We start from the raw sequence: 56,401 nt of genomic DNA, 5'->3' as shown, positions 1-56,401 counted from the left end.
GCCTTCGGCAGCCAGGCCGCCCTGCAGGCCCTGGTCACGAGCATCGGCTACAAGACCACGGCGCCCATCACCACGCTGAACGAGACCGTCATCATGCTGGTGGTGCTGGCGCTGATCGACGTGGTCATGATCTCCAACCTGCTGATCATGGTCATCGTCGGCGGCTACGAGACCTTCGTCAGCCGCATGGACCTGGAAGGCCACCGCGACCAGCCGGAATGGCTGAGCCACGTCAATGCCTCGGTGCTCAAGGTCAAGCTGGCCACTGCCATCATCGGCATCAGCTCGATCCACCTGCTCAAGACCTTCATCAATGCCGACAACTACACCGACCGGGTGCTGATCGCCCAGACAGTCATCCACATCACCTTCCTGCTGTCGGCCATCGCCATCGCCTACACCGACAAGCTGATGTCGTCCTCGGCCGCAGACCATCACTGACCCACTCCCAGAGTTTTCGCATCATGACCACGCACATCAAGCAAGCCGACCTGATCGAATCCGTCGCCGCCGCCCTGCAGTACATCAGCTACTACCACCCGGCCGACTACATTGCCCACCTGGCCCGCGCCTACGCGCGCGAACAGAGCCCTGCGGCCAAGGACGCGATCGCACAGATCCTGACCAACAGCAAGATGAGCGCCACGGGCCACCGCCCGATCTGCCAGGACACCGGCATCGTCAACGTCTTCCTCAAGGTCGGCATGGACGTACGCTGGGAGGGTTTCACCGGCAGCCTCGAAGACGCCATCAACGAAGGCGTGCGTCGCGCGTACAACCACCCGGACAACACGCTGCGCGCCAGCGTGCTGGCCGACCCGCAGTTCGCCCGCAAGAACACCAAGGACAACACCCCCGCGGTCATCTTCACGGAGATTGTGGCCGGCGACAAGGTCGAAGTCACCGTGGCCGCCAAGGGCGGTGGTTCCGAGAACAAGAGCAAGATGGTCATGATGAACCCCAGCGACTCCATCGTCGACTGGGTGCTCAAGACCGTGCCCACCATGGGCGCGGGCTGGTGCCCGCCGGGCATGCTGGGCATCGGCATCGGCGGCACCGCCGAGAAAGCCGTCCTGATGGCCAAGGAAAGCCTGATGGAAGACCTCAACATGTACGAGTTGCAGGCCAAGGCCGCCAAAGGCGAAAAGCTCACCCAGGTAGAGGAGTTGCGCCTGGAGCTGTACGAGAAGGTCAACGCGCTGGGCATCGGCGCCCAGGGCCTGGGCGGCCTGACCACGGTGCTGGACGTGAAGATCAACATGTACCCCACCCACGCCGCCAGCAAGCCCGTGGCCATGATCCCCAACTGCGCCGCGACGCGCCATGCGCACTTCGTCATGGACGGCTCGGGCCCGGTCTACCTGGATCCGCCCAGCCTGGACCTCTGGCCCAATGTGAACTGGACGCCTGACACGAAGAAGAGCAAGCGCGTGGACCTCGACAAGCTCACCAAGGACGAAGTAGCGAGCTGGAAACCGGGCGACACCCTGCTGCTCAACGGCAAGATGCTCACCGGCCGCGACGCCGCACACAAGCGCATCGCCGACATGCTGGGCCGTGGCGAGAAGCTGCCGGTGGACTTCACCAACCGCGTCATCTATTACGTGGGCCCGGTCGACCCGGTCAAGGGTGAGGCCGTGGGCCCGGCCGGCCCGACCACGGCCACGCGCATGGACAAGTTCACCGAGACCATGCTGGGCCAGACCGGCCTGATCGCCATGATCGGCAAGGCCGAGCGCGGCCCCGAGGCTGTGGAGGTGATCCGCCAGCACAAGAGCGCCTACCTGATGGCCGTGGGCGGTGCGGCCTACCTGGTCAGCAAGGCCATCAAGACGGCCAAGGTGGTGGGCTTCGAGGACCTGGGCATGGAGGCCATCTACGAGTTCGACGTGGTCGATATGCCGGTGACCGTGGCGGTGGACGCCGGCGGTACAAGCGCGCACGTCACCGGCCCCGCCGAGTGGAGCAAGCGCATCGCCAGCGGCGAGTTCAAGGGCATCGCGCTCGCGACCGCCTGAGCAGCGTGACGCGACCGGTCGGCGTCTTCGACAGCGGCATCGGGGGCTTGAGCGTCCTGCAGGCGCTACGCGCCGAGTTGCCGCACCAGCCCTTTGTCTACCTGGCCGACAGCGGCCACGCCCCCTACGGGGAGCGCGAGCCGGACCATGTCATCGAGCGCTCGCAAGCCATTGCGCGCCACCTGATCGAGGCCCATGACATCCAGGCCCTGGTCGTGGCGTGCAATACCGCCACGGCAGCAGCCATCAGCCTGTTGCGCGAACAACACCCCGAACTCCCCATCGTAGGGGTGGAACCCGCCCTCAAGCCTGCGGTGCAACGCAGCCGGACCCGGCGCGTAGGCGTGCTGGCCACGCGCAGCACGCTGCAAAGTGCCAAGTTCCGGGCCCTGCTGGACTCATTGCAAGGCGAGGTCGAATTCATGCTGCAAGCCTGCGACGGCCTCGCGGACGCCATCGAGCATCAGGACAGCGCACGCATCGAGTCCCTGGGCCGCCGCTACACACAGGCCCTGGGCGCCTGCGGCCACGAGGCAGGCCAGATCGACACCGTGGTGCTGGGTTGTACCCACTATCCGCTGATCGCGGAGAACCTGCAGTCCCTGTTGGGACCCGATGTGGACCTCATGGACAGCGGTGCCCCGGTCGCGCGGCAGACGCGCCGCGTGCTAAGGCAAGTCGTCGACACGGGTCAGCCCACCTTGCGCTGGCTGACCACCGGCCCGACGGATCAATTGCAGATCGCCGTGCAGCGCTGGCTGCAACCGCAGGCGCGTGTCGAGACGCTGAAAATCTGACGAGGCCCTGCGGGGTTCCGCCGGGGGCCGATGCGGGCCGGGCCCAGTCTATTTGCGGCGGCCTGCGCGGTATTCCCAAGGCGGGATGGGCTTGCTGTCACGCCAGAGTCCTGCACGCCGCTCACGGGCATCGGCCTGCGCGGCGGCATAGGCCTGGCGATCCTGCTCCACCAGATCCTGCGCGCGGGATGGGTCGTACCAGGCCGCGCCATCGGCAAGCAGCTCCAGGCTGACATCACGGCCGGCCACGACCACCTTGCCCAGACGCGGCGAGCCGCCCTGGCGGGGCACGTCCACCGTCACGTATTTCTGGAACACGAACTCGCGCAAGGCATCCTCCGAGCGCTGGGCATGCTTCTGGAACTTCTCCGGCGCATCGATCCCGGCCAGACGCACCGTGTGCTGGACCTTGCGCTCATCGCGCACTCGGATGGTGTCAGCGCTGACGATGGCGACCACCTGGCCCTGCAGGGTCCAGGCCATGGCCATCGGACCCGACAGCAGCAGCAAGAGGAAGGTGACGTGTGTGAGGATGGATCTCATCGAGATCAGACAGAAAGATGGTCGGGGCGATACGATTCGAACGTACGACCCTCTGCTCCCAAAGCAGATGCGCTACCAGGCTGCGCTACGCCCCGACAAGCTGCGTATTCTACCGGCACACCTCTGCCATTCCACCTGACACGACGCCCTTGGGATAAAGTTTCTCCATGCGCACACGTTCCGTTCCCCTGCCCTGGCTCGAACCCGGCGAAGAGTTCCCGGCCACCAGCCAGGCCTGGGGGGCCGGCTCCGAGGCTCCCGGCCTGCTGGCTGCCGGTGGCAGCCTGGATGTCGACAGCCTGTGCCGGGCCTATGGGCACGGCATCTTCCCCTGGTTCAGCACGGGGCAGCCCATCCTGTGGTGGAGCCCGGACCCGCGCATGGTGCTGGAGGTGGGCCGGTTCAGGCTGCATCGCTCACTGCGCAAGACCTTGCAGAAATTCATCTCGACCGACGGATGCGAAATCCGCTTCGACTCCGCTTTTGACGATGTGATCGGCGCCTGCGCCAACAGCCCGCGCGAAGGCCAGGACGGCACGTGGATCGTGCCGCCCATGGTGCAGGCCTATGGCGAACTGCACCGCGCCGGCCACGCCCACAGCGTGGAGACCTGGATCAACGGGCGGCTCGTGGGCGGGCTCTATTGCATGGCCCTGGGCCGCGCAGTGTTCGGTGAATCCATGTTCGCCCGCATGACCGACGCCTCCAAGATCGCGCTGGCCGCCCTGGTGGCCTTTTGTCGCCACCAGGGCATCACCATGATCGACTGCCAGCAAAACACCCAGCACCTTGCCTCGCTGGGCGCCCATGAAATTCCGCGTGTGGATTTTTTGCGCCATATCGCGGCGGCGCAGGCGCAGTCCGGCCCCCGCTGGCAGTTCGACCCCCTATACTGGCGTGAACTGATGATGTCCCCCGCGGAGTCGACGTGACGCACCTCAAGGACCTGCCCCTCCAGAGTCTGCAGTTCTATGCCACGGCACCGTACCCGTGCAGCTACCTGAGCGGCCGTCTTGCACGCTCCCAGGTGGCCACGCCCAGCCACCTGATCAACAACTCCACCTACTCGGAACTGGTCTCCCAGGGGTTTCGCCGCAGTGGCATGTTCACCTATCGGCCGCACTGTGATGGCTGCCAGGCCTGCGTACCGCTGCGCGTGCGTGTGCAGGACTTCCAGCCTACGCGCAGCCAGCGCCGCGCCTGGAAGCAGCATCGGAACCTGCAGGCCCGCGTCTCGCGCCTGTGCTTTGTGCCCGAGCACTACCAGCTCTATCTGCGCTACCAGAACGGGCGGCACGCTGGCGGTGGCATGGACCAGGACAGCATCGACCAGTACACCCAGTTCCTGCTCCAGAGCCGGGTCAATTCGCGCCTGGTCGAGTTCCGCGAAACGCTGGGTGACGGCTCGCCCGGCCCGCTGCGCATGGTTTCCGTGCTCGACGTCCTGGACGACGGCCTCTCGGCGGTCTACACCTTCTACGAGCCTGGACGCGAGGCCAGTTATGGCACCCACAGCGTGCTCTGGCAGATTGAACAGGCGCGCCTGCTGGGGCTGCCGCATGTCTACCTCGGCTACTGGATCGAGGACAGCCCGAAAATGAATTACAAGGCGCGCTTCGGTCCGCACGAGCGGCTGGTGCAAGGCCAGTGGCTGGCGGTCGGCCCTGATGGCGAAATGTCGCCGGCCAGAGAGTGATTTCACGAGGTAAAATCGGGCTTGTTTGCAGGAGCGTACCCGATGAAGAAAAAAGACCCGGATGCCGTCGTCACGCCCACCGTGCAGGTGATCGAGCGCATGTTCACCCTGATGGACGTGCTGGCCTCGCGTGAAGAAGCGATTTCCCTGAAGGAAATCAGCGAGAAGACCGGTCTGCACCCCTCCACGGCGCACCGCATCCTCAACGACCTGGCCACCGGCCGGTACGTCGACCGGCCGCAGCCTGGCACCTACCGCCTGGGCATGCGTCTGCTTGAACTGGGCAATCTGGTCAAAGCTCGCCTCAACGTGCGCGACGCAGCCATCACCCCCATGCGCGAACTGCACCGCCTGATCCAGCAGCCGGTGAACCTGAGCATGCGCCAGGGTGACGAAATCGTCTACATCGAACGCGCCTACAGCGAGCGCTCGGGCATGCAGGTGGTGCGCGCCATCGGCGGACGGGCGCCACTACACCTCACCTCGGTGGGCAAGCTCTTCCTGGCGGCCGACGATCCCCAGCGTGTCCGCGCATACGCCACCCGCACGGGTCTGGCCGGCCACACCAAGAACAGCATCACCCAACTGCCCGTGCTTGAACGCGAATTGGCCAAGGTACGCCAGTACGGGACCGCCCATGATGACGAGGAACTGGAACTGGGTGTGCACTGCATGGCTGCCGGTATCCATGACGATCAGGGCAAGCTGATTGCCGGCCTGTCGATCTCCGCACCCACGGGCCGGCTCGACAAGGAATGGCTTCCCAAGCTGGAAACGGTGGCCAGCGAGATTTCGCGCATGCTGGGCTACCAGCCCGGGGCAGAAAAGCGCTAGGCGGGCCTGGTGCCCGCCAGCTTCTTCAGAAGAAGAGTGGCGACTTCGCGTCGAGGTGGTTCTCGGTCAGCGGAACGACCGGCCGGGCGGGGATGGACTCGACCCAACGGCGCACGCGCTCGGCGTCGCCCAGACGACTGAGCTTGCCAGCGGAATCCAGGAACACCATGATCAGGTTGCGCCCCGCCACTCTGGCTTGCATCACCAGGCACTGACCGGCCTCGGAGATGTAGCCTGTCTTCTGCAGGCCGATCTCCCAGGTCGGGTTCTTGACCAGTCGATTGGTATTGCTGAACATGAGCTTGCGACGCCCCACAGCGACCTGATAGGCAGGAGAGGTGGAGTATTCGCGCAACAGCGGGTCGTCCGACGCCACGTTCACCAGCACCGCCAGGTCCCTGGCACTGGAGCGGTTCTTGCTGGACAGCCCCGTGGGCTCGACATATTGCGTGTCTTGCATACCCAACAGTTGCGCCTTGGCGTTCATCATCTCGACAAACACCTGCAGGCCACCCGGATAGGTCCGACCCAAGGCGTGCGCCGCACGGTTTTCACTGGACATCAGCGCCAGATGCATGAGCTCCCCGCGGCTCAGGGTGGAGCCCACACGCAGGCGGGACGTGCTGCCCTTTTCGGTATCCACATCGGCCTGGGTGATGGTGAGCATCTCGTCCAGGGGCAGCTCAGCCTCGCTGATCAGCAGGCCCGTCATGAGCTTGGTCAGCGACGCAATCGGCAGCACAGCCTCTTCGTTCTTGCTGAGCAGCACTTCCTGGGTTTCCTGGTCGATGACGTAGGCCACGCTGGAACGCAGGGACAGGGGATCGGTGGCGCCATGCAAGCCGGCGCGCATGCCGTCCGAGGGACGGACCGGGCGCACGATGCGGGCGGAGGGGCGCTTGGCATACGCCTTGCGCTTGGCCTGGTAGGCGGTCTTGATGACCTTGGGTTTGGCACCGGACTGGGCACTGCTGGCGCCGGACGACGCAGCAATAGCTTGCCCGGATGCAGCCGACAGCGTCACAAAGAGCGACGCCGCCCCAACCCAGATAAAACGATGTAAGTGGTTCACCAGTCCGACCCTGCAGGAGAAAAAACGGCACCCTCTCTTCATGGCACCCTCTGAAGAAAGGTTATACCGAAAATCTCATGCAGGATCAACCACTTGTGTGGCTTTTCTCAACAAACTCTTACATATATAAGTAGTAACCCTAGCCCTGCGCCGCTACCCGATCAGCTTTGCTGTGCAACTTGTTGAGGGCACTCAGATATGCCTTGGCCGAGGCGACCACGATATCGGGATCCGACCCGACACCATTGACCACGCGCCCACTGTTTTGCAGACGCACGGTCACCTCGCCCTGGCTTTCGGTCGAGCCACTGATGGCATTGACCGAATACAGCACCATCTCTGCACCGCTCTTGACGTTCGACTCAATGGCCTTGAGCGAAGCATCCACCGGGCCGTTGCCATCCGACTCGCCATGCACTTCCTTGCCCTCCACCGTGATCACGATGGATGCATGCGGCCGCTCGCCGGTTTCGCTGTGCTGTGAAAGCGAGATGAAGCCGTACTGCTCCTTCTCGCTGGTCACGCTCTCGTCGCTCACCAGGGCCAGGATGTCCTCGTCGAAGATCTCGCTCTTGCGATCGGCCAGCTCCTTGAAACGGGCGAACGCCGTGTTGAGCTCCCCCTCGCTCTCCAGCGCCACGCCCAGATCCTGCAGGCGCTGCTTGAAGGCGTTGCGCCCGCTCAGCTTGCCCAGCACGATCTTGTTGGCACTCCAGCCCACATCTTCAGCGCGCATGATTTCATAGGTGTCGCGCGCCTTGAGCACGCCGTCCTGATGAATGCCGGAAGCATGGGCGAAGGCATTGGCGCCCACCACGGCCTTGTTGGGTTGCACCACGAAGCCGGTGGTCTGGCTAACCATGCGACTGGCCGGAACGATCTGGGCGGTGTCGATGCCGACCTCCAGGTTGAAGTAGTCGCGGCGGGTCTTCACGGCCATGACGATCTCTTCGAGGCTGCAGTTGCCCGCGCGCTCACCCAGGCCATTGATGGTGCACTCGACCTGGCGCGCACCGCCGATCTTCACGCCGGCCAGCGAGTTGGCCACCGCCATGCCCAGGTCGTTGTGGCAATGCACCGACCAGATCGCCTTGTCGGAATTCGGCACGCGCTCACGCAGGGTCTTGATGAAATTGCCATACAGCTCGGGCACGGCATACCCCACCGTGTCCGGGATGTTGATGGTGGTCGCCCCTTCCTTGATGACCGCCTCGACCACGCGGCAGAGGAAATCCATCTCGCTGCGATAGCCGTCTTCAGCACTGAACTCCACGTCGGCCACCTGGTTGCGGGCAAACCGCACGGCCAGCTTGGCCTGCTCCAGAACCTGCTCGGGGCTCATGCGCAGCTTCTTCTCCATATGCAGCGGCGACGTGGCGATGAAGGTGTGGATACGCGCACGGTTGGCCCCCTTGAGTGCTTCGGCGGCGCGCGAGATGTCGCGGTCGTTGGCACGCGAGAGCGAGCAGATCGTGGAATCCTTGATCGCATTGGCGATGTTCTGGATCGCTTCGAAGTCCCCGTTGGAGCTGGCGGCGAAACCGGCCTCGATCACGTCCACCTTCAGGCGCTCCAGCTGGCGGGCGATGCGCAGCTTCTCATCTTTGGTCATGGACGCGCCAGGCGACTGCTCGCCGTCACGCAAGGTGGTATCGAAAATGATCAGTTTGTCAGCCATCTCAAACTCCTGTTCGTCTTCCGCAAAAAATCAACAACCGTAAAAGCAAAAGGCCCGCTGCAGATGCATACGGGCCTTTGATGGGAATTTCGCGCGCGCTACTAATTCCGCCCGTTGTGGCGATGCAGCAGTAGTGCTAGCGAGAATTTCTTCATGGCTTCAATGTACCACAATCAAAGACACATCGCATGGCCATATTCTATGGAGCCAATTATTGATGCAAGCCCCGCTCTTCGGGCTCGTCGGTCGATGTGCTGATGACGCTGGTCGGCTTGCCCTTGGCCCTGCGCCAGGCATAGACAAAATAACCACTCAGCCCATAGATCACGAAGACACCGAACAGCACCACCGGCGGATGGATGTTGACGACGGCAATGCCCAGGGCGATCAGGACGATGACCACAAAGGGCACGCTCTTCTTCATGTGGACGTCCTTGAAGCTGTAGAACGGCACATTGCTGACCATGGTCAGGCCGGCATACAGGGCCAGCACGAACATGGGCCAGGCCACGGTCGGGCCCGTCACATCGAGCTCCGTCATGATCCAGATGAACCCCGTCACCAAGGCCGCAGCGGCAGGCGAGGGCAAGCCCTGGAAATAGCGCTTGTCGACCACCCCCGTGTTGACGTTGAAACGCGCCAGGCGCAAGGCGGCGCAAGCACAGTAGACAAAGGCGGCAATCCAGCCCCAGCGTCCCAGCCCTTTGAGCGCCCACTCGTAGGCGATCAAGGCCGGCGCCGCGCCAAAGGACACCATGTCAGACAGCGAGTCCATCTGCTCGCCAAACGCGCTCTGGGTATTGGTCATGCGCGCGACCCGTCCGTCCAGGCTGTCGAGCACCATGGCGGAGAAGACGCCGATGGCCGCCAGATCGAACCGGCCGTTCATGGCCATGACGACGGCATAAAAGCCACCAAACAGGCCGCCCAGGGTGAACAGATTGGGCAGGATGTAGATGCCCTTGCGGCGCTTGCGCACCATCACGGCTTCCCCCTCGCCGATACGATCCTCTGCGCCATCATGCATATCGCACCTCCGTCCCGCAGCGGCAGGTCTGTGTATCAAGGTCTTGAGTATTCATGGCGGCAAGTGTAAAGCAGGCCACGCCTGCATGAGACGAAAAAAACAAGGCCACCGAAGTGGCCTTGTTGCATGCGGTCAAAACCGATCAGTTGCGGGTCTGGTCGACCAGCTTGTTCTTGGCGATCCAGGGCATCATGGCGCGCAGCTGACCACCCACCTTCTCGATGCTGTGTTCAGCCATGTTGCGGCGACGGGCCGTCATGCTCGGATAGTTGGTGCGGCCTTCCAGGATGAACATCTTGGCGTAGTCGCCGTTCTGGATGCGCTTGAGCGCGTTGCGCATGGCGGCGCGCGACTGCTCGTTGATCACCTCGGGTCCGGTCACGTACTCGCCGTACTCGGCGTTGTTGGAGATGGAGTAATTCATGTTGGCAATGCCGCCTTCGTAGATCAGGTCCACGATGAGCTTGAGCTCGTGCAGGCACTCGAAATAGGCCATCTCGGGAGCGTAACCGGCTTCGACCAGGGTCTCGTAGCCCATCTTGATCAGCTCGACGGCGCCACCGCACAGGACGGCCTGCTCGCCGAACAGGTCGGTCTCGGTCTCTTCCTTGAAGTTGGTCTCGATGATGCCGGCCTTGCCGCCGCCATTGGCCATGGCGTAGGACAGGGCCAGGTCACGGGCCTTGCCGCTCTTGTCCTGATGCACGGCCACCAGGTGCGGAACACCGCCGCCTTGGGTGTAGGTGTTGCGCACGGTATGGCCGGGAGCCTTCGGCGCCACCATCCAGACGTCCAGGTCGGCGCGCGGCACGACCTGGTTGTAGTGCACGTTGAAGCCGTGGGCGAAGGCCAGCGAAGCACCCTTCTTGATGTTGGGCGCCACGTTGTTGGTGTACACCTCGGCGATCTGCTCATCGGGCAGCAGGATCATGACCACGTCGGCCATCTTCACGGCGTCGTTCACTTCCATCACGGTCAGGCCGGCCTTGCCGACCTTGTCCCACGAAGCGCCGCCCTTGCGCAGGCCGACCACGACCTTCACGCCGCTATCGTTCAGGTTCTGGGCGTGGGCATGGCCCTGGCTGCCGTAGCCGATGATGGCCACGGTCTTGCCCTTGATCAGGCTCAGGTCACAGTCCTTGTCGTAGAAAACTTTCACTTCTTTTCTCCTAGGTAAAACTTGGTTGTTCAGACGCGCAGAATGCGCTCGCCGCGGCCGATGCCGCTGCTGCCGGTACGCACCGTCTCGAGGATGGCGCCGCGATCGATCGCCTCGAGGAAGGCATCGTTCTTGGACTGGTCACCCGTCATCTCGATGGTGTAGCTCTTGTCGGTGACGTCGATGATACGACCGCGGAAGATGTCCGCCATGCGCTTCATCTCCTCACGCTCCTTGCCCACCGCACGCACCTTGACCATCATGAGCTCGCGCTCGATGTAGGCGCCCTCGGTCAGGTCGACGACCTTGACCACTTCAATCAGACGGTTCAGGTGCTTGGTGATCTGCTCGATCACGTCATCGGAACCGGTGGTCTCGATCGTCATGCGCGAGAGGCTCGGATCTTCGGTCGGGGCGACAGTCAGGGACTCGATGTTGTAACCACGGGCCGAAAACAGGCCCACCACGCGGGAGAGCGCGCCAGGCTCGTTCTCCAGCAATACTGCAATGATGTGTTTCATAAGTGGATTCCTCTTTTCGTCGCCCTCCCCCGGTCGCGGTAACGACCGGGCTTGGCGAGCAATAGATTCGTCTTCAGTTGAGATGGTGCGGCCTGGATGGCCGCACCGGCTTACAGGTCTTCGGCCCCCAGCAGCATCTCGGTGATGCCCATGCCGGCCTTGACCATCGGGAACACGTTCTCGGTGGGGTCGGTGCGGAAGTCCATGAAGACCGTGCGGTCCTTGAGCTTGCGCGCTTCGCGCAGCGCCGGCTCCACGTCCTGCGGCTTCTCGATCAGCATGCCAACGTGGCCATAGGCCTCGGCAAGCTTCACGAAATTGGGCAGCGCGTCCATGTAGCTGTGGCTGTAGCGGCCGGAGTACTCGATCTCCTGCCACTGGCGCACCATGCCCAGGTAGCGGTTATTCAGCGACAGAATCTTGATCGGCGTGTTGTATTGCAGGCAGGTCGAGAGTTCCTGGATGCACATCTGCACCGAGCCTTCGCCCGTCACGCAGAAAACCTCGCTCTCGGGCTTGGCCAGCTTGATGCCCATGGCATAGGGGATGCCCACGCCCATGGTGCCCAGCCCCCCGGAGTTGATCCAGCGGCGCGGCTCGTTGAACTTGTAGTACTGCGCCGCCCACATCTGGTGCTGGCCAACGTCGGACGTGATGTAGGTGTCGACGTCCTTGGTCATGTTCCACAGGGTCTCGATCACGAACTGGGGCTTGATCACATCCTTGTTGCCACGGTCGTACTTCAGGCAGTCGCGCTTGCGCCAGCCGTCGATCGCCTCCCACCAGGCGCCCAGCGCATTCGCGTCGGGCCGGACCGGGCTTTCCTTGATCATGGCGATCATCTCGGTCAACACATCCTTGACGTCACCCACGATCGGGATGTCGACCTTGACGCGCTTGGAGATGCTCGACGGGTCGATGTCGATGTGGATGATCTTGCGCTCGTTCTGTGCGAAATGCTTGGGGTTGCCGATCACGCGGTCATCGAAGCGCGCCCCCACGGCCAGCAGCACGTCGCAGTTCTGCATGGCGTTGTTGGCCTCGATCGTGCCGTGCATGCCCAGCATGCCCAGGAACTTGGGATCGGTGGCCGGATACGCCCCCAGGCCCATCAAGGTGTTGGTGCAGGGATACCCCAGCATGTCCACCAGGGTGCGCAGTTCCGCCGTGGCGTTGCCCAGCAATACGCCGCCGCCGGTATAGATGTAGGGGCGCTTGGCGGTCAGCAGCAACTGCAAGGCCTTGCGGATCTGGCCCGCGTGGCCCTTGCGCACGGGGTTGTACGAGCGCATGGTCACCGACTCGGGGTAACCGGCGTAGGGCACCTTCTTGAAAGAGACGTCTTTCGGGATATCCACCACCACGGGGCCGGGGCGACCGCTGCGCGCGATGTGGAAAGCCTTCTTCATGGTCTCGGCCAGGTCGTTGGCGTCCTTGACCAGGAAGTTGTGCTTGACGATGGGGCGGGTGATGCCCACGGTGTCGCACTCCTGGAAGGCGTCCAGGCCGATGGCGGCGGTGGGCACCTGACCGGTGATGATCACCATCGGAATGCTGTCCATATAGGCCGTGGCAATCCCGGTGATGGCGTTGGTGACGCCCGGGCCGGAGGTCACCAGCGCCACGCCCACGTCGCCGGTGGCGCGCGCATAACCGTCAGCGGCATGCACGGCGGCCTGCTCATGGCGCACCAGGATGTGCTGGATGGTGTCTTGCTTGTAAAAAGCGTCGTAGATGTGCAGGACGGCGCCGCCGGGATAACCCCAGACGTACTTGACGTCCTCAGCCTGAAGGGCCTTGACCAGGATCTCGGCGCCGCGCAGCTCTTCGGCCTGGCCGGCAGCACTGGCTGCGGCGGCGGAAGTGATTTCAGCCTTGGAAATTTCCATGATGAACCTTTGTGAATTTCTCTGACGAAAAACCTTGGGTGCCCCTTCGCAAACGCTTGTGGCATCGCGTCGGGACTTGAGGTCAAGGACATGGGCGCCATGGATAGCCGCGCCGGACCGTGACCCGTTTGCTTTTTGATTCGCAGCGATCATTATCGCACTGCAGCATTCAAATTCGCGGTCGTGCGTGCATAAATGTCAGGCTCGATGCCATAATCCTGCCCCAAAGCGGCCTTTTGGGGCCGCCATCCCATCACAGAGACTCCCTCGCGCCCCCTGGTTCCAGCCCTTGGCCACCGAACAAGAACTGTCCGACTTCCTCAAAAGCGTGGAAAAGCGCGCTTTCAAGCGCTCGGTCTACCATGTACGCAATGAGGAGTCGGCGCTGGACATCGTGCAGGACAGCATGATGAAGCTGGTGGAGCACTACAGCCACAAGCCGCCCGATGAGCTGCCGATGCTGTTTCAGCGCATCCTGTCCAACACCACCCTGGACTGGTTTCGCCGGCAGAAGACACGCAACGCCCTGTTCTCCAACCTCGGCGACTTCGAATCCGAAGGGGATGACGGCGAATTCAATCTGTTGGAAAATCTCGACAGTTCGGACGCCTCCACCCAGGTGGAAAGCGCGGAAAGCTCGACCCAGCGAGCCCAGATCTTCCGGGAAATCGAGCTGGAAATCCAGGAATTGCCAGCCCGTCAACGGGAAGCCTTCCTGATGCGTTACTGGGAGGAACTGGACGTGGCGGAAACCGCCGCGGCCATGGGCTGCTCCGAAGGCAGTGTGAAAACGCACTGTTCCAGGGCGGTCCAGGCTCTTAACAAAGCCTTGAGGGCCAAGGGAATACAACTATGAAGACCATGTCCGTCACCGCCAATCTGTCCACCCAGGACCGCTACGGCCGCCAGTTGGCAGCCTATCTGGACGCGTCCGCCCAGCAACTGCCCCACGACATCAGCGAGCGGCTGCGCGTCGCACGCCAGCAGGCCCTGGGTAAATACCGTGAAGTCCAGGTCCGGGAAACCGCCAGCGTTTCCCTCGGTGGTGGCGTGGCGACACTGGGTGCTGGCGACGACGAGCGCGGACTCTGGCCCCGGCTGGTGTCCCTCATCCCCCTTCTGGCCCTGATCGCAGGTCTGGTGACCATCCAGATGGTGGGAACCGAGCAGATCGCCGAAGAGCTGGCCGAGCTCGATGCCGCCATCCTGACCGACGATCTGCCCCCCGACGCCTACTCCGACCCCGGCTTCGCCCAGTTCCTCAAGGCCCGCATCGATAAGTTGCGGCAGGACTGAGATTCCGCCATGGAACAGCTGCCCCGCCCTCCCTCTTCTCGCCGGCATATCTCCGGACCGGGTGGTCTGGTCGCCGTTGTGCTGCTCGCCTTGTGCTTCCCGGCATTGGCCGCGCCGTCCGAAGGCACGGCCGGGCAGACCGTCACCGGGCGATCCCTCTACCGCCACGACAGCACCGCCCGGAGCACCAGCGGCAATGCCGTTGTGGCCGCGGCACCCCTCCAGAACAAGCCGACCTGGAAAGACCTGACCCCGGCCCAGCGCCAGGCCCTGCAGCCCCTGGCCCCGCACTGGGACCGCCTGAGCGAGCAGCACAAGCTGAAATGGCTGGCCCTCTCTAAAAACTACCCGACCCTCAGCGCCGAGGAGCAGGTCAAGCTGCATCTGCATATGAGCAAGTGGGCCACCTTGAGCCAGCAGCAGCGCACCCAGGCCCGCCAGAATTTCAAGGAAATCAAGAAATTGACGCCTGAGGAGAAAGCCAGCCAGTGGGAGGCCTACCAGGCCTTGAGCCCGGAGGAAAAACGCCAGCTGGCCAAGCAGGCCAAAACCCAGCCCGCCGGCGTGGCCACCGTCAAACCCGGCACCAGCCCCAAACTGAGCCAGGTGCCCCGCCGGTCGGCGTCACCGCGCCCCAATCTGGCTGAGGCTGCATTGCCGGTCCAGCAGCACACCCTGCTGCCGCGGCCGGAGGCCGCACGCAGCGAGCCTGAACGCTCGCCCTACGAAGACGAGCCCGCCGAAGCGCAGTGATTCCGGACCGCACGACCGCGCCCGAGGCGCCAGGGGACGGGACCCCCCCTGTCACTCCCGGCCTGTGGAGACGCATGGCCTGCTGGCTGTACGAAGGCATGCTGCTGTTCGGGGTGGTCTTCATTGCCGGCTACCTCTTCAGCGCCTTGTCCCAGACCCGGCACGCCCTGGACAACCGCTTTTTGCAACAGGCCTTCCTTTTTGTCGTGCTGGGGATTTACTTTGCCTGGTTCTGGTCCAAGGGTCAGACACTGGCCATGAAAACCTGGCATATCCGCGTGGTGGACCTGGCCGGCCGGCCCCTGACGCAGCGCCGCGCTCTGCTGCGCTATGTACTGAGCTGGCTCTGGTTCCTGCCTCCGCTGGCGGCCACCGCTCCCTTCAGCCTGTCTGGGGCCGAATCTGCAGTCATCGTGCTCGGCTGGGTGTTGGTCTGGGCCCTGCTCAGCCGCTTTCATCCCGCCCAGCAGTTCTGGCATGACGCGCTGGCCGGCACCCGCCTGATCGATGCCCGCCCCCGGCAGGCCTGATGTCATCGGGCTGGTGGACAATCAGCGTATGCCCGATTTACACCACACCACCGTCAACCCGCAAAAAGCGCGCCGCGGCCTGAGCCGCATCTGGCACGCCCTGGGTTACTCTGTCGAGGGCCTGCGGGCCGGCTGGCATGAGACCGCGTTTCGCCAGGAGGCCCTGGCCGCCCTGGTCCTGCTGCCGCTCTCATTCTGGATCGGCCGCAACTGGGTGGAAACGGCCCTGCTGGCTGGCGCCGTCCTCTTTGTCATGATCGTCGAGCTGCTCAACACCGGCATCGAGACCGCCATCGACCGCATCGGTCCCGAATGGCACGACCTGTCCAAGCGCGCCAAGGACATGGGCAGTGCGGCCGTGCTGCTGAGCCTGCTGCTGTGCACAGGCATCTGGTGCGCCGCCCTCTACCAGCGTTTCCTCGCATGAGCCCCGCCTTCTCCCTTTGTGTCTACTGCGGCTCGCGCCCAGGCCTGGACCCGCAATTTTCCGACATGGCGCGCACCGTGGGACAGTGGATCGGACGGCATGGCGGCCAGTTGGTCTACGGCGGCGGAAAAGCCGGATTGATGGGCATCGCGGCTGAAGCCACCCTGCAAGCCGGTGGCCGCGTTGTCGGCATCATCCCGAAGGCGCTGGTGGAAAAGGAATGGGCCCTGCACGAGTGCACCGAGCTGCACATCGTGGACACCATGCATGACCGCAAACGCATGATGGCCGAGCGTGCCGACGCCTTCGTGGCCTTGCCAGGCGGCATCGGTACTTTCGAGGAGCTGTTCGAGGTCTGGACCTGGCGTCAGCTGGGCTACCACGACAAACCGGTCGGGATCCTGAACAGTGGCGGCTATTACGACGGTCTGCTGGCCTTCCTGGCCGCAACCGTGCAGCAGCAATTCCTGAGTGACTGGCAGATGAGCCTGATCCAGACCGGCGATGAGCCGGTGGCCCTGCTCAGCAGCCTGGTACAGGCGGCCGGTTTGGCGCCCGCGCCGCGCCTCGACGGAATTTAGATCGCCGAGTTGTCGAGTTCACCGGTGCGGATACGCACCACGCGCTCGACCGAGGTGATGAAGATCTTGCCGTCGCCGATCTTGCCGGTACGGGCCGCCTTGACGATGGCGTCGACGCAACGGTCCACGTCGTCGGTCTTGACCACCACCTCGACCTTGACCTTGGGCAGGAAGTCCACCACGTATTCGGCCCCGCGGTAGAGCTCGGTATGACCTTTCTGGCGGCCGAAGCCCTTGACCTCGGTGACGGTCAGGCCGGTCACGCCGCACTCGGCCAAGGCCTCACGTACTTCCTCGAGCTTGAAGGGCTTGATGATGGCGGTAATCTGCTTCATGAATCTTCTTCCTGTCGGTGAATGAGCTGACGGTCGGCCTGTCTGCGATGCAAGTCAGGCCCGGAACTTGTTGGTAATAGGATAACGCCAATCCTTGCCAAAACTGCGGTGGGTAACCCGGATGCCCACCGGCGCCTGGCGCCGCTTGTATTCGTTGAGCTTGATCAGGCGCGTTACCTTCTCCACATCGGCCCGTGCATACCCCTGGGCCACGATCTCCTCGATGCCCTGGTCGTTCTCCATATAGCGCTCGACGATCGCGTCCAGCACCTCGTATTCAGGCAGGCTGTCCTGGTCCTTCTGGTCCGGCCGCAACTCGGCGCTCGGGGGGCGTGTGATGATGCGTTCGGGAATCGGATGGGCACCGCTGCCGTGCGGGTCATGGGCATTGCGCCAGCGCGCCAGCCGGAACACCGTGGTCTTGGCCAGGTCCTTGATCACGGCAAAGCCGCCGGCCATGTCGCCGTAGAGTGTGCAGTAACCGGTCGCCATCTCGGACTTGTTGCCCGTGGTCAGCACGATGTGACCGCTCTTGTTGGACAGGGCCATCAGCAGCGTGCCGCGGATGCGGGCCTGGATGTTCTCCTCGGTCGTGTCCTCCGGCAGGCCCCTGAACTCCTGCGCCAGCGAGGCCTTGAAGGCCTCGAACTCAGGCACGATGGAGATCTCGTCGTACTGCACGCCCATGCGGCGGGCCATGTCCCGTGCGTCGATCAAGCTGATGTCGGCGGTGTAAGGTGAGGGCATCATGACCGTGCGCACCCGCTCGGCCCCCAAGGCATCGACCGCGATGGCCAGAACCAGGGCCGAGTCGATGCCGCCGGACAGGCCGATGATCGCGCCGGGAAACCCGTTCTTGCCCACGTAGTCGCGCACGCCCAGAACCAGGGCATCCCAGAGGTCGGCGTCCGCGCTGCGATCAGGCTCGATCGCCCCCTGCAATTGCACGCCGGCCGCGCTGCGCTGCAGGTCCACCACGAAGGCGTCCTCGGCAAAACTCGGCGCCCGTGCTGCCAACGCACCATCGGCCTGCAGGGCGAAAGAATGCCCCTCGAAGACCACCTCGTCCTGGCCACCGACCAGATGGGCGTAGACCAGCGGCAAGCCGCAGTCCCGGGCCCGCAGTCGCATCATGTCCTCCCGCTCACCGCCCTTGCCCACGTGGAAGGGTGATGCGTTGATCACAGCCAGCAGCTCGGCGCCGGCCGCACGCGTTTCGCGTGCCGGCGCTTCGTACCAGGCGTCCTCGCAGATCAGCAGTCCGACCTTGAGACGCGCACCGGCCGCACCCGCCTCGAACACGCAGGTATCCTGCCCCGGCACGAAATAGCGCCGTTCGTCAAAGACCTGGTAGTTGGGCAGCTCGCGCTTGGCATAGCTGGCGATCACCCGCCCTTCGCACAGGACGCTGGCCGCATTGACGCGGTTGGGCACGGTGACCGAACGCGTACGCCGTCCGCTCGCTTCGACGGCAGCGGGATGCCCCACCACCACCGTCATGTCCTTTAACCCGGCCAGCTCGCGGGCCACTGTTTTCACGGCATCATCACAGGCGGCGATGAACGATGGCCGGAAGAACAGGTCTTCTGCCGCGTAGCCGCAGATGGAAAGTTCGGGCGTGAGCAGTAGCCGGGCCCCGTTCGCGTGGGCCGCGCGGGCCGCTGCAATGATTTTTTGAGCATTGCCCGCCAGGTCGCCGACGACAAAGTTGAACTGGGCAACGCAGATACGCAAGGTCATGGAAGGCAAGGAAAGTCGGGAAGCAGCGTGAGCAAAAGCAATTATGTCATCCGGGTGCTTGATTCCCCGCTGGAGCTCGATGCCGGGGCCTGGAACGGATTGCTGGTGCAGCAAGCCCAGCCCACGCCCTTCATGCAGCACGAATACCTGGCCGCGCTGCACCGCAGCGGCAGCGCCTGCCCGGCCACGGGCTGGACACCGCGCTTCGTCACCCTCTGGGACGCCGCCGGGGTCTTGCAGGCGGCCTGTCCGTTGTACATCAAGTCCCACTCACGGGGCGAATACGTTTTCGACTGGGCCTGGGCCGATGCCCATCTGCGTCACGGCCTCCCCTACTATCCCAAGGCCGTGGTGGCTGTCCCCTTCACGCCGGTACCAGGCAGCCGCCTGCTGGCACGCGACGCTGCCTCACGCGCTGCACTGGTCGAAGCGGTACTGAACCTGTGCCGCGACATCGGCCTGTCCTCATGGCATCTGCTCTTCGGGCATCCGCTCGATCTCCAGGCCTGCGAGCGCGCGGGGATGATGCAGCGCCATACCGTGCAGTTCCACTGGAGCAACAGAGCCCCCACGCTCGGCACTGACGTGTCCTCGCTGCCCCCTGAGGGGGCGCGTTTCGCCTTGGGTCGGCCCGGCGGCGAAACCGTCTTGCTTCCGCTACCCTACCGCGACTTTGACGATTTCCTCTCCGCGCTCAACCAGGAGAAGCGCAAGAAGATACGGCAGGAACGGCGCAAGGTGATCGAGGCCGGCGTGACGCTCAGGCACGCCCGCGGACCGGCCATCACCCCCCAGGACTGGGATTTCTTCTACCGCTGCTACGAGCAAACCTATCTCGAACACGGCAACCCGCCTTACCTGAGCCGGGCGTTCTTCGCGGAGATCGCCCACACCCAGGCAGACCACTGGCTGCTATTCATCGCCGAACGCCGAGGCCAGCCCATCGCCTGTAGCCTGATCGCCGTCAGCGACACCGGATCGGAGAAGGTGGCCTGGGGACGCTACTGGGGGGCGCTGGAGCGGGTTGACTGCCTGCACTTCGAGGCCTGCTATTACAGCCCGCTGCAATGGTGCATCGCCCAGGGCTACCAGCGCTTCGAAGGCGGGGCCCAGGGCGAGCACAAACTGGCCCGGGCCCTGCTCCCGGTGCGCACCAGCAGTGCCCACTGGTTGTCGCATCCGGAATTCGCCAGCGCCATCGAACGCTACCTGGAGCGCGAGGCCCTGGGTATCGCCGACTACGTCGATGAACTGGAGCGGCACTCCCCGCTGCGGCAAGCGGACTAGGACCTCAGAAGGTTTCCCAGTCGCCGTCATCGCCACCGGCCTTGGCGCTGAGCTTGGGGGGCTCGCGCCGGGTCGCCGGTGCCGCTGGCGCAACCGCCGGAGCAGCGCTTGCGCCCGTTGGACGGGGCGCAGCCGCGCGCACAGGCAGACCGGCAGAATGGGCTGCACGCACAGCAGGGGCCGGCGCTGAAGTCGGAACGCTGAAGTCGTGCTGCCGGGCATCCACCTTGAACACGGCCACCGCCTGCACCAGATCCAGCGCCTGGCTCTTGAGACTGCTGGCGGCCGCCGCCATCTCCTCCACCAGGGCCGCGTTCTGCTGCGTGGCCTGGTCCATCTGCGTCACGGCCTCGCCGACCTGTCCGACGCCTTGGCTCTGCTCGCTGCTGGCCGCGCTGATCTCGCCCATGATGTCGGTCACGCGTCGGATGCTGGCCACCACCTCGGTCATGGTGCTGCCCGCCTGGTCGACCAGGGCCGTACCCTGCCCCACGCGGCTCACGCTGTCGTTGATCAAGGTCTTGATCTCCTTGGCTGCTTCGGCCGAGCGGCCCGCCAGGCTGCGCACCTCGGCGGCCACCACGGCAAAACCGCGACCTTGTTCGCCCGCACGGGCCGCCTCCACGGCGGCATTGAGCGCCAGGATGTTGGTCTGGAAGGCGATGCCGTCGATCACGCTGATGATGTCGGCGATCTTCTTGCTCGAATCATTGATGCCCTTCATGGTCTCGACCACCTGGGCCACCACTTCACCGCCCTGCATGGCCACGGTGCTGGCGCTCTGGGCCAGCTGGTTGGCCTGGCGGGCGTTGTCGGCGTTCTGGCGCACGGTGGAGCTCAACTCCTCCATGGACGCGGCCGTTTCCTCCAGCGCGCTGGCCTGGCTTTCGGTACGCGCGCTCAGGTCGTGGTTGCCCTGGGCGATCTCGGCGCTGGCGGTCGACACCGATTCACTCCCCTGACGCACCCGGCTGACGATGCGCGCCAGGTTGTGCTGCATGGCCGCCAGGGACTGCAGCAACTGGGCCACCTCATCGGTTCCGCGCGCCGGAATATGCGTCGTCAGGTCTCCCTCGGCGATATGGCGCGTGGAAGCGGCGGCCTGCTGGACCGGCTGCACGATGGAGCGCGTGACCAGATAAGCCAGGACGATGCCCAGCAACACGGCCAGCACGGTGCCGCCCGTCTGGGCCAGCTGGCTGCGTGCGGCAGTCGCCTCGGCCTCGTCCTGTGTCTCGGCGAGGATCTGGCGGGCATGGCCGGCCACCCGATCCACGGCCTTGAGATAGGTTTCCGCCAATGGACGCAATTCGCTATCGACCGCACCTAGGATGTCTTCCCCTGCCTTCTGCCGTTTGATCAGGGCGGCACGCGCATCGACATAGGTCTTGCGGTCCTTGGCGACAACTGCCATTAGCTCCTTCCCCGCAACGTCTTCCATCAGGCCTTCGAGCTGCTTCTGGTCATCGCTGATGGCCTTGGAGGTGGCCGCCATGTCTTTCTGCAAGGCATCGATATAGGCCTCGTCACGGGTTTTCAGCGCCGCCGAGGCCCGCACCCAGTTGATGGCAATCTGTGAGGCCCAGCGCTGGGCCAGCAGGCTGCGCTGCAATTCGACCGTGGCGATCTCGTGGCTGGTGTCCCTGAGGGTCCCAAGGCGCCAGACACCCAGTGCCGAGACGGTGGTGGTAATGACGAGCACCGCGGCAAAGGCCAGGGCCAGGCGGGTGCCAATCCGGAATCGAAGCCAGAAATCCATGCGGGTCTCCTTCTCCTGCTATCGCCACGCTCCCTGTGCCCCACAAGAGCAGCAAGTGTCAGACCCGTCGACGCGGGCTTGTCCTGTCGCTCAGCTGATGACCGTGGCCAGCATGCCCATCTCGGCATTGCTCATCAGTGCCTCCATGTTCATGACTATCAGCATGCGTTCGCCCACATTGGCCAGACCGGTGATGAAGCGAGTGTCCAGCGTGGTCTCGAACTGCGGCGCCGGCTTGATGGCATCTGCCGCCAGCGTGACGACGTCGGAGACGGAATCGACCACAGCGCCGATCACGGTGCCTCGCACATTGAGGATGATGACGACGGTGAATTCGTTGTACTCGACCTTGTCCAGGGCGAGCTTCATGCGCAGATCAACGATGGGCACGATCACCCCGCGCAGGTTGACCACCCCCTTGATGAAGGCCGGCGCATTGACCATGCGGGTCGGCTCTTCGTAGGAGCGGATCTCCTGTACGCGCAGGATATCGATGGCGTACTCTTCCTTGCCCAGGCGCAGGGTGAGGTACTGACCGGAAGCCGCTGTGGCGGCCGCGCTGCCGGAACGGGTTTCGCTGCTGGGCTGCATGCTCTTTGCTCCTTCGTGGCGTGGTACGCCAGATTGACCTTCAGGGCATGATACACGCGAGGATCCACGAGGTGTAGCTCAAACTGGGCCGGAAAGACCCTGCGATTCTCGCGCGTGCACATGAAAAAACGCCGACAGGCCCAAGGGCCTGTCGGCGTCGCATTCAGCAGAGACGATCAGCCTTTGGAGGCCTTGCTGTTGTAACTGGCGATGCCGTCCAGGATTTCCTTCTTGGCCGACTCCGGGCCTTCCCAGCCCAACACCTTGACCCACTTGCCCGGCTCCAGGTCCTTGTAGTGCTCGAAGAAATGCTGGATGGTGTTCAGGCGCATCGGGTTCAGGTCTTCGGGTTTTTGCCACTGCGTGTAGATGGACAGGATCTTGTCGATCGGCACCGCCAGCACCTTGCCGTCCTCACCGGCCTCGTCCTGCATCTTCAGGATGCCGATGGCACGGCAGGGAACGACCACACCGGGGATCAGGGGTACGGGCGTGATGACCAGCACGTCCACCGGATCGCCGTCACCCGAGATGGTCTTGGGCACGTAGCCGTAATTGGTCGGGTAGTGCATGGCCGTGCTCATGAAACGGTCCACGAAGATGGCGCCGGTTTCCTTGTCCACCTCGTACTTGATGGGGTCGGCGTTCATCGGGATCTCGATGATCACGTTGAAAGCTTCGGGAACATTCTTGCCAGGGGTGACGTTGTCGAGGGACATGGTTGCTTCTTGCTGAGTTGAGACGGAATCAGATCGGTATTAACCCTGATTTTACTTGCTCCGCACTGACGCCCTCTTGAAACGGACGGTTTTCACGTTACAGTCCGCCCGTTGGCCAATCGTCCTGTCAGACCCGTGGGCTGTCGCGGCGAGGAAGCAACGCATCGGTGGCTCCGCCCCCTGCGTTGCCACCCCTACGCGATACAACAACACAGGAGTTTGATATGACAGGCAATTCAGCGCTGATACTGGCGCTCGTATGCGGACTGATCGCCGTGGCCTACGGCATCTGGGCTCGCAGCTGGATCCTCTCGCAAGATCCCGGCAACGCCCGCATGCAGGAGATCGCAGCGGCCATCCAGACCGGTGCGGCCGCCTACCTGGCGCGCCAGTACAAGACCATCGGCATCGTCGGCGTCGTACTGGCCATCCTGATCGGCCTTTTTCTTGACATGCAGACCGCCATCGGCTTCATCATCGGCGCCGTGCTTTCGGGCGCCTGCGGTTTCATCGGCATGAACGTCTCGGTGCGCGCCAATGTGCGCACCGCGCAAGCGGCCACCCGGGGCATCGGCCCGGCACTGGACGTGGCCTTCCGCGGCGGCGCCATCACCGGCATGCTGGTCGTGGGCCTGGGCCTGCTGGGCGTGACGGCCTTCTACTGGTTCCTGGTCGGCAACGGCAACCTCAACGCCAGCAGCAATCTGGCCAAGCTGCTCAACCCGCTGATCGGTTTTGCCTTCGGCTCCTCGCTGATTTCCATCTTCGCCCGTCTGGGCGGTGGCATCTTCACCAAGGGCGCCGATGTCGGCGCCGACCTGGTGGGCAAGGTCGAGGCCGGCATTCCCGAGGATGATCCGCGCAACCCGGCCGTGATCGCCGACAACGTGGGCGACAACGTGGGTGACTGCGCCGGCATGGCGGCCGACCTGTTCGAGACCTACGCCGTGACGCTGATCGCCACCATGGTGCTGGGCGCCCTGCTGGTCACCGGCGCCGGCACCAGTGCCGTGATCTATCCGCTGGCCCTGGGCGCGGTGTCCATCATCGCCTCCATCATCGGCTGCTTCTTCGTCAAGGCCAGCCCCGGCATGAAAAACGTGATGCCGGCCCTGTACAAGGGCCTGGCCGTGGCCGGCGGGCTCTCGCTGGTGGCTTTCTTCTTTGTCACGATGTGGCTCATTCCGGACAACGCCATCACCGCCAGCGGCAGCCAGATGCGCCTGTTCGGAGCCTGTGCCGTCGGCCTGGTGCTGACCGCCGCGCTGGTGTGGATCACCGAGTACTACACCGGCACGCAATACGCGCCGGTGCAGCACATTGCACAAGCTTCCACCACCGGCCACGGCACCAACATCATTGCCGGTCTGGGCGTGTCCATGCGCTCCACGGCCTGGCCGGTGATCTTCGTCTGCATCGCCATCTGGGTGTCCTTCCAGCTGGCCGGCCTGTACGGTATCGCCGTTGCCGCGACCTCCATGCTGAGCATGGCCGGCATCGTGGTGGCGCTCGACGCCTACGGCCCCATCACCGACAACGCCGGCGGCATTGCCGAAATGGCCGAACTGCCCTCCAGCGTGCGAGACATCACCGACCCGCTGGACGCCGTGGGCAACACGACCAAGGCCGTGACCAAGGGTTACGCCATCGGCTCGGCCGGCCTGGCCTCGCTGGTGCTGTTCGCCGACTACACCCACAAGCTGGAGTCCTTCGGCAAGGTGATCAGTTTCGACCTGAGCAACCCGATGGTCATCATCGGCCTCATCATCGGCGGCCTGATCCCCTACCTCTTCGGCGCCATGGCCATGGAAGCCGTCGGCCGTGCCGCCGGGGCGGTGGTGGTGGAAGTGCGCCGCCAGTTCCGCGACATCAAGGGCATCATGGACGGCTCGGGCAAGCCCGAGTACGACACCGCGGTCGACATGCTGACCACGGCCGCCATCAAGGAAATGATGATCCCCTCGCTGCTGCCGGTGGTGGTGCCGGTCCTGGTCGGACTGGTGCTCGGCCCGGCAGCGCTGGGCGGCCTGCTGATGGGCACCATCGTCACGGGCCTCTTCGTGGCCATCTCCATGTGCACCGGCGGCGGCGCCTGGGACAACGCCAAGAAATACATCGAAGACGGCCACCATGGTGGCAAGGGCAGCGAGGCCCACAAGGCCGCTGTGACCGGCGACACCGTGGGCGACCCCTACAAGGACACTGCCGGCCCGGCCATCAACCCGCTGATCAAGATCATCAACATCGTGGCACTGCTGATCGTGCCGCTGATGATGAAATTCCACGGCTGAAGAAAATCACCGGTTCCCGCAAGCCCGCCATCCGGCGGGCTTTTTTGTCTGCGAAACAGGCTTGGGACTGGCGCCGGCGCCAGCCGGGCGGCCGGGCACGCGCGACGGGCAGATGATAAGAATCGTCAATGCCTTCACCACGGTGATAGCGCAGACGAGCCTGGCTCAGCACGATCAGCACCAGCTCGGTGCATGGGCCGTGCCTTGCCGGCGGCAGGACGTCATTCTTCCGCCTTCTAACTGAAGTACCTATAATGACCTTGTCGGTGGTGAAGAGCCCGGGCATCACGGGCAAGGTAGGTTCCGTTTCTGTCTTTCGGAGTGCTCCCATGTTCGAATTGTTCCGTTCTTCCCGCAACCCTGCATCTCACAGCCCGTCGGCTGACAGTCCTTCGACGCTGGGTGCCTCCAATCACTCCCAAAACCCGATCAACTACCGGGATCTGGTGCGCATGGTCTTGCGCGACACCCTGCGTCTCAATGGCATTCCGATCGACTGGATCGGTTGTGAGGTCATTGCGCGGCCGCACACCGGTCAGACACCAAACTTCCAGATCAATCTGGTCGTCTACACCTGGCACGAGGGCCTGTTGCGCTACGCGCCCTTGCTCAAACAGCAGATCCTGCAGGGCTTGCAGCACTTCGATCCCGCCAACAATCACAACTCGCATGTGATGGCCTGGGTGTTCGCGCCGACCTGCGGCTTCCCCCACACCCGCATGCCAGGACCGGCTTACTGGCGAGTCTCTGCCGAACTGGGCAAATTCGATCTGCCCCCCTCGCGCAACGATCTGCGCCACGACGACCAGGACCACATCCCCACGGTGCCCACCCCCCTGCGTTGACATCCCGGTCTGAGTGCTGCCGGGGCGGCTCTGGTCACGTCCCGGTCATGCGCCTTGTCTAGCGGGCCTTGCACGACCATGCCGGCCATAGCGCCCATCGTTGGGAACCACTTTGAAGATACTGGTAGTTGATGATCACGCCCTGATCCGCGAAGGCCTGCGCCAGGTTCTGCGCGGACTGGAAGATGACGTCGAGGTGCTGGAAGCCGGCTCCTGCGCGCGCGCCTTCGAACTGGCGCAACAGGAACCCGAACTCGACCTGGTCCTGCTCGACTACCACCTGCCCGACATGAACGGACTGGAGGCGCTGGACGTCTTTGGCCGTGAGCACCCCGCCCTGCCCATCATCGTCCTGTCCGGTTCGGTCAACCCGCGCGTGATGCAGCAAGTCATGCACAAAGGTGCGGCGGCTTTCCTGACCAAGTCCGGCATGAGCGATGAACTGATCTCGGTCACCCGCCTGGTGCTGGCTGGAGGCATCCACATGCCGGCCCTGCCCAGGCTCATGGGCGACGAGGTCACGATGGCCGAGCTGAGCGCATCGCTCCTCACACCGCGCCAGGAGGAGGTGCTGCAGCTGTTGCTCGACGGGTACACCAACAAGGAGATCGGGCGCATGCTCTACCTCTCCGAGGAAACGGTGAAGAACCACGTCAGCAGCATTCTGCGCAACTTTGGTGTCACCACCCGCACCCAGGCGGTGCTGGCCGCCAAACGCCACGGTTATGCCCGTACGGGCAGATCGACGGTGACCCCGAACGAAAACGCCTGAAAGGCCCCTTGCGGCCAGACCCGCGTCACACACCGGATGCAGGCTGGGGGCGGGCCAGGCGGCGGATCAGGGTGCGAAGCTTGGCGGGCCGCACCGGCTTGTGCAGCAGCGGCAGGCCGGCGTCGCGGCAGGACTGGATCAACTCCGGATCGGTGTCACCACTCATCAGACAGGCCGGCAGCGACCTCACCAGGGTGGTACGCAGGTGCTCCAGGGTCTGCATGCCGCTCTCACCGGCCCGCAAGCGGAAATCGCTGAGGACCAGGTCGGGCACGAAACCGCCATCGACAACGGTCAAGGCCCCCTGGAGCCCCTCGACGACGGCCACGACACATCCCCAGGAATCGAGCAGGCCGCGCAGTGCCTGGGCTGACTGGCGGTCATCCTCGATGACCAGGATGCGCAGGCCGCGGACATCATCCACCGGCAGGGGTTCGGCCGCCGCCAGCAGGGACTGCAAATCACCGGGCTGGGCCAACGGCAGTTCGATGCGAAAGCGCGTGCCGTGGCCAGGTATGGAGCACAGCTGCAGTGGATGCCCCAGCAGGCGTGCCGTACGGTCCACGATGTTGAGGCCCAGGCCGAGGCCCTTGCTGCGATCGCGCTCTGGATTGCCGATCTGGTAGAACTCGCGGAAGATGTCTTGCTGGTGCTCGGGAGCGATGCCCACGCCCGTATCCCAGACCTCGATCCACAGGTGGCTGCCACCGCGGCTGCGTCGACAGCCCACCAGGACCCCGCCGTTACCGGTGTAACGCAGGGCATTGCCGATCAGATTGAGAAGGATGCGATGCAGCAGGGTCGGGTCACTCTGCCCCCAAATGTCGCTGCAGCGCAGGCGCAGGCGCAGGCCCTTCTCACTCGCTACCGGCTGCAGCGCACCGCGCAGTTGATCGAACAATGGCGCCAGCGGCACCGGCTGCAACTGGACCCGCACAGCGTCGGCATCGAGGCGGGAGATGTCGAGCAGCGCGTCCAGCAGATCCTGCATGGCGCGCACCGAGGCCTCCAGATTACCGATCAGGTGACGGGTCTCGCGGTCATGCGGCAGCTGGGCCAGCCGTGCCACGAACATGCCCAGGGCGTGAATCGGCTGGCGCAGGTCGTGGCTGGCAGCGGCCAGGAAACGTGACTTGGCACGGGTGGCGGTCTCGGCTTCCTCCTTCTTGGCGCGCAGTTCGGAGGTCGCCAGGGCCACCCGCTGCTCCAACTCGTCGCGACCCTGCTGCAGGTGCTCGGCCATCTGGTTCAGGCCCAGTTGCAGGTCGCGCAAGGGGTCGTCAGGCTGCACCTGTCCGCGCACCGACAACTCCCCCCGGCCGATGCGGTGAATCATGTCGGAGACGCGCAGGATGGGCCGGATCACGCCGCGTCCGATACGCACCGCCAGCACGGCGCCGAAGAGCACCCCGCCCAGCGTCACGGCCAGGCCGATGGCCAGCATGTCGTGACTGCGCGAGACCATGGCCGCGCGCGATACTTCCAACACCACGTGCCCCAGCGGCGCTGCGTCGAGCTGGTTGGCCGGAGCGCCGACCTCAAACAGGTCGTCAAGCCGCAGCTGCGAAGCATTGACCGGCTGGAGCAACAGTTCCAGACCGGTCGTGGCATCAACCCAGCGCTGCTCCTGCGGCCCGAGGGCAGGCAGAATCGTCAGCCCGGACGAACCCGCCAGCGCCAGTGCCTGCCCCTCGGCATTCAGGATCATGACCGAGCGCACATCCGGCTCGCGCAGGGCGCCGGCGGCAATCGCCTGCAGGCTGCTGGTATTGGCCGAGAACAGGCCGTATTCGCTGGCGCTGGCCAGCTGGCGTGCCAGGGAGCGGGCGCGCTGCTGATGGGCTTCGTCGAGGTCGGCGTAGCGCCCGGCCAGGAAAACACTCGACAGCAGCACGGCCACCAGGGTCACCGGCAACAGCGCCGCCAGCAGCATGCGGTCACGGATATCGAAGAATGTCATGGGCCTCGTTCCTGTCGACGCAGACGCTCGGCCAGGTTGCCGGCATCCAGCTTGAGCCCCAGGGAGCGTGCCACGTGCTCGTTGACGCTGACCTCGAACTGCAAGGGGTACTGCGGCACCCCCAGCGGCTGCCCCTGCAGCACACCCCGGGCGATCAGACCGGCCTGCTGACCGATCTGTGCCGGCGTCGAGTAGACCGCCATCAAGGCGCCGGCACGCACATAGGCCGGCGAAAAAGCCAGCATGGGCACCTGGGCCCGGAAGGAGGCCAGCAGGATGTTCTGGATGCTGCTGCTGTTGTAGATCTGCGGATCAGCCAGCGCCAGCAAGAGGTCGGACTCGTCGAGGATCTTTTTCAGGCCGTTGAACACCGGCTCGTCCGGCTTCACCGGCACGCCGACCACCTTGAGCCCACGCGCCTGGGCGGCCGATTCCAGCATGGCCTCATTGGCCTGTGCGTCAGCACCCCACAGCACGCCCACGCGCCGCGCCTGTGGCAGGGCCATGCGCATCAGATCGAGCTGGCGGCCCAGCGGCTGGTTCAGGTAGAGGGCTGAAAACGACGCCCCGGCACGCCGGCCGGTCTCGCGCAGCACCCGCTCGAAACTGGCACGCGGCAACAAGGTACACAACACCGGCGCCGGGGCCGGGGCCGAGGTGCGCCCCAGCAGGCCGCAGGCCTCGGCCCCCAGGGCCACGTAGAGGCGCGGTGCAGCGCCACGGTAAGCCGGCAGATCGGCCACCGTGAGCTGCAGAACCTGCCGCCGGGGCTCCGCCGTCAGCCGGCCCAGTTCACTGGCGATCGCCTCGGCCGCCTCCAGATAGGCCGGGCTGCGCTCGCTGCTCACGACCAGCACCGCCGCTTCGTTGGCGCGCACAACGCCCGCCGCGCACGTCAGCAAAAGCAGAAGCGGCAGGCCATGCCGCAACAGGGCGGACAAAGGCATCAGTTCTCCAGTCGCAGCATCACGTAGGCCTGCTGATGGAAACGGAAACTCGGCATGAAATCCTGGTACGAGGCCCCCAGGTTCTGAACCGCCAGGGACAGTTCAGCCCGCCGGCCGCCCAGGCGCATGGCGCGGGCCAGACGTACATCGGTGCGGCTGAAGGCCGGCGCAGCCTGGTCGGCACCGGGGAAGTGGCTGGCATCGGCCTGGTAATACATCAGGCTGAAATCAAAGCCCTGCGGCAGGTGCTGCATGAACATGAAGCTCTGGCTGCCGTAGAGGCCGACCCTGTTGTCGCTCCCAACCGACTGCGTACTGTCGACCCAGGCCTGGCCATAGATCAGCTGGCCGTCCCGCCAGGGCTTCCATTTGAGCTGGTATTCGTAGCCATGGATGTTGAAATCCTCGCCATTGACGTAATCGAAAGCCTCGTTGTTGTTGCCGCTGCCCGGCAGGCTGTAGCTGGGGCGCTTGACGAAGTCGGTGACCTTTTCCTCGAACACCCGCACATCGAGGCTCAAGACCTTGCCGGGCAGTTCGGCCAGGTAGCCCAGTTCCCGTGTCTGGACCTTCTCCGAACTCACGTTGCCGCGCGCCACATCGGTCGAATCCGCGAGCGCGCCACCGAGGTAATAGCGCACGTTGGCGAACTTTTCAAAGGTGCTCGGTGGCCGGAAAGCCTTAGTCAGGCCATAACGCAGGGTATGCCCTTCGGTCACCAGCCAGTTCAGCATGACACGCGGCGAGGTGTGCTCTCCGCCGATGCTGCTGCGCTCGTACAGGGCGCCGGCATTGAGCAGCAGGTCAGGATGCAGGCGCCACTCGGCGTTGCTGAACAGCCGGGTGAAATCCGTCACGAAGGCCGCGTCGGTGTCGTACAGCGGACGCGAAACCATGGTCTCGCGTCGCAACTCGCCACCCCAGACCAGGCGCAGCGTCGGCGTGGCCCGCAGGGTGTGCTGCATTGAGATGTTCTCATTGGTGGCACGACCACCGAAATCGATGGTCAGCGCCGGCGCCGGCGCGTAGGGAAATTGGTCCCGGATGGACTCGGCCGTGTGTGAGACCTGCAGGGCCAGGTCCTGATCCACACCCAGGCTGCGCTTCCAGTCGAGCTGGATGAAAGCCGTTTCGAGTTGGCGGGCCCGCGGCGCATTACCATCCTGACCGACAAAGCCGACACCCGCCTCGATCACGCTCTGGCCGGTGCGCAACTCCACCATGTCCTGGTTGCTGGTACGCAGGTCGGCGCGCAGGTTGACGCGCTGGACACGGGCACCGCCGCTGTCGCCACGCAAGCCGTTGTCAGCGCGTCCATCGGCGCTGAGCCGGAAGCGCGCGTGGTCATCCCCCCACCCCAGACGCACCAGCGCATCCTGGATGCCGTTGTCGCCTGCGGCAGCCTGGACATGCGTTCCCATGGTATCGACCGGATCGCGTGTGACGATGTTGATCGTTCCCAGGAAGGCCCGCGCGCCATAAGCCGCCGAGTTGGAGCCGCGGTGCACCTCGATGCGTTCGATGTCTTCCAACGCCACTGTCTGCAACCCGGGACCGGTGCTGCCCTGCAGGTAGGTGGAATAGACCGAGCGACCATCCACCATCACCTGCATGTGGTTGGAATAGTCACTCAAACTGGTGTGATAGCTACCCTGGGGCGTGTTGCTCTCGAAGGAGTTGCTGACCCGGAAACCCGGCACCAGGCGCAGCAGGTCGGCCACGTCACGCGCACCGCTCATGCGGATCATCTGCCGGTCGATGATGGTGACCGCACCCGGCGTTTCGTCCAGCCGCTGCGGCAGGCGCGAGACCGAGAGAACAACGGGCACCTCATCCAGGTAATCCTTTTCCGAGACGGCAGGCGACTGCTGGGCTGCAGCCCAGCCAGACATCCCCCAGAGAACAGACAGGCAAATGAGATTGTTCTTGCGTTTCATGAACGGGCTTTCCGGGGATTTGGTCTTTTTCTTATCCCTGCCCTGATTCTGCCTTGCCGCCAGGGGTATGCCGGCTGGGTCACAATAAGGGTATGTCCGAACGTGTCATCCCCCTGGTCGACCAGCGCATCCCGACGCTGAGGGCCCCTGCGGCCGCCTTCGACCCGACCACCCGCATCGCGGCCACCGGGCTGCTGGCCGACCGCCTGGGCCGGCCCCTGCGCGACCTGCGCATCAGCGTGACCGACCGCTGCAATTTCCGCTGCAGCTACTGCATGCCCAAGGAAATCTTCGACAAGGACTATGCCTATCTGCCGCACAGCGCGCTGCTGAGCTTCGAGGAAATCACCCGGGTGGCACGCCTCTTTGCCGCCCATGGCGTGCGCAAGATCCGCCTCACGGGCGGCGAGCCCCTGCTGCGCAAGAACATCGAGGTATTGATCGAACAGCTGGCCGCCCTGCGTACCGTCGATGGCGAGCCCCTGGACCTGACGCTGACCACCAACGGCTCCTTGCTGGCGCGCAAGGCCAAAGCCCTCAAGGCCGCTGGCCTGCAACGCGTGACCGTCAGCCTGGACGGGCTGGACGATGCCGTCTTCCGCAGCATGAACGACGTCGACTTCCCCGTGGCCGACGTGCTCGAAGGCATCCAGGCGGCCAAGGAAGCGGGTCTGGGCCCGATCAAGATCAATATGGTGGTCAAACGCGGCACCAACGAGCACGAGATCCTGCGCATGGCCCGCCATTTCCGCGGCTCTGGCATGGTGCTGCGATTCATCGAGTACATGGACGTGGGCGCCACCAACGGCTGGTGCATGGACGAGGTGCTGCCCTCGGCCGAGGTGGTCAAGCTCATCCACGCCGACATGCCCCTGGTGCAGCTCGGCCACAGCGCCCCGGGGGAGACTGCCGAACGCTGGGGTTATGCCGATGCCACCGGCCGCCATGACCAGGCAGCGGGCGAGATCGGTGTCATCAGCAGCGTCACGCACGCCTTCTGCGGCGACTGCAACCGCGCCCGCCTCTCCACCGAAGGCCGGCTCTACCTCTGCCTGTTCGCGACCCAGGGCCATGACTTGCGCTCCTTGATCCGTGGCGGCGCCAGCGACGCCGATATCGAGTCGGCCATCGGACACATCTGGGGCGCACGAGACGACCGCTATTCCGAACAGCGCGGCGCCCAGCCGCCCGACAGCGGCCACGGCGGCCAGCGTCGCGTCGAGATGAGCTACATCGGAGGGTGAATTTGACTCACCCCCAGGCTACGCGCACTGCGTGTCGCTACGCCACCCCCCTTGCAGGGAGCGGCGCCAGCAGCCCGGCACAGCCGGTTCCGCGGCGTCTCCCGCTTGGCACGTTGGCTGTCGAAACCTTGCTTCAATCATGAGGAATCTGACTTGATCGCTCCAGAAGAAATCACCGGCCTGATCCTGGCCGGCGGCCGCGGCAGCCGCATGGGCGGCATCGACAAGGGCCTGCAGAACTTCAACGGCATGCCCATGGCCCTGCACACGCTGATGCGCCTGCAGATGCAGGTGGGCCAGGTGATGATCAACGCCAACCGCAACCTGGCGGCCTACGAATCCTTCGGCGCCGAAGTCTGGCCCGACGTGCTGGCCGACTATCCCGGCCCGCTGGCCGGTTTCCTGACCGGGCTGGAACGCTGCGAAACGCCCTACCTCGTCACGGCCCCCTGCGACTCACCGCGCTTCCCGCTGGACCTGGTGACGCGCCTGGCCGAAGCCATGGACCGCGAGCAGGCCGAAGTCGCCATGGCCGCCGCCCCGGAAAAAGAGGAGCAGGGCGGGGTGAAAGTGCGGACCCAGCCGGTGTTCTGCCTGCTGCGCATCGAGTTGCTGGAGAGCCTGGTCCAGTTCACCCAGGGGGGTGGGCGCAAGATCGACGCCTGGACCGCGCAGCACAAGACCGTGGTCGTGCCTTTTGACCAGCCCGGCGACGACCCGCTGGCTTTTGCCAACGCGAACACCCTGGCCGAGCTCAAGCAACTCGAAAATTCCTGATCCGGTCTCCCGCATGAAAAGCATTGAGCAGATCGCCGCCGAGCTTCAGGGCTACGACCCGCAGGCCCTGAGCGCCGCCGCCGTCAACGACTTCCTGGCCCGCCTGGTCGAGCCGGTCGCGCAAGTGGAGGAACTGCCCCTCTTCGATGCGCTGGACCGGGTGCTGGCGCAGGACTTGATCTCCCCCGTCAGCGTGCCGCCGCACGACAACTCGGCCATGGATGGCTACGCCTTCGACGGTCGCCAGCTGCGCGCCGACGGCCCGCTCACGCTGACCCCGGTCGGCACTGCCCTGGCCGGCAAGGCCTGGGCCGGCACGGTGGGCCCGGGCCAGTGCCTGCGCATCATGACCGGCGCCATCATGCCCGCCGGGCTGGACACCGTGGTGCCGCAGGAGTTCGTCAAGGCCGAGGGCGAAGCCATCACCATTCCCCCTGGACTACTGCAACCCGGTGACAACCGCCGCCTGCTGGGCGAGGACGTGCGGCAGGGCCAGCCCGCGCTACACCAGGGCACCCGGCTCTCGCCCGCCGCACTGGGCCTGGCCGCCAGCCTGGGCATCCCCACGGTACGGGTCTGGCGCCGCCTCAAGGTGGCCTACTTCTCCACCGGCGACGAGATCCTGAGCCTGGGCGAGGCGCCGCGCGAAGGCGCGGTCTACGACAGCAACCGCTACACCGTCTTCGGCCTGCTCAAGGGGCTGGGCATCGAGGTGCTGGACTACGGCGTGGTCGGCGACAGCCCCGAGCGGCTGGAAGCGACCTTCCGTCGTGCGGCAGCCGAAGCCGACGCCATCATCACCAGCGGTGGCGTGAGCGTGGGCGAGGCCGACTACACCAAGGCCATGATGAAGAAACTCGGCGACGTGGCCTTCTGGCGCATCGCCATGCGCCCGGGCCGCCCCATGGCGGTGGGCCGCATCAGCGCCGGGGGCCGTTCTTCCGTGCTGTTTGGGTTACCCGGCAACCCGGTGGCTGTGATGGTGACCTTCCTGGCCTTCGTACGCCCTGCCCTGCTGCAGATGATGGGCTGCACCGCCGCGCCCGCCCCGCTGCTGCGCGCACGCAGTCTGGAGGCGCTGCGCAAGAAACCTGGGCGCACCGAGTACCAGCGGGGCTTCGTCAGCGCCGCCCCCGACGGCGGCCTGCAGGTGCGCACCACAGGCAATCAGGGTTCAGGTGTGCTCAGCTCCATGGTGCAGGGCAACGGCCTCATCGTCTTGCATCACGGCCAGGGCAACGTCGCCGTGGGCGACGAAGTCGACGTGATGATGTTCGACGGCGTGATCTGATCAGACCCGACCGGACAGACTCCGCCGCGCCAGCATCCGCAGCACCTCGAACCACAGCAGACACCCCCCTGCCCCTGCCAGGGCGATGCCCAGCAGCCCAGCAGACAACGGCGCCATGTGCAGCACACCGGTCAGTGGCGGCAGGTAGAGCGCGAATGCCAGCAGCCCCAAGGTGAAAGCCATGACGCCCCACAGCATGCGGTTGGGGACCAGCCAGGAGGCCAGCAGGCCACTCGGGCCGGCGCGGTTGGACACGATCAGCGCCAGATTGCCCAGCACCAGGGTGCTGAAGGCCAGCGATCGCGCCTGCGCTTCGTCGAGCTGCTGCGTCCCCCATAGATAAACCCCCAGCACCGCCGCCAGCACACCCAGGCCCTGCAGCACCGCCTGCACCAGCGTGCCGCCGGCAAACAGCGGGGCGGCCGGATCGCGCGGCGGCTGGCGCATCACGTCCTCGTCGGCTGGCTCGTTCTCGAACACCATGGCGCAGGCCGGGTCGATCGCCAGCTCCAGCAGCGCGATGTGCATGGGAAACAGCACGATGGGCCAGCCCAGCAGCAGCGGCAGCAAGGCCATGCCGGCGATCGGAACGTGCACCGCCATGATGTAGCTCATGGACTTGCGCAGGTTGCCGAAGATGCGCCGGCCCTGGCGCACGGCACGCACGATGGACGCAAAGTTGTCGTCGACGAGCACGATGGCCGCCGCCTCGCGCGCCACATCGGTTCCGCGCGCGCCCATGGCCACCCCCACGTGCGCCGCCTTGAGGGCCGGTGCATCGTTGACACCGTCGCCCGTCATGGCCACCACCGCCCCGTTGGCCTGCAGAGCCTGCACGATGCGCAGCTTCTGCGCCGGGGTGATGCGTGCGCAGATGCTGGCCGAGCGCAGGCGTTGCTGCAGTTCGGCATCCGGCAGGCGCTCGAGTTCGTCGCCGCTGAGCACCTCCTGCGCATCGAGCCCGGCCTGGCGTGCGATGGCGCGCGCCGTGACCGGGTAATCGCCCGTGATCATCACCACACGGATGCCGGCCTCGCGGCACTCGCGCATGGCCTGCGGGATTTCCTCGCGCAGCGGATCGGCCAGACCCAGCAGTCCGATGAATTCAAAGTCGAAGTCGTGCTCGCCCGCGGGCCAGGGCGGGCCGGCGTGGCGGGCCCGCGCCACCCCCAGCACACGCAGGCCGCGCGCGGCCATGGCATCGGCTGCGGCCTCCACGTCCCCGCGACGCGACGTATCCAGATGGCAGAGGTCGACGATCGCCTCCGGCGACCCCTTGGCCGCCACCACATGGAATTCGGGCGCCTCGCCCTTCCAGACGTGGGCCATGGCCCGCAACTCCGGGGTCAGGGCGTATTCGTGCACCAGTGACCAGTGCGCATGCAGATGCTCGGTCTGCGCCAGATACTGCTGCCCCAGGGCATGGAAGGCCTGCTCCATCGGATCGTAGGGGTCGATGCGGCTGGCCAGGATGGCGTATTCCACGAGGGTGTGGAAGTCCTCGGGCAAGTCACTGCGCGGCGCCCCGTCCAGCGTCAGTTCGGCGCCACCCGCGCTCAGGCTGGCCACGCGCATGCGGTTCTGGGTCAAGGTGCCGGTCTTGTCCACGCACAGCACCGAAGTGGCACCCAGGGTCTCGATGGCCGCGATGCGGCGCGTCAGGACCTGCTGGCGCGACAGGCGCCAGGCCCCCAACGCGGGCAGCACGGTCAGCACCACCGTGAACTCCTCGGGCATCATCGCGATGGCCAGGGCGATGCCGGCCAGCAAGGCCTGCAGCCAGTCACCACGCGACAGGCCCTGGACCAGCACCAGCAGCAGGCACACGCCCAGGCCCAGCCAGGCCAGCCGGTGTACCAGGGTACGGGTCTGGCGCCGCAGCGGCGACTCCTCGGCCTGCACGGTCTGCAAGGCCTGGCCGATCTGTCCCATCTGGCTGCGTGGCCCGGTGGCGCTCACCCGCGCCAGACCCTGGCCCTGCACCACCAGCGTACCGGCATGCAGCGCCGACACCGTACCTGCGTCCTTGCTGACCGGCACCGACTCTCCCGTGAGCAGGGATTCGTCCACCTGCAACTCGCCGCCCGAGAGCAGTTCGGCATCCGCCGCCACGCGGTCGCCTTCGGCCAGCAGCATCAAATCGCCACGCACCAGTTCACGGCCGGCCAGGGTCTGCACCTGGCCGTCGCGGATGACACGCGCGCGTGGGCTGGAGAGATCGCGCAAGGCCTGGATGGCACGCTCCGTCTTGCCCTCCTGGTACAGCGTGAGGCCGATCACCACGCACACCATCAGCGCCAGGCTCAGGCTCTCCTGCAGCTCACCCAACAGCAGGTAGAGGCCGGCCGCGGCGAGCAGCAGGGAGAACATGGGGTCGCGCACGGTCTCGCGCAAGATGTGCAGCCAGCTACGCCCACCGTCGCCCGGCAGGGCATTGGGGCCGTCCGCAGCCAGGCGCCGGGCGGCCTCGGCGGAACTCAGGCCGGGGTCATCGGTGGAGAGTTGGCTCATGCCGCTGATTGTGCGGCATGGCCCGGGGTGTGGCCCGGCCCTACTTGGCGATCAGCTCGGCGTCGTGCGCCGCGGCCTCGCTGACCGCACGCTTGTCGGCGCCGGGCGCGTGCTTGCGCGCCAGCAGGGTGTACATGGTCGGCACAACGAAGATGGTCAGCAGCGTGCCCAGTGTCATGCCGCCCACGATGACCCAGCCGATCTGGATGCGGCTCTCGGCGCCCGCCCCGGTGGACAGCGCCAGCGGCACCGCCCCCAGCACCATGGCGCCGGTGGTCATCAAGATGGGGCGCAGGCGTTGGCTGGAGGCCTTCACCACGGCCTCGAACATGTCCATGCCCTGCTCGCGCATCTGGTTGGCAAACTCGACGATCAGGATGCCGTGTTTGGTGATCAGCCCCACGAGCGTGATCAGGCCGATCTGCGAATAGACGTTGAGCGAGCCGTTGCTCCACTTGAGCGCCAGCAGCGCGCCGATCATGGACAGCGGCACCGAGAGCATGATGACCAGCGGATCGATGAAACTCTCGAACTGCGCTGCCAGCACCAGGAAGATGAACAGCAGCGCCAGCACGAACACGATGGTGAGCGAACCCTGCGAGTTCTTGAATTCGCGCGACGTGCCGTTGAGATCGGTGGTGTAACCCGGTTTGAGCACGCGGGCACCGACCTGGTCCAGGAAATCGAGCGCCTGCCCCAGGGAATAGTCAGGTGCCAGATTGGCCGTGATGGTGACCGCACGGCGCTGGCTGAAGTGGTTGAGCTCACGCGGCGAGACCGACTCGCGCACCGTCACCAGCGAAGCCAGTGGGATCATGGTGTCGTTGCGGCCGCGTACGAAGATGCGCTCGATGTCATCGGGCGTATCACGGCCCACCGACTGCGTCTGCACGATCACGTCGTACTGGTCGCCGCCCTTCTTGTAACGCGTGACCAGCCGGCCGCCCAGCATGGTCTCGATGGCGCGCGCCACGGCATCCACGCCGACCCCCAGGTCCGAAGCCTTTTCCCGGTTCACGTCGATCTTGAGTTCAGGCTTGTTCAGGCGCAGGTCCACGTCCGCCCCCTGGATGCCCGGGTTCTTGGCGATCTCGTCGAGGAACTGGCGCACCACCTGGTTCAGGTTTTCGTAACTCTCCGAGGTGAGGATCACGAAATTGACCGGCCGCTCGCGAAAACCCTGGCCCAGCGAGGGCGGCGTGATGGGGAAAGCCGACACGCCCGGCAGCGCGGCGATGCGGGGCTGCATCTCGCGCGCCATCTCCAGCGTGGTGCGTTTGCGCTCATCCCAGTCCACCGCGCGCAAGGTCACGTTGGCCTGGCTGACCGTCGGGTTGCCGGTCACCACGAAGATGCGGTCGAATTCCGGATACTGGCTGCCGATCTTCTCGATCGCGCTGGCGTACTTGTCGGTGTAGGCCATGGTGGCACCATCGGGTGCATTGATCACGTTGAGGATCACGCCGCGGTCTTCCATGGGCGCCAGCTCGCGCTTCATGCCGGGCAGCACCACGGCGATGGCCAGCACCACACCGGCCATCACCAGCAACACCAGCCAGCGCATGCCCAGCACGCGGCGCAGCAGGCGCTCGTAGCCATCGCTCAGCGCGATCAGACGGGCCTCCATCCAGCGATCGAAGAACGAAGGCTTGGGGTTGTGGCGCAACAGGCGCGAGCACATCATGGGCGAAAGCGTCAGCGCGATGAAACCCGAGACGATCACCGCGCCGGCCAGCGCCAGCGCAAATTCCACGAACAGGCGGCCGGTGCGTCCCGGCGTGAAGGCCAGCGGCGCATAAACGGCCGCCAGGGTCAGGGTCATCGCCACCACGGCAAAACCCACCTCCTTGGCGCCCTTGATGGCCGCGCTGAAGGGGTCCAGCCCCTCCTCGATGTGGCGGTAGATGTTCTCCAGCACCACGATCGCATCGTCCACCACCAGGCCGATGGCCAGCACCAGCGCCAGCAGGGTCAGGGTATTGACCGTGAAACCCGCCAGCGCCATCAGCGCGAAGGTGCCGATCAGGCTGACCGGGATGGTGACGATGGGAATGATGGAGGCACGGAAGGTGCGCAGGAAGACGAAGATCACCAGCGCCACCAGCACCACAGCCTCGACGATGGTCTGGAACACGTTCTTGATCGAGCGGTCGATGAAAACCGAGTTGTCATTGGCAATCAGGATGCTGATGCCCGGCGGCAGGTCGGCCTCCAGCCTGGGCAGCATCTCGCGCACGCCGCGGCTGAGCTCCAGCGGGTTGGCCGTGGCCTGGCGGATCACGCCGGCGGAGATGGCCGGGCGGCCATTGATGCGCACCGAGGTGCGCTCCTCAGCCGCCGCCTCTTCGATGCGCGCCACGTCGCGCAACTTGACCGGGAAGCCGTTGACGGTGCGGATCACGATCTCGCCGAACTGCGCCGGCTTGATCAGGTCGGTGTTGGAGGTGACCGAGAACTCCCGCTGGCGGCTCTCGATGCGGCCGGCCGGCACTTCCAGGTTGCTGCGTCGGATCGCGTCCTCGGCGTCCTGCGTGGTCAGCTTGTAGGCCGCCAGGCGATCCGGGTCCAGCCAGACGCGCATGGCGTACTTGCGCTCGCCGAAGATGCGCACATCGGCCGCGCCGGTGACGGTCTGCAGCCGCGGCTTGACGATGCGGTTGATCAGCTCGTTGAGCTGCAGCTGGCTGTGGGTGTCGCTGGAAAAGGCCAGCCAGATCACGGGGAAGGCATCGGCCTCGACCTTGGCAATGACGGGCTCGTCGATGGCTTGCGGAAGCTTGTTGCGCACGCGCGAGGTGCGGTCGCGCACCTCGGCGGCAGCGGCGTCGGCGTCCTTCTCCAGGCGGAACCGCACGGTGATCTGCGCCTGCTCGGCGCGCGAGATCGAGGTGATCACGTCCACCGCATCAATGCCGGCGATCGAATCCTCCAGGGGCTTGGCCACCTGCGACTCCACCACCTCGGCCGAGGCGCCCGCATAACGCACGGTGACGGTGACCACTGGCTCGTCGATCTTGGGGTATTCGCGCACCGGCAGCCTGGTGAAGCTCACGGCGCCGATCAGCAGCACCAGCAGCGAGAGCACGGTGGCAAACACCGGCCGGCGGATCGATACTTCAGGCAGTTGCATGGTGACTCCTGGTGCCTGTTCTCAGTTGGCGGGACGGCTCAGCTCCAGCACCCGGACCGGGCTGCCGTCGCGCTGCAGGCGTTGCTGGCCGGCCGTGACCACGGTATCGCCTTCCTTGAGTCCGTCGAGGATCTCCACCTGGCCCGGACGGCGGATGCCCACCGTCACCGCGACGCGCTGCGACACCAGGCTGTCGTTGTCCGGCCCCGGCACCAGCTTGATGACGAACTGCCGCCCCCCCTGGGGCACGATGGCCTCTTCGGGAATCACGCGGGCTTTTTCACGCGAGCCGAACACGGTGCTCACGCGTGCAAACATGCCGGGACGCAGCAGCAGTTGCTGGTTGGTGATGCTGGCACGCACGCCGATGGAACGGCCGTTCGCGTCGATCAGCGGATCCACGGCCTGCACCCGCGCTTCGAACCTGCGCCCGGGGAGTGCATCGAGCTCGACGGAGGCCTTCTGCCCCGACTTGAGCAGGGTCTGGTAGCGCTCGGGCAGGCGGTAGTCGACATAGACCGTGTCGATGTCTTCCAGGTTCACGATGTCGGTGCCGTCCTTGAGGTAGTCCCCCACGTTGACGTTGCGGATGCCGGCGATGCCGTCGAAAGGCGCCAGGATCTTCAGTCGAGCGGCGGTGGCCTGCGCCAGCGCCAGCTTGGCTTGCGACACTTCGAGGTTGGCCGCGCTCTCGTCCAGCGAACGCTGGCTGACGAAGTTCTGCGCCAGCAGCTCCTGGTTGCGCTTGTGGTTGGCCTGGGCAATGGACAGCTCGGCCTGGCTTTGCTTGATCTGCGCCAGCTGCAGCTGGTCGTCGAACTGCACCAGCAGCTGGCCCTTGCGCACGCGCTCGCCGTCACGGAAGTTGAGCTGGGTGATGCGCCCGCTGACCTCGGGACGCAGCATCACGCCCTGGCGTGAGCGCAGGCTGCCGACGGCCTGCGCATCGTCCGTCAGTTTCATGATCTGGACCTTGGCCACCTCCACGGTGACCGGGCGTGCCGGTCCGCCCGCGGCCGACGCGCCACCGGATGCCGGGCTGGCACTCTCGCGGTTTGCCGCCGCAGGCGTCTTGTTCTGGTACCACCACGCGGCACCGGACGCCGCCACGATGCCGACAGCGGCGATCACCGGGTAAAGAAATTTGGAAACCATGGATGAATCGAAAACTCGGACTGCTTCCCCGCCCGGGATGGGGCGAGACAGCTGAAGACTGTAACAGTCAGCGCCCGTTTCCGCATGCGCAATAGCCCTTAGGGCCGGCGAGCCGAACGCGGCTTTGCACAAGCTTTACAAACGCCCCAGGGCCCGTTCGACACCCCGGTTGGCCAGCATGTCGGCACGCTCGTTGCCGGGGTCGCCATCATGACCTTTGACCCAGCGCCAATCGATGCGATGGCCCGCCCCGGCCACCAGCGCATCGAGCCGTTGCCACAGGTCGACGTTCTTGACCGGCTGCTTGGCCGCGGTTTTCCAGCCCCTGGCCTTCCAGCCGGCCAGCCACTCGGTGATGCCCTTGAGCACATACTGGCTGTCGGCGTGCAAGACCACGTGGCAGGGACGCTTGAGCGACTCCAGGGCCATGATCACGGCCAGCATCTCCATGCGGTTGTTGGTGGTCTCGCGCTCGCCGCCAAACAACTCCTTCTCCACGCCGCCGGATTTCAGCAGCACGCCCCAGCCACCCGGGCCGGGGTTGCCCTTGCAGGCGCCATCGGTATAGATCTCGACCGTGTTCACGTTTCTTGTCCCTCGTTCATGCGTGCCTGATTGTCGCCGCTGCGGCGCACCAGGGGCGCGGTGGCCGCGGCCTTGTTGTTCGCTTTTCTCCAGGCCGGCTCCAGCAGGCGCACGCCGTATACGCGTTTGACGGCCACCAGGAAGTAGGCTGCGCCAAAGAAGGGCCACCAGCGAGCGCCGACGCCGTCCATCCATCCATAGCGTCCCAGCCATTTCTCGCTGCGCACCAGCGGCCGGTAGCAGCCATGGTGTGCGACCTCGACCTCGAAGTCGAGCAGGCGCAGCCAGTCGCGCAGCCGCCAGTTGCCGATGAACTCCAGCGGCTGCGGCAGCAGCGGCGTGCCCAGGCCGACGCGCCGACACAGCTGCTCGCGCCGCTGTCGCAAGCCCCACAGGCTGGCCGGGTTGAAGCCGCTGAGCACCACGCGGCCACCGGGCACCAGCACGCGCGCCACCTCGCGCAGGGTGGCGTGCGGATCCGGGTGGCTGTCCAGCGCGTGCGGCAGGGCCACCAGGTCCAGACTGGCCTCGGGAAACGGCAGGGCCGCATAGTCGCTCAGCAGCGCCGAGCGTGCATTCGCCGCCCCGGGCGCAACCGGCTGGCTGGTCGCCAGCCAGCGGTGCGACATGCGGTTGCTTGCCAGCGCATCGAGGGCAGGCAGGCCCAGCTGCAGGGCGTGATAGCCGAAGATGTCGGCCACCAGCAGATCGAACTGCTGTTGTTCCCACGCCAACAGGTAAGACCCGGCAGGGGTCTCAAACCAGTCCTGCAAACCTATAATTCCGTCATTCATGACACTGCTTCCACTGCCCGCCTTCGACGACAACTACATCTGGATGCTGCATGACGGGCGCCAGGCTCTCGTCGTCGACCCCGGTGATGAGCAACCGGTGTTGCAGGCGCTGCAGGCCCACGGCCTGCAACTCAAGGCGATTCTAGTCACCCACCACCATGCCGACCACGTCGGCGGCGTGGCCGCCCTGCGCGCGGCCACCGATGCCACGGTCTACGGTCCCGCCGGCGAAACCATGCCCGAGCCGCTGCAGCGCTACACCGAAGGCGACACGCTGGACCTGCTGGGCCTGCATTTCACCGTGCTTGACGTGCCCGGCCACACCGCTGGTCACATCGCCTGGTACTGTGGCCCCCACGGGACTGCGCCCCTGCCCCCCGAGGGGGCTCAGCCAGCTTGGGGCGGCCCGGCGCAGGCTGGTGCAGATTGCGACGGCCAGCCCCTGCTGTTCTGCGGCGACACCTTGTTCTCCGGCGGCTGCGGCCGCCTCTTCGAAGGCACGCCGGCCCAGATGCTGGCGTCACTCGACAAGCTCGCAGCCCTGCCCGGCAATACGCGCGTGTGCTGTGCGCACGAATACACCCTGAGCAACCTGCGCTTTGCGCGCACGGTGGAGCCCGACAACACGGCGCTGCAGGACTACAGCCGGCAATGCGAAGCGCTGCGGGCACGCCAGCTGCCTACCCTGCCCTCGACCATCGCGGTCGAGCGTGACATCAACCCCTTCCTGCGCTCGCGCCAGCCCGCCGTGGCCCGCGCCATGCAGGCCCGTTCTGCAGCAGCAGCCGACGACGTCAGCGTTTTCGCGACCCTGCGCGAGTGGAAAAACCAGTTCAAATGACATTCTTCAGCCACGCCTTCCTGGCCGGCCTGCTTCTCCTGCTGGGTGGCTGCGCCAGCATGGGGCCGAGCGACCAGGCCACCACCTCGTCACCGGCCGAGGCGCCCGGGGTGGCTGACAGCCAGCCCTACGCCCCGCCGACCCCGCTGTTCAGCCGCAAGCCCGAATACCCGGCCGGCGACCTGACACCTATCGCCGCGCATGAACCCGCACCGCGCACCGTGGCAGCGATGACCCCGCCCGCCGACCTCTGGGAACGCATCCGCCGCGGTTTTGCCATGCCCGACCTGCAAAGCAGTCTGGTGCCCGGTCGCGAGCAGTGGTACGCCGCGCGCCCCCAGGACCTGGAGAACATGGCCGAGCGCTCGCGCAAGTACCTGTTCCACATCGTCGAGGAGCTGGAGCGCCGCGGCCTGCCCACCGAGCTGGCCCTGCTGCCCTTCATCGAGAGCGCCTTCAACCCGCAGGCCTACTCGCGCGCACGCGCCGCCGGCATGTGGCAGTTCATTCCCAGCACCGGCAAGCTCTACCAGCTCAAGCAGAACGCCTTTCGCGACGATCGGCGCGACGTGCTGGCGTCCACGCGCGCCGCCCTCGATTACCTGGAACGGCTGCACGGCATGTTCGGCGACTGGCACCTGGCCCTGGCCTCCTACAACTGGGGCGAGGGCAGCGTGGGGCGCGCCATCGCCAAGAACAAGCGCCAGGGCAAGGGCACGGGCTACCTGGACCTGAACATGCCCATGGAGACGCGTTACTACATCCCCAAGCTGCAGGCCATGAAGAACATCGTGGCCAACCCCGGGGCCTTCCGCATCCAGCTGCCGGTGATCGACAACCACCCTTACTTCGACACCGTCACCATCACCCGCGACATCGACGTGGCCCTGGCCGCCCGGCTGGCTGAGGTGCCGCTGGCCGACTTCAAGGCACTCAATCCCTCGCTGCACCGCCCCGTCATCCTGGCCGCCGGCACGCCGCAGATCCTGCTGCCCTGGGACAACGCCGCCATCTTCCAGCGCAACCTCGATGCCTACGCTGGCGACCGCCTCTCGAGCTGGACGGTCTGGATCGCGCCCTCGACCATGAAGACGGCCGATGCGGCCAAGCGCCTCAAGATGAGCGAAGCCGATCTGCGCTATGCCAACGACATCCCGACGCACATGATCATCCGCGCCGGCTCCACCCTGCTGGTGCCGCGCCCGGCCAGCCAGGAGCGCGACGTAACCGTGCGCATCGCCGACAACGGCCAGCTCGCACTGGTGCCGGAGACCGAACTGCGGCGCATCGTGCTCAAGGCTGGCAAGAGGGATTCGGTGGCGACCGTCGCGCGCCGCTACGGCTTGGCGCCCACCAAGGTCGCCGAATGGAACAACGTGGGCACTGGCGCGGCCTTCAAACCGGGGCAGAACATCGTGATCCACCGCTGGGTCCCCGTACGCTCCAACCAGGGCACGCCCGTGCGCCCCAAGGCGGCCATCACCCCGACCACGCGCGTGGCCAACCGCTGAATCGAAAAGCTAGAGCTTTTCCGTCTCGCCCTGGCGCGGCTGCCATTTCATGAGCCGGCGCTCGATGCGCCCGACCAGACCGTCGAGCAACAGCGCAAACGTGGTGAGCACCACGATGCCGGCGAACACCGTGTTGACGTCAAACGTGCCCTCGGCCTGCAGGATCAGGTAGCCCACGCCGCGCGCCGAGCCCAGGTACTCGCCCACCACCGCCCCCACGAAAGCCAGGCCCACCGAGGTGTGCAGGCTGGAGAAGACCCAGGCCGTGGCGCTGGGCAGGTAGACCGTGCGCAGCAGCTGGCGCTGGTTGGCACCCAGCATGCGGGCGTTGGACAAGACCACCGGGCTGACCTCGCGCACGCCCTGGTAGACGTTGAAGAAGACGATGAAAAACACCAGCGTGACCGCCAGTGCCACCTTGCTCCAGATCCCCAGGCCGAACCACATGGCAAAGATGGGAGCCAGGATCACGCGCGGCATGGCGTTGGCGGCCTTGATGTAGGGATCGAGGATGGCGCTGGCCAGGGGCGAGAGCGCCAGCCACAGGCCGCAGGCCAGGCCCAGCACGGTGCCGATGCCAAAGGCCAGGAAGGTTTCGAGCAGGGTGGTGCCCAGATGGCGGTAGATGTCGGCATTGCCGCTCAGGCCGTCGGGAAACAGGACATTGGGAGCCACCGCCCAGGGCAGGAACCAGGACCAGACGCGCCCGGCCACCTGGATGGGCTCACCCAGGAAGAAGGCCAGCTGCACGTCGCGCGAAGCCAGTTGCCACAGGCCCAGGAAGACCAGCAGCACGCCGACCTGCCACAGGCGCAGGTTGCCGGCATGGGGCTTGAAGCGTTGCCAGAGCGTCATGTCACGCGACCTTCTTCAGTTGTTGCTGGTAGCCCTTGAGCACTTCTTCGCGCAGCACACCCCAGATCTGCGTGTGCAGCTCGATAAAACGCGGCGTCGCCCGCACCTCCGCCACATTGCGCGGCCGCGGCAGGTCGATGCTGAACTCGCCCATGGGCCGGGTGGCCGGTCCGGCCGACAGCACCACGACGCGATCGCTCATGGCGATGGCCTCGTCCAGGTCGTGCGTGATGAACAGCACGGCCTTCTTCCTGGCCGCCCAGAGCTCCAGCACCTCGTCCTCCATCAGCTGGCGGGTCTGGATATCCAGCGCACTGAAGGGCTCGTCCATGAGGATGATGTCCGGGTCCAGCGCCAGGGTCTGGGCCAGCGCCGTGCGCTTGCGCATGCCGCCCGAGAGCTGGTGCGGGTAACGGTCGCCGAAGCCGACCAGGCCCACGCGGGCCAGCCAGTCCTGGGCCTGGGCACGCGCCTGAACATCCGGCACACCGCGGTACTGCAGGCCCAGCATCACGTTGTCCAGCGCGCTGCGCCAGGGCAGCAGGGCCTCGGTCTGGAACATGTAGCCGGCGCGCCGGTTGATGCCGCGCAACGGCTCGCCGAAAACACGCACCTCGCCGGCACTGGGCGCCAGCAGGCCCGCCCCTACATTGAGCAGGGTGGACTTGCCGCAGCCGGTGGGTCCGACCACCGAGACGAACTCGCCGGCCGCCACACGCAGGGTGGTATCGGCCACGGCTGTGTACGACGGCCCACCGCCGGGCACGGCGAAGGTGCAGGTGATGCCCAGGAGTTCCAGTGCCTGGGGCGAGTCCGTGGCCATGCGTGACGGGCGCTCAGGGGCGGGAGACAGGAACGGCAAGCGCTTTGCGCAGGCTCACGCCCTTGCCGAAACGGCGCTGGAACTCGGCGTTGGCGCTGGCGTAGTCGTCGCGCACCACGACCTTGGTGGTTCCGAAGAACTCGTCGCGGTGGTAACGGATGGTGCCGATGTAGACCGCCTTGTCGCCAGGGCGCACATCCACCCGGAACAGGCCCTGCAGGGGCGCGGTCGTGTCGGCCGGCGAGGACGAATTGCCGGAGCGGACCTCGATCCTGGCGTACATCACCACCCAGGATTTGACGATGTAGAAGGGCTGGGCCGGATGGCTGACAAAGAAATGCTGGCCGAAAGGTGCGTTGATGCGCTGCTTCAGATCGCCCAGGGACAGGCGATCCATCTCGCGCGGTTCCTCGTCCAGGATCACCAGGGCCAGGCGGTCGTACTCCGCATAACGTTCGCTGAGCTTTTGTTCGCCAGGCTTGAGCGGCGGGTCGAGTTCGATGCGCCCCACCAGCAGGGTCTCACCGGCGGCAAGCTGGGCCAGGTTCTCGACCGGCTTGATGCGGCTGGTGGGCACGCAGGCCGCCAGCAACAGCACCGCACCCAGGGCCGGCGCCAGCCGGCGCAGGACATGGAAGGCCGCCGCGCTCATTTTTTCCCCAGCTCCGCGAGACGGCTGCGGATGCGGGCCTCCCACTGCGTGCCCTTGATCCAGTCTTCCTTCTGGATGCGTTGCAGCAGCTCCGCCTCGGAGGGCGACTTGACACGCTCGATGGCGAACTTGCTGCCCTCGAAGAAGCCGGTCTTGACCTTGGTGTAGCGGTAGGCGCCCATGAAATAGATGCCGGGCTTCTGGATGCGCACAGCCGTTTCGTTGCGGCCATAAGTCGGGAAGCGGTAGACATTGTTGCCGGCAAAGAAGCCCGAGCCCTGCAGCGTGGCCAGCTGGTAGGCACCCAGGGGCAGGTAGGGCTGGGTCAGCAGCTGGCCGTCGCCGGCCACGGTCATGTGCCAGTAGCCTTCCTCGCCCTGAGGCTTGAGGCTGGCACCGTCGATCTTGGTCGGAGCTTCCGACATGTCGACATACGCAAAGACCAGTGAGTTGGTCGGATCGTTGATGTCGCGCTCGGGGCCGATCGAGTTCGAGCCACAAGACGCCAGCATGACGGACAGAAGCACCAGACCCCAGCGCCGGATGTTTGCAATCATGAAATCTCCCAAGGACACGTTGAAAGCTGTATGAAGACCGGACGCACCGGCCACCCTGCGATTCTGGCACCGCTTGCTTTCGGGCCAAGCGCCCGGCAGCTGGACTCAGGCCTTGAAACGCGCCTTGGCCCGGGCCGCGAACTGGTTGGTCCAGGTCTTGGCGAGGTCGATCTTGTCGGCCTTGAGCGTGGCGTCGAAGCTGGCCAGCGCGCGCAGCGCCGTCTTGCCGCCTTCCTCCGGGAAGACGCCATCGAGCGCAATCGACTCGCGCACCTTGTCGAAGGAGGCGAGGTACAGGCCACGGTCACCCAGCAGGTAGGACTCGGGCACGGTCTTGATGATGTCGCTCGGGCCGGCGGTCTGCAGCCACTTGAGACCGTGCACGATGGCATTGGTCAGCGCCTGCGCCGTGTTGGGGTTCTTCTGCAGGAACTCCATGGGCGCATACAGGCAGGCCGCCGGCATGGGACCGCCGAAGACCTCGTTGGTGCCTTTGAGCGTACGGGTGTCAAAGACGACACGCACGTCACCCTTCTGCTCCAGCATGGTCATGACCGGATCGATGTTGCAGATGGCATCGATCTGGCCCGAGCGCAGCGCGGTCAGCGCGCCCGCCGAGGTGCCCACGCCGATGAAACTCACATCGCCGGCCTTGATCCCGGCGCGCGACAGCACCAGGTTGGCCATCATGTTGGTGGAGGAGCCCGGCGCCGTCACACCGATCTTCTTGCCCTTGAGGTCGGCCACCGACTTGTAGCCGGGCAGGGTCTTGTTGGAGATGCCCAGCGCAATCTGCGGCGCACGCCCCTGCAGCACGAAGGCCTGGAACATCTGGCCCTTGTTCTGCAGGTTGATGGTGTGCTCATAGGCCCCGCTGACCACATCGGCCGAACCGCCCACCACGGCCTGCAGCGCACGTGCGCCACCGGCGAAGTCACTGATCTCGACCTCCAGCCCCTCGGCCTTGAAGTAACCCAGTTGCTCGGCCAGCGTGAGCGGCAGGTAATAGAACGAGGCCTTGCCACCGACGGCAATGGCCACCTTGGTCTTTTCCGGCCGATTCTGGGCGCGCAGGGCTGGCGCGGCCAGCGCCGCGGCGGCCAGCGCCGTCCCGGCGGTGAACACACGACGGTTGATGAGATTTTTTGACATTGTTAGAGACTCCCGAGGTACAGACGATCTTGACGCATCAAGCCTATCAAGACGCAAAAAAACCCGCATCGGGAAACATCCCGAGCGGGTTTACACCTAAATCTCACCGGGCAGCAGCGCCGCCCGGCCTCTCAGCGATAGCCGAGGAAAAGTATGGCGATGTTGACCGCCAGCCCCGCCCCCCAGACCACGGAGCGCACCGTGCCCATGCCCGCCACGTAAACCATGATGTAGAACAGGCGCAGGAAGACGAAGAGGAAGGCCAGCACGTCCAGCCGGGCCTGGTGGGCGCCCAGCTGGTGGGCAATGATGACCGCACCGATGAAGAAGGGCAGCACCTCGAAGCTGTTCTGCTGCGCCGCATTGGCGCGGGCCCGCCAGTCGGTCTGCTGCGCCAGCCAGGCGCGCGGGTTGTCGTTGTCGTAGCCACCTTCGCGACGGGACTTGCCCATCATGCCGGACTTGGCGATGCCGGCGCAGAGGATGGGCAGCAGGGCGGCGATCAGGACACACCAGTAGGCCAAGGTGAAACGGGCAAAGGTCATGATGTTTTCGTCGGAGAGTAGGGGTCGCAAGGGCTTTCGAAATCTGCGGCGGATTATCGCCGGTCCACCAGGGCGTGGGCGATGGTGCCCAGGTCCACGTACTCGAGTTCGCTGCCGATGGGCACGCCGCGCGCCAGCCGCGTGAAGGCCACACCGCGCACCTTGAGCGCCTCGGCGATCACATGCGCCGTGGCCTCGCCCTCGGCCGTGAAGTTGGTGGCCAGGATGACCTCGCGCACCGTACCATCGCTGGCGCGCTCGAAGAACTGCTTGAGCCCGATATCGCGTGGACCGATGCCGTCCAGCGGGCTGAGCTTGCCCATGAGCACGTAGTACAGGCCCTTGTAGGCACCGGTACGCTCCAGCGCCATCTGGTCGGCCGGGGTTTCCACCACGCAGAGCTTGCTGGCGTCGCGCGCCGGGTCCTGGCAGGTGGCGCAGATCTCACCTTCGCTGAAGGTGTGGCAGCGTGCGCAATGGCGCACGCTGGTGGCAGCCTCCTGCAGTGCCCGCGACAGGAGCTGCGCGCCCGCGCGGTCGTGCTGCAGCAGGTGGAAGGCCATGCGCGAGGCCGACTTCACGCCCACGCCCGGCAGCCGGCGCAGGGCCTGGATCAACGCGTCAAGGGTATGGGCGTCGGACACGAATCAGAAAGGAAACTTCATGCCACCGGGCAGTCCCGGCATGCCGGCAGTCAGCTTGCCCAGCTTCTCCTGGCTGGTCTCCTCGGCCTTGCGCACGGCCGCGTTGAAGGCCGCAGCCACCAGATCTTCCAGCATGTCCTTGTCGTCGGCCAGCAGGCTGGGATCGATGGTGACGCGCTTGACGTCGTGCTTGCAGGTCATGAGCACCTTGACCAGGCCGGCCCCGGACTCACCGGTAACTTCGATGAAAGCCAGTTCGTCCTGGGCCTTCTTGAGGTTGTCCTGCATGGCCTGGGCCTGCTTCATGAGGCCGGCGAGTTGTCCTTTGTTGAACATGTCGTTCCTTAAGCGTTGATGTCAATGGGTTTGATGCTGCCCGGCACGATTTTCGCGCCGAAGTCACGCATCATGGTCTGCACGAAGGGGTCTTCGTAAATCAGTTTTTCTGCGGCCTGTTGTTTCTCTTCTGCAATGGCGGCATTGCGCTTGGCCGGGCTGTCACCCACGCGGCCGATCTCCACGGCCAGGGTCACACTGTGCCCCGCGGCCTGCAGGGCCGCCTGCAGACGCTCGCGGCTGGAGGTGGAGTTGAGCGACTCGCGCTCCACGCGCAGCAGCCACTGGTCACTGTCGCGCGCCACCAGTTGCGACTGCAGGGCCAGTTCGCGCACCAGAGCGGTCACGGCCTCGCTGGCGACGAGTCCGCGTACCACCTGGTGCCAATAGCCGCCCTCTTCGGTCGGCACCAATGGCGAACCGGCACTGGGTCCAGGCGCATCGGCGCGTGATTCAGGCGCCACCCGCACCGGCACAGCCACCACCTGGGCGGCCTGCACAGCCGTCATCGGTCTGGCCGGCTGCACGGGGTGTTCGTCATCGACCACGGACAGGACCTGGCCCGGCGGCGTGCCGCCGGCAGGCCGAACCGGAGTCGGCACAGGGGCTGCAATAGGGCGGGCGGCCACAGGCGGCGCAGGCACGGGGGGCGCGGGTCTGGGTGCGCTGGTCTGCGCCGGCGTCGCCACAGGCTGGGGCCGCGACGCGGCCTCAGCCGATTTCAGTGTTTTTTTTTCAGCCGACCCGGCAACGCCGGGCTTGAAAGCGAGCAGGCGCAAGAGCACCATGGTGAGCGCGGCGTACTCATCGGGCGCCAGCCCCAGCTCGCCGCGCCCGTGCAGGCACAGGCTGTAGAGCAGCTGCGTCTCGTCGGCCGGCAGCAGCGCGGCCAGGCGCGCCGTCTCGACCGCCTCGGGATCGGAGTCGTCGGCGCTGTCGGGCACCGCCTGCAACACGGCCATGCGCTGCAGCACCACACTCATCTCCTCCAGTGTGGAGGCCGCGCTCTGGCCGTTGACGCGCAAGGTCTCGGAGGTCTCCACCACCGTCTTGCCATCGCCCTGGGCCAGCGCATCGATGAGCCGGAACACATGCGAGCGGTCCACGCTGCCCAGCATCTGGCGCACCGTCTCGACCTGCAGCTGGCCCGAGCCGAAAGCGATGGCCTGGTCGGTCAGCGACAAGGCGTCGCGCATGGAGCCGCGTGCGGCCCGTGCGATCAGGCGCAGGGCCGCCGGCTCGGCCGGCACGTTCTCGGCCGCCAGCACCTTGACCAGGTGTTCCAGCACGGTCTCGGGCGCCATGGGCCGCAGGTTGAACTGCAGGCAGCGCGAGAGCACGGTGACTGGCACCTTCTGCGGATCGGTCGTGGCCAGCACGAACTTGAGGTACTCGGGCGGTTCCTCCAGCGTCTTGAGCATGGCGTTGAAGGCCGTGTTCGAGAGCATGTGGACTTCGTCGATCATGAAGACCTTGAAGCGCCCTTGCACCGGCTTGTAGACCGCCTGCTCCAGCAGGGCCTGGACCTCGTCCACACCGCGGTTGGAGGCGGCGTCGAGCTCGGTGTAGTCCACAAAGCGACCCGAGTCGATGTCGGTACAGGCCTGGCAGACACCACAAGGCTGGTCGGTGATGCCGCCCTGCCCGTCCGCACCGACGCAATTGAGCGACTTGGCCAGGATGCGCGCGACCGTGGTCTTGCCCACGCCGCGCGTGCCGGTGAAGAGGTAGGCATGGTGCAGGCGCCCCGTTTGGAGCGCGTTGCCCAGCGCCCGCACCACGTGCTCCTGCCCCACCATTTCGGTGAAGCTCTTCGGCCGGTATTTGCGGGCGAGCACGAGATAGGACATGCGCCCGATTCTAAGGTGTGGACCGCGCCGAATATTCCGGACCGGTGGCCTTTAAGTTCCAGCCTCAGCCCTTACAATAGATACCGACGGGCCTTCCCGCATGGTGAAGCGGCCAACCGGGTCAGGTGGGGAACCAAGCAGCCCTAACTGTGGAGCCAGTGCCGGGGTCGAGGTCCGTCACCTTATTCGGACAAAATGAGGATTCATGCGGGTTCCCAGCCATTGGGACCCTCTTGAGGCTCATTTTGTAGCACCTGGATGTGACACGTTGTTGTTCAACGTGGAGCATCCCAGTGCCAAGACTCACAGGTCTTTTCCAACGCGGCGGGTCGTACTACCTCCGCATCGTCCTTCCCCTAGACCACCCCCTAAAGAGTCAGTACCGCAATGGCCGGTGGGTCCAGACCTTGGGCCCCTGCAGCCATCGTGAGGCGGTCATCAAGGGCACCGTCAAGCGGGCCGAGGTACTTGGCGGCTACGTAGCACCCGAGGCCCCGCCAGTAGCCGCCACAAGCGTTCCAACTGCCACCCCCAAGCCGATTTACTTGCGGGAGGTCTACGACCGCTGGGCCAAGGCGCGGGCGCGCACCGCTGACACCACCACAGCCTGCGGGCTGGCGCTCAAGCTCTACGAGCAACAGACCGGCAATCCTCCCATTCAGCAGCTGACGCGGGCTCAAGGGGAGGAATTTCGCACTTGGCTACGTACCCTCCCCTCCGCATCCAAGACGGCCCGAGACCGGCTTATTTGGGTGAGAGCCTTGCTCAAGTACGCAGCCGAGGACCTGGAGTGGCTGCCCCGGAACCCTTGGGACGGCCTCGACATGCTATTCAAGACCGAGAGGAAGCGCAGGCCCTGGACAGACACCGAGTTGGGGCTGTTCTTTTCGCAGGAGCTGTACACGGCCTACAAGCTCCCCAAGGACAAGAAGGCTGGGGCAGATGCTGCTTACTGGATTCCTCTGTTGGGGCTCTATACGGGAGCGCGGCTGGGCGAACTGGCACAGCTGCGGGTCACAGATGTCCAAACCGGCGGCGAAATGCCAATGCTTTCAATTGCCGATGAAGGAGATGGACAGTCCGTCAAGACTGAGGCAGGAGTCCGGTTGGTGCCGATTCACAGCGAACTGATTCGACTTGGATTCCTCGTCTATGTAGAAGCAATAAGGTCCCAAAAAGAGACTCCCCTTTGGCCGCAGCTACCGATTCGGAAGGGGCGACCTGGAGGCTACTTCTCCCAGTGGTTTGGATCAGTTCGCAAATCACTTGGATTTAGCTCCTACCCAGACTTCCACTGTTTTCGCCACACGGTACGAACCATGTTGGCAGAAGCTGAGATTCAGGAATCGACCATTGACCTCTTACTAGGCCATGAAGTCACCGGCAGCACAGGGGCCAAGGTCTATACGCACAGGACCAAGGGTTTCCTAAAAAACGCCATTGAACGGCTGAAATTCCCCACCTTATCACTGTCAAGCGCTGATTGACAGCCACGTTATCTGGGTAAGTGAGGAAGGGAATCCGGCATCAAGCGCCTCCTATGGATTGACTTCTGCCTGCTCCTCTTGTAAATAGTACAGAGCTACCCGCTTGCCAAAAAATGGGTAGTCAACCTTAAAGGGTGCTCCAGGGTGAAAGAGTACGGGATCAGGCACCAGTTCACCTCTGCCCCCTTCATCCCGGTACAAGAACAGCAGCAGCAAATACAAACCGGCAACCGCATTCAAAGCATGCTTGAGATTAGCGCTTGCAAAGTGCTCATTCCGCTGGTGCTTTACATCGTTGTATGCTGCCCACCAAATCGGATTCTTGTCCTTCCCCCACTGTTCCCAGGGGGTAAGCGTTAGGCCGAATTTCGGTAATGTGACAACAGCGCCAGGCAGCATGCCGCATGCTGGAATAATCGTTTTTCGATAGCCGTTGATGTCACGAGCTTTGCTACCAGGATTAATCTTCTTGCAGAACAGCTTGGCGACTACATCCACCTCGGATGCTGCCGTAATGACGATACGCGCCAGCTCAAGGGAAAAGGCTGAAAAATTGGCCTCTGCGGGCTCCAAATACCTCGACATACGAACGAGGTCATCTTCGAGAGCAAGAAAGTAATTCCAGTGCTGGCGCACAGGTCCGACTTGAATTCCCATAGCCCCTCCTAGTCAATAAACTTAATGCGCCATGAAATACCGAGTTACGGCGAAGCCGCTTCATAGCTTATTTTTTAAGCCTGTTGGGATTCTTCAAGTCCTCCAGTGTCATGGCTTTATGGGTTACCTCGACCCGTATCTCTTGCTCGAATACCAACGGGGTTTTTAACTCGTGCGCCAGCATCCGGCATCTGAATAACAGGGAGCCGCTTGTTTCAGGTGTCAATGCTAAAAAATTCTCGATGGTGACGCTTTCACCGGGAAGGGCTTTGTCGATTCGTGCAGTGCACGCCTGCAGTTTTCCCCTCTTCTCGATGTCAAGGGAGGTCCGAGGTACAGGAGCGGGTCTTGACGGAATAAGCAGCCCCGCAAAGTTGGTTTCTCGGTCCGGTTTTCGGGGTAGCTTTCGGCTTGGCGTTAACCGGACTGGTGATTCGTCGCCACTAGTGACACTGATTTCCAGCTTGCAGTCACTGAGCGAAAAGCTAGAGTTGTTCGTGATGGTAATGTGCGTCGAAACAACTCCGTTCCAGACTTGAAACCACTCAGCCAGTTCTCTCCAATAGTCCGAGTTTGTTCGACCGGCAAGAATCACCATCCCCACTGGCAAGTTACTGGTAACACTGTAGTCCGGCAGTGCTTGTATGTCTCCAAAATCGACAACAGTAACCTTCTGCAAGGTATTTGCTAGATCGTCGCCTGCATGATTGTGGAGTCTTAAACCAACTGATGGGTGCTGAAGTGTTTCCACCTCAGATGAGCCCATGTCGGCCACTTCAGACGGATCCGCCTCTCCAGTTGAACTACCCCGGCGAATGTAGACAGTTCTCGCTGTGACCTTGCCAAAACTCTCCTTGGCATAGATCGGGCGTTTTTGCTTTGCGATGGTGATGACGCCGATGGTCTTCCCGTTGAAGGGGCGGACTGGGCTTCCCCCGATTCCCCGGACACATTCAATAACATGATGTGTTCAGGAGATATCAATGACGAGGACAAGAAG

The 56,401-nt window shown here is 64.9% G+C and carries 53 protein-coding genes, 1 tRNA gene and 1 other RNA gene (1 of these 55 cut by a window edge); 23 read left to right on the top strand and 32 right to left on the bottom strand.

Annotation, left to right across the window (positions count from 1 at the left end; translation table 11 throughout):
- The 3 genes in view from AC1RRP_RS14130 to murI are tightly spaced (at most 23 nt apart) and all read left to right on the top strand, a layout consistent with a single transcriptional unit that may run on beyond the window.
- On the top strand, nt 1-441 hold the 3' portion of the coding sequence (locus AC1RRP_RS14130; protein ID WP_493037205.1) for a TIGR00645 family protein. It extends 162 nt beyond the left edge of the window; only the last 441 of its 603 coding nucleotides appear in the window; the start codon falls outside the window, past its left edge; the stop codon is at nt 439-441.
- A 23-nt stretch (nt 442-464) separates the two neighbouring features.
- Nucleotides 465-2,018 carry a fumarate hydratase gene (locus tag AC1RRP_RS14125; protein ID WP_493037203.1) on the top strand — a complete coding sequence of 518 codons (1,554 nt, stop codon included), beginning with the start codon at nt 465-467 and terminating at the stop codon, nt 2,016-2,018.
- Between the two features lie 5 nt (nt 2,019-2,023).
- Nucleotides 2,024-2,815 (top strand): glutamate racemase, encoded by a 792-nt coding sequence (murI, locus tag AC1RRP_RS14120; protein WP_493037201.1) that lies wholly within the window; start codon nt 2,024-2,026, stop codon nt 2,813-2,815.
- A 48-nt stretch (nt 2,816-2,863) separates the two neighbouring features.
- On the opposite strand, the gene AC1RRP_RS14115 is transcribed toward murI, so the two are convergent.
- Nucleotides 2,864-3,358, bottom strand: a complete 495-nt coding sequence (locus AC1RRP_RS14115; RefSeq protein WP_493037199.1) for a thermonuclease family protein — start codon at nt 3,356-3,358, stop codon at nt 2,864-2,866.
- An 18-nt stretch (nt 3,359-3,376) separates the two neighbouring features.
- Nucleotides 3,377-3,453: transfer RNA gene (locus AC1RRP_RS14110), tRNA-Pro, on the bottom strand.
- Nucleotides 3,454-3,525: 72 nt separating this feature from the next.
- On the opposite strand from AC1RRP_RS14110, the gene aat reads away from it, so the two are divergent.
- Genes aat through AC1RRP_RS14095 form a run of 3 tightly spaced genes read left to right on the top strand, consistent with a single transcriptional unit; the run spans nt 3,526 to nt 5,888 of the window.
- Nucleotides 3,526-4,290: a leucyl/phenylalanyl-tRNA--protein transferase gene (gene aat / locus AC1RRP_RS14105; RefSeq protein WP_493037197.1), complete on the top strand. Its 765-nt coding sequence runs from the start codon at nt 3,526-3,528 to the stop codon at nt 4,288-4,290.
- Nucleotides 4,287-5,054 carry an arginyltransferase gene (locus tag AC1RRP_RS14100; RefSeq protein WP_493037196.1) on the top strand — a complete coding sequence of 256 codons (768 nt, stop codon included), beginning with the start codon at nt 4,287-4,289 and terminating at the stop codon, nt 5,052-5,054. The genes aat and AC1RRP_RS14100 overlap by 4 nt, the downstream gene beginning before the upstream one ends.
- Nucleotides 5,055-5,096: 42 nt before the next feature.
- Complete coding sequence (locus AC1RRP_RS14095; RefSeq protein ID WP_493037194.1) at nt 5,097-5,888, top strand: IclR family transcriptional regulator; 792 nt, start codon at nt 5,097-5,099, stop codon at nt 5,886-5,888.
- Between the two features lie 25 nt (nt 5,889-5,913).
- Here the strand turns inward: AC1RRP_RS14095 and AC1RRP_RS14090 are convergent, their stop codons facing one another.
- The 6 genes from AC1RRP_RS14090 to AC1RRP_RS14065 all read right to left on the bottom strand — a co-directional run bounded on the left by AC1RRP_RS14090 (nt 5,914) and on the right by AC1RRP_RS14065 (nt 13,234).
- The gene (locus AC1RRP_RS14090; protein WP_493037192.1) at nt 5,914-6,960 is read right to left on the bottom strand and encodes a serine hydrolase; all 1,047 of its coding nucleotides are present in this window, start codon (nt 6,958-6,960) and stop codon (nt 5,914-5,916) included.
- Between the two features lie 139 nt (nt 6,961-7,099).
- The gene (locus AC1RRP_RS14085) at nt 7,100-8,638 is read right to left on the bottom strand and encodes a 2-isopropylmalate synthase (protein WP_493037190.1); all 1,539 of its coding nucleotides are present in this window, start codon (nt 8,636-8,638) and stop codon (nt 7,100-7,102) included.
- A 211-nt stretch (nt 8,639-8,849) separates the two neighbouring features.
- Entirely contained in the window at nt 8,850-9,665 is an 816-nt protein-coding gene (pssA, locus tag AC1RRP_RS14080) for a CDP-diacylglycerol--serine O-phosphatidyltransferase (RefSeq protein WP_493037188.1), read from the bottom strand.
- A gap of 142 nt (nt 9,666-9,807) precedes the next feature.
- Complete coding sequence (gene ilvC, locus AC1RRP_RS14075) at nt 9,808-10,824, bottom strand: ketol-acid reductoisomerase (protein ID WP_493037186.1); 1,017 nt, start codon at nt 10,822-10,824, stop codon at nt 9,808-9,810.
- A 29-nt stretch (nt 10,825-10,853) separates the two neighbouring features.
- Nucleotides 10,854-11,345 carry an acetolactate synthase small subunit gene (gene ilvN / locus AC1RRP_RS14070; RefSeq protein WP_493037184.1) on the bottom strand — a complete coding sequence of 164 codons (492 nt, stop codon included), beginning with the start codon at nt 11,343-11,345 and terminating at the stop codon, nt 10,854-10,856.
- A 110-nt stretch (nt 11,346-11,455) separates the two neighbouring features.
- The gene (locus AC1RRP_RS14065) at nt 11,456-13,234 is read right to left on the bottom strand and encodes an acetolactate synthase 3 catalytic subunit (RefSeq protein ID WP_493037182.1); all 1,779 of its coding nucleotides are present in this window, start codon (nt 13,232-13,234) and stop codon (nt 11,456-11,458) included.
- Between the two features lie 289 nt (nt 13,235-13,523).
- Here AC1RRP_RS14065 and AC1RRP_RS14060 point away from each other — a divergent pair, with 289 nt between their 5' ends.
- Genes AC1RRP_RS14060 through AC1RRP_RS14035 form a run of 6 tightly spaced genes read left to right on the top strand, consistent with a single transcriptional unit; the run spans nt 13,524 to nt 16,821 of the window.
- Nucleotides 13,524-14,090: an RNA polymerase sigma factor gene (locus AC1RRP_RS14060; protein ID WP_493037180.1), complete on the top strand. Its 567-nt coding sequence runs from the start codon at nt 13,524-13,526 to the stop codon at nt 14,088-14,090.
- Nucleotides 14,087-14,530: a DUF3619 family protein gene (locus AC1RRP_RS14055; protein ID WP_493037178.1), complete on the top strand. Its 444-nt coding sequence runs from the start codon at nt 14,087-14,089 to the stop codon at nt 14,528-14,530. The genes AC1RRP_RS14060 and AC1RRP_RS14055 overlap by 4 nt, the downstream gene beginning before the upstream one ends.
- Before the next feature lie 9 nt (nt 14,531-14,539).
- Entirely contained in the window at nt 14,540-15,283 is a 744-nt protein-coding gene (locus tag AC1RRP_RS14050) for a DUF3106 domain-containing protein (RefSeq protein ID WP_493037176.1), read from the top strand.
- The gene (locus tag AC1RRP_RS14045) at nt 15,280-15,813 is read left to right on the top strand and encodes an RDD family protein (protein ID WP_493037174.1); all 534 of its coding nucleotides are present in this window, start codon (nt 15,280-15,282) and stop codon (nt 15,811-15,813) included. The genes AC1RRP_RS14050 and AC1RRP_RS14045 overlap by 4 nt, the downstream gene beginning before the upstream one ends.
- 28 nt (nt 15,814-15,841) lie before the next feature.
- On the top strand, nt 15,842-16,240 hold the full coding sequence (locus AC1RRP_RS14040; RefSeq protein ID WP_493037172.1) for a diacylglycerol kinase: 399 nt from the start codon (nt 15,842-15,844) through the stop codon (nt 16,238-16,240).
- Nucleotides 16,237-16,821, top strand: a complete 585-nt coding sequence (locus AC1RRP_RS14035; RefSeq protein ID WP_493037170.1) for an LOG family protein — start codon at nt 16,237-16,239, stop codon at nt 16,819-16,821. The genes AC1RRP_RS14040 and AC1RRP_RS14035 overlap by 4 nt, the downstream gene beginning before the upstream one ends.
- On the opposite strand, the gene AC1RRP_RS14030 is transcribed toward AC1RRP_RS14035, so the two are convergent.
- Together AC1RRP_RS14030 and AC1RRP_RS14025 are read right to left on the bottom strand one after the other, a co-directional pair.
- A complete protein-coding gene (locus tag AC1RRP_RS14030) occupies nt 16,818-17,156 on the bottom strand; it encodes a P-II family nitrogen regulator (RefSeq protein ID WP_493037168.1) in 339 nt (112 codons plus the stop codon). The genes AC1RRP_RS14035 and AC1RRP_RS14030 overlap by 4 nt on opposite strands.
- Before the next feature lie 54 nt (nt 17,157-17,210).
- Entirely contained in the window at nt 17,211-18,896 is a 1,686-nt protein-coding gene (locus AC1RRP_RS14025; protein ID WP_493037166.1) for an NAD+ synthase, read from the bottom strand.
- A gap of 27 nt (nt 18,897-18,923) precedes the next feature.
- Between AC1RRP_RS14025 and AC1RRP_RS14020 the strand changes: the two genes are divergently transcribed.
- On the top strand, nt 18,924-20,183 hold the full coding sequence (locus AC1RRP_RS14020; protein ID WP_493037164.1) for a GNAT family N-acetyltransferase: 1,260 nt from the start codon (nt 18,924-18,926) through the stop codon (nt 20,181-20,183).
- A gap of 4 nt (nt 20,184-20,187) precedes the next feature.
- On the opposite strand, the gene AC1RRP_RS14015 is transcribed toward AC1RRP_RS14020, so the two are convergent.
- The 3 genes from AC1RRP_RS14015 to ppa form a co-directional block, all read right to left on the bottom strand.
- The gene (locus tag AC1RRP_RS14015; RefSeq protein WP_493037162.1) at nt 20,188-21,942 is read right to left on the bottom strand and encodes a methyl-accepting chemotaxis protein; all 1,755 of its coding nucleotides are present in this window, start codon (nt 21,940-21,942) and stop codon (nt 20,188-20,190) included.
- A gap of 90 nt (nt 21,943-22,032) precedes the next feature.
- Entirely contained in the window at nt 22,033-22,533 is a 501-nt protein-coding gene (locus AC1RRP_RS14010; protein ID WP_493037160.1) for a chemotaxis protein CheW, read from the bottom strand.
- Nucleotides 22,534-22,709: 176 nt separating this feature from the next.
- On the bottom strand, nt 22,710-23,252 hold the full coding sequence (gene ppa / locus AC1RRP_RS14005; protein WP_493037158.1) for an inorganic diphosphatase: 543 nt from the start codon (nt 23,250-23,252) through the stop codon (nt 22,710-22,712).
- 224 nt (nt 23,253-23,476) lie between these two features.
- Between ppa and AC1RRP_RS14000 the strand changes: the two genes are divergently transcribed.
- From AC1RRP_RS14000 to AC1RRP_RS13990, 3 genes are all read left to right on the top strand, one after another.
- On the top strand, nt 23,477-25,543 hold the full coding sequence (locus AC1RRP_RS14000) for a sodium-translocating pyrophosphatase (RefSeq protein ID WP_493037156.1): 2,067 nt from the start codon (nt 23,477-23,479) through the stop codon (nt 25,541-25,543).
- A 329-nt stretch (nt 25,544-25,872) separates the two neighbouring features.
- Nucleotides 25,873-26,388, top strand: a complete 516-nt coding sequence (locus AC1RRP_RS13995; protein ID WP_493037154.1) for a hypothetical protein — start codon at nt 25,873-25,875, stop codon at nt 26,386-26,388.
- A gap of 112 nt (nt 26,389-26,500) precedes the next feature.
- Nucleotides 26,501-27,160: a response regulator transcription factor gene (locus AC1RRP_RS13990; protein ID WP_493037152.1), complete on the top strand. Its 660-nt coding sequence runs from the start codon at nt 26,501-26,503 to the stop codon at nt 27,158-27,160.
- A gap of 25 nt (nt 27,161-27,185) precedes the next feature.
- Here the strand turns inward: AC1RRP_RS13990 and AC1RRP_RS13985 are convergent, their stop codons facing one another.
- From AC1RRP_RS13985 to AC1RRP_RS13975, 3 genes are read right to left on the bottom strand one after another with little or no spacing between them, the layout of a single operon-like run.
- A complete protein-coding gene (locus AC1RRP_RS13985; protein WP_493037150.1) occupies nt 27,186-29,120 on the bottom strand; it encodes an ATP-binding response regulator in 1,935 nt (644 codons plus the stop codon).
- Nucleotides 29,117-30,067: an ABC transporter substrate-binding protein gene (locus tag AC1RRP_RS13980; protein WP_493037148.1), complete on the bottom strand. Its 951-nt coding sequence runs from the start codon at nt 30,065-30,067 to the stop codon at nt 29,117-29,119. The genes AC1RRP_RS13985 and AC1RRP_RS13980 overlap by 4 nt, the downstream gene beginning before the upstream one ends.
- Entirely contained in the window at nt 30,067-32,004 is a 1,938-nt protein-coding gene (locus AC1RRP_RS13975) for a TonB-dependent receptor plug domain-containing protein (RefSeq protein WP_493037146.1), read from the bottom strand. The genes AC1RRP_RS13980 and AC1RRP_RS13975 overlap by 1 nt, the downstream gene beginning before the upstream one ends.
- Before the next feature lie 92 nt (nt 32,005-32,096).
- On the opposite strand from AC1RRP_RS13975, the gene moaA reads away from it, so the two are divergent.
- The 3 genes from moaA to moeA all read left to right on the top strand — a co-directional run bounded on the left by moaA (nt 32,097) and on the right by moeA (nt 35,316).
- Nucleotides 32,097-33,248 carry a GTP 3',8-cyclase MoaA gene (gene moaA, locus AC1RRP_RS13970; RefSeq protein WP_493037144.1) on the top strand — a complete coding sequence of 384 codons (1,152 nt, stop codon included), beginning with the start codon at nt 32,097-32,099 and terminating at the stop codon, nt 33,246-33,248.
- A gap of 156 nt (nt 33,249-33,404) precedes the next feature.
- The gene (mobA, locus tag AC1RRP_RS13965; RefSeq protein ID WP_493037424.1) at nt 33,405-34,025 is read left to right on the top strand and encodes a molybdenum cofactor guanylyltransferase MobA; all 621 of its coding nucleotides are present in this window, start codon (nt 33,405-33,407) and stop codon (nt 34,023-34,025) included.
- Between the two features lie 13 nt (nt 34,026-34,038).
- Nucleotides 34,039-35,316 (top strand): molybdopterin molybdotransferase MoeA, encoded by a 1,278-nt coding sequence (gene moeA, locus AC1RRP_RS13960; protein ID WP_493037142.1) that lies wholly within the window; start codon nt 34,039-34,041, stop codon nt 35,314-35,316.
- Here moeA and AC1RRP_RS13955 read toward each other — a convergent pair whose 3' ends face one another.
- The 5 genes from AC1RRP_RS13955 to AC1RRP_RS13935 all read right to left on the bottom strand — a co-directional run bounded on the left by AC1RRP_RS13955 (nt 35,317) and on the right by AC1RRP_RS13935 (nt 43,491).
- Nucleotides 35,317-37,827: a cation-translocating P-type ATPase gene (locus tag AC1RRP_RS13955; protein WP_493037140.1), complete on the bottom strand. Its 2,511-nt coding sequence runs from the start codon at nt 37,825-37,827 to the stop codon at nt 35,317-35,319.
- 40 nt (nt 37,828-37,867) lie between these two features.
- On the bottom strand, nt 37,868-40,957 hold the full coding sequence (locus AC1RRP_RS13950; protein WP_493037138.1) for an efflux RND transporter permease subunit: 3,090 nt from the start codon (nt 40,955-40,957) through the stop codon (nt 37,868-37,870).
- Between the two features lie 21 nt (nt 40,958-40,978).
- Nucleotides 40,979-42,112: an efflux RND transporter periplasmic adaptor subunit gene (locus AC1RRP_RS13945; protein WP_493037136.1), complete on the bottom strand. Its 1,134-nt coding sequence runs from the start codon at nt 42,110-42,112 to the stop codon at nt 40,979-40,981.
- 135 nt (nt 42,113-42,247) lie between these two features.
- Nucleotides 42,248-42,697, bottom strand: a complete 450-nt coding sequence (gene rnhA, locus AC1RRP_RS13940) for a ribonuclease HI (protein ID WP_057676418.1) — start codon at nt 42,695-42,697, stop codon at nt 42,248-42,250.
- Nucleotides 42,694-43,491 (bottom strand): class I SAM-dependent methyltransferase, encoded by a 798-nt coding sequence (locus tag AC1RRP_RS13935; protein ID WP_493037131.1) that lies wholly within the window; start codon nt 43,489-43,491, stop codon nt 42,694-42,696. Before AC1RRP_RS13935 ends, rnhA begins: the two co-directional genes overlap by 4 nt.
- Between AC1RRP_RS13935 and gloB the strand changes: the two genes are divergently transcribed.
- Together gloB and AC1RRP_RS13925 are read left to right on the top strand one after the other, a co-directional pair.
- Entirely contained in the window at nt 43,490-44,332 is an 843-nt protein-coding gene (gene gloB, locus AC1RRP_RS13930) for a hydroxyacylglutathione hydrolase (protein ID WP_493037129.1), read from the top strand. The two genes, AC1RRP_RS13935 and gloB, sit on opposite strands and share 2 nt — an antisense overlap.
- The gene (locus AC1RRP_RS13925) at nt 44,329-45,843 is read left to right on the top strand and encodes a transglycosylase SLT domain-containing protein (protein WP_493037128.1); all 1,515 of its coding nucleotides are present in this window, start codon (nt 44,329-44,331) and stop codon (nt 45,841-45,843) included. The genes gloB and AC1RRP_RS13925 overlap by 4 nt, the downstream gene beginning before the upstream one ends.
- 9 nt (nt 45,844-45,852) lie before the next feature.
- Here AC1RRP_RS13925 and AC1RRP_RS13920 read toward each other — a convergent pair whose 3' ends face one another.
- From AC1RRP_RS13920 to dnaX, 9 genes are all read right to left on the bottom strand, one after another.
- Entirely contained in the window at nt 45,853-46,698 is an 846-nt protein-coding gene (locus AC1RRP_RS13920) for an ABC transporter permease (RefSeq protein ID WP_493037126.1), read from the bottom strand.
- A 1-nt stretch (nt 46,699) separates the two neighbouring features.
- A complete protein-coding gene (locus tag AC1RRP_RS13915; protein ID WP_493037124.1) occupies nt 46,700-47,521 on the bottom strand; it encodes an ABC transporter ATP-binding protein in 822 nt (273 codons plus the stop codon).
- Between the two features lie 13 nt (nt 47,522-47,534).
- The gene (locus tag AC1RRP_RS13910) at nt 47,535-48,173 is read right to left on the bottom strand and encodes a hypothetical protein (RefSeq protein ID WP_493037122.1); all 639 of its coding nucleotides are present in this window, start codon (nt 48,171-48,173) and stop codon (nt 47,535-47,537) included.
- Nucleotides 48,170-48,730 (bottom strand): hypothetical protein, encoded by a 561-nt coding sequence (locus AC1RRP_RS13905; RefSeq protein WP_493037120.1) that lies wholly within the window; start codon nt 48,728-48,730, stop codon nt 48,170-48,172. Before AC1RRP_RS13905 ends, AC1RRP_RS13910 begins: the two co-directional genes overlap by 4 nt.
- Before the next feature lie 105 nt (nt 48,731-48,835).
- Complete coding sequence (locus tag AC1RRP_RS13900) at nt 48,836-49,882, bottom strand: ABC transporter substrate-binding protein (protein WP_493037118.1); 1,047 nt, start codon at nt 49,880-49,882, stop codon at nt 48,836-48,838.
- Between the two features lie 131 nt (nt 49,883-50,013).
- Complete coding sequence (locus tag AC1RRP_RS13895; protein ID WP_493037116.1) at nt 50,014-50,427, bottom strand: MAPEG family protein; 414 nt, start codon at nt 50,425-50,427, stop codon at nt 50,014-50,016.
- A gap of 53 nt (nt 50,428-50,480) precedes the next feature.
- Entirely contained in the window at nt 50,481-51,071 is a 591-nt protein-coding gene (gene recR, locus AC1RRP_RS13890; RefSeq protein WP_493037114.1) for a recombination mediator RecR, read from the bottom strand.
- 3 nt (nt 51,072-51,074) lie between these two features.
- Nucleotides 51,075-51,407: a YbaB/EbfC family nucleoid-associated protein gene (locus AC1RRP_RS13885; RefSeq protein ID WP_493037112.1), complete on the bottom strand. Its 333-nt coding sequence runs from the start codon at nt 51,405-51,407 to the stop codon at nt 51,075-51,077.
- A gap of 8 nt (nt 51,408-51,415) precedes the next feature.
- Nucleotides 51,416-53,257: a DNA polymerase III subunit gamma/tau gene (dnaX, locus tag AC1RRP_RS13880; RefSeq protein WP_493037110.1), complete on the bottom strand. Its 1,842-nt coding sequence runs from the start codon at nt 53,255-53,257 to the stop codon at nt 51,416-51,418.
- A gap of 85 nt (nt 53,258-53,342) precedes the next feature.
- On the opposite strand from dnaX, the gene ffs reads away from it, so the two are divergent.
- An RNA gene (gene ffs, locus AC1RRP_RS13875) (signal recognition particle sRNA small type) lies at nt 53,343-53,439 on the top strand.
- Nucleotides 53,440-53,802: 363 nt separating this feature from the next.
- Entirely contained in the window at nt 53,803-54,744 is a 942-nt protein-coding gene (locus AC1RRP_RS13870) for a site-specific integrase (protein WP_493037108.1), read from the top strand.
- Nucleotides 54,745-54,795: 51 nt separating this feature from the next.
- Here AC1RRP_RS13870 and AC1RRP_RS13865 read toward each other — a convergent pair whose 3' ends face one another.
- Both AC1RRP_RS13865 and AC1RRP_RS13860 read right to left on the bottom strand, forming a co-directional pair.
- Complete coding sequence (locus AC1RRP_RS13865; protein WP_493037106.1) at nt 54,796-55,401, bottom strand: hypothetical protein; 606 nt, start codon at nt 55,399-55,401, stop codon at nt 54,796-54,798.
- A gap of 67 nt (nt 55,402-55,468) precedes the next feature.
- The gene (locus AC1RRP_RS13860; protein ID WP_493037104.1) at nt 55,469-56,167 is read right to left on the bottom strand and encodes a hypothetical protein; all 699 of its coding nucleotides are present in this window, start codon (nt 56,165-56,167) and stop codon (nt 55,469-55,471) included.
- Nucleotides 56,168-56,401: the final 234 nt, after the last annotated feature.

The organism is Hylemonella sp. GW821-FHT12C09 (assembly GCF_058807395.1).
This window is presented reverse-complemented; position numbering and strand designations above follow the sequence as displayed.

What these genes read in the sequence shown, in the direction of transcription:
- AC1RRP_RS14125 (WP_493037203.1), top strand. Translation starts at nt 465, where the DNA reads ATGACCACGCACATCAAGCAAGCCGACCTGATCGAATCCGTCGCCGCC.
- AC1RRP_RS14115 (WP_493037199.1), bottom strand. Translation starts at nt 3,358, where the DNA reads ATGAGATCCATCCTCACACACGTCACCTTCCTCTTGCTGCTGCTGTCG.
- aat (WP_493037197.1), top strand. Translation starts at nt 3,526, where the DNA reads ATGCGCACACGTTCCGTTCCCCTGCCCTGGCTCGAACCCGGCGAAGAG.
- AC1RRP_RS14095 (WP_493037194.1), top strand. Translation starts at nt 5,097, where the DNA reads ATGAAGAAAAAAGACCCGGATGCCGTCGTCACGCCCACCGTGCAGGTG.
- AC1RRP_RS14085 (WP_493037190.1), bottom strand. Translation starts at nt 8,638, where the DNA reads ATGGCTGACAAACTGATCATTTTCGATACCACCTTGCGTGACGGCGAG.
- pssA (WP_493037188.1), bottom strand. Translation starts at nt 9,665, where the DNA reads ATGCATGATGGCGCAGAGGATCGTATCGGCGAGGGGGAAGCCGTGATG.
- ilvN (WP_493037184.1), bottom strand. Translation starts at nt 11,345, where the DNA reads ATGAAACACATCATTGCAGTATTGCTGGAGAACGAGCCTGGCGCGCTC.
- AC1RRP_RS14065 (WP_493037182.1), bottom strand. Translation starts at nt 13,234, where the DNA reads ATGGAAATTTCCAAGGCTGAAATCACTTCCGCCGCCGCAGCCAGTGCT.
- AC1RRP_RS14055 (WP_493037178.1), top strand. Translation starts at nt 14,087, where the DNA reads ATGAAGACCATGTCCGTCACCGCCAATCTGTCCACCCAGGACCGCTAC.
- AC1RRP_RS14050 (WP_493037176.1), top strand. Translation starts at nt 14,540, where the DNA reads ATGGAACAGCTGCCCCGCCCTCCCTCTTCTCGCCGGCATATCTCCGGA.
- AC1RRP_RS14040 (WP_493037172.1), top strand. Translation starts at nt 15,842, where the DNA reads ATGCCCGATTTACACCACACCACCGTCAACCCGCAAAAAGCGCGCCGC.
- AC1RRP_RS14035 (WP_493037170.1), top strand. Translation starts at nt 16,237, where the DNA reads ATGAGCCCCGCCTTCTCCCTTTGTGTCTACTGCGGCTCGCGCCCAGGC.
- AC1RRP_RS14030 (WP_493037168.1), bottom strand. Translation starts at nt 17,156, where the DNA reads ATGAAGCAGATTACCGCCATCATCAAGCCCTTCAAGCTCGAGGAAGTA.
- AC1RRP_RS14025 (WP_493037166.1), bottom strand. Translation starts at nt 18,896, where the DNA reads ATGACCTTGCGTATCTGCGTTGCCCAGTTCAACTTTGTCGTCGGCGAC.
- AC1RRP_RS14015 (WP_493037162.1), bottom strand. Translation starts at nt 21,942, where the DNA reads ATGGATTTCTGGCTTCGATTCCGGATTGGCACCCGCCTGGCCCTGGCC.
- AC1RRP_RS14010 (WP_493037160.1), bottom strand. Translation starts at nt 22,533, where the DNA reads ATGCAGCCCAGCAGCGAAACCCGTTCCGGCAGCGCGGCCGCCACAGCG.
- ppa (WP_493037158.1), bottom strand. Translation starts at nt 23,252, where the DNA reads ATGTCCCTCGACAACGTCACCCCTGGCAAGAATGTTCCCGAAGCTTTC.
- AC1RRP_RS14000 (WP_493037156.1), top strand. Translation starts at nt 23,477, where the DNA reads ATGACAGGCAATTCAGCGCTGATACTGGCGCTCGTATGCGGACTGATC.
- AC1RRP_RS13995 (WP_493037154.1), top strand. Translation starts at nt 25,873, where the DNA reads ATGTTCGAATTGTTCCGTTCTTCCCGCAACCCTGCATCTCACAGCCCG.
- AC1RRP_RS13985 (WP_493037150.1), bottom strand. Translation starts at nt 29,120, where the DNA reads ATGACATTCTTCGATATCCGTGACCGCATGCTGCTGGCGGCGCTGTTG.
- AC1RRP_RS13980 (WP_493037148.1), bottom strand. Translation starts at nt 30,067, where the DNA reads ATGCCTTTGTCCGCCCTGTTGCGGCATGGCCTGCCGCTTCTGCTTTTG.
- AC1RRP_RS13975 (WP_493037146.1), bottom strand. Translation starts at nt 32,004, where the DNA reads ATGAAACGCAAGAACAATCTCATTTGCCTGTCTGTTCTCTGGGGGATG.
- moaA (WP_493037144.1), top strand. Translation starts at nt 32,097, where the DNA reads ATGTCCGAACGTGTCATCCCCCTGGTCGACCAGCGCATCCCGACGCTG.
- moeA (WP_493037142.1), top strand. Translation starts at nt 34,039, where the DNA reads ATGAAAAGCATTGAGCAGATCGCCGCCGAGCTTCAGGGCTACGACCCG.
- AC1RRP_RS13955 (WP_493037140.1), bottom strand. Translation starts at nt 37,827, where the DNA reads ATGAGCCAACTCTCCACCGATGACCCCGGCCTGAGTTCCGCCGAGGCC.
- AC1RRP_RS13950 (WP_493037138.1), bottom strand. Translation starts at nt 40,957, where the DNA reads ATGCAACTGCCTGAAGTATCGATCCGCCGGCCGGTGTTTGCCACCGTG.
- AC1RRP_RS13945 (WP_493037136.1), bottom strand. Translation starts at nt 42,112, where the DNA reads ATGGTTTCCAAATTTCTTTACCCGGTGATCGCCGCTGTCGGCATCGTG.
- gloB (WP_493037129.1), top strand. Translation starts at nt 43,490, where the DNA reads ATGACACTGCTTCCACTGCCCGCCTTCGACGACAACTACATCTGGATG.
- AC1RRP_RS13935 (WP_493037131.1), bottom strand. Translation starts at nt 43,491, where the DNA reads ATGAATGACGGAATTATAGGTTTGCAGGACTGGTTTGAGACCCCTGCC.
- AC1RRP_RS13925 (WP_493037128.1), top strand. Translation starts at nt 44,329, where the DNA reads ATGACATTCTTCAGCCACGCCTTCCTGGCCGGCCTGCTTCTCCTGCTG.
- AC1RRP_RS13920 (WP_493037126.1), bottom strand. Translation starts at nt 46,698, where the DNA reads ATGACGCTCTGGCAACGCTTCAAGCCCCATGCCGGCAACCTGCGCCTG.
- AC1RRP_RS13915 (WP_493037124.1), bottom strand. Translation starts at nt 47,521, where the DNA reads ATGGCCACGGACTCGCCCCAGGCACTGGAACTCCTGGGCATCACCTGC.
- AC1RRP_RS13910 (WP_493037122.1), bottom strand. Translation starts at nt 48,173, where the DNA reads ATGAGCGCGGCGGCCTTCCATGTCCTGCGCCGGCTGGCGCCGGCCCTG.
- AC1RRP_RS13905 (WP_493037120.1), bottom strand. Translation starts at nt 48,730, where the DNA reads ATGATTGCAAACATCCGGCGCTGGGGTCTGGTGCTTCTGTCCGTCATG.
- AC1RRP_RS13900 (WP_493037118.1), bottom strand. Translation starts at nt 49,882, where the DNA reads ATGTCAAAAAATCTCATCAACCGTCGTGTGTTCACCGCCGGGACGGCG.
- AC1RRP_RS13895 (WP_493037116.1), bottom strand. Translation starts at nt 50,427, where the DNA reads ATGACCTTTGCCCGTTTCACCTTGGCCTACTGGTGTGTCCTGATCGCC.
- AC1RRP_RS13885 (WP_493037112.1), bottom strand. Translation starts at nt 51,407, where the DNA reads ATGTTCAACAAAGGACAACTCGCCGGCCTCATGAAGCAGGCCCAGGCC.
- dnaX (WP_493037110.1), bottom strand. Translation starts at nt 53,257, where the DNA reads ATGTCCTATCTCGTGCTCGCCCGCAAATACCGGCCGAAGAGCTTCACC.
- AC1RRP_RS13865 (WP_493037106.1), bottom strand. Translation starts at nt 55,401, where the DNA reads ATGGGAATTCAAGTCGGACCTGTGCGCCAGCACTGGAATTACTTTCTT.
- AC1RRP_RS13860 (WP_493037104.1), bottom strand. Translation starts at nt 56,167, where the DNA reads ATGGGCTCATCTGAGGTGGAAACACTTCAGCACCCATCAGTTGGTTTA.